Origin of the sequence: Nautilia sp. PV-1, assembly GCF_004006315.1 — a bacterium.
GTDB classification, from domain to species: domain Bacteria; phylum Campylobacterota; class Campylobacteria; order Campylobacterales; family Nautiliaceae; genus Nautilia; species Nautilia profundicola_A.
Genome location: NZ_CP026530.1, coordinates 1,479,902 through 1,537,572 on the forward strand (window position 1 = coordinate 1,479,902; position 57,671 = coordinate 1,537,572).

Annotated in this window: 61 protein-coding genes (2 of these 61 running past the window's edge); 23 read left to right on the plus strand and 38 right to left on the minus strand. The window is 35.2% G+C overall.

The window, feature by feature from the left end:
• Positions 1-261, plus strand: the end of a protein-coding gene (gene groL, locus C3L23_RS07815; protein ID WP_127681508.1) for a chaperonin GroEL. 1,377 nt of this gene lie to the left of the window's left edge; only the last 261 of its 1,638 coding nucleotides appear in the window; its start codon lies beyond the left edge, outside the window; the stop codon is at positions 259-261.
• A 184-nt stretch (positions 262-445) separates the two neighbouring features.
• Here the strand turns inward: groL and rplS are convergent, their stop codons facing one another.
• Entirely contained in the window at positions 446-802 is a 357-nt protein-coding gene (gene rplS, locus C3L23_RS07820; RefSeq protein ID WP_127681510.1) for a 50S ribosomal protein L19, read from the minus strand.
• Positions 803-962: 160 nt separating this feature from the next.
• Between rplS and C3L23_RS07825 the strand changes: the two genes are divergently transcribed.
• A complete protein-coding gene (locus C3L23_RS07825) occupies positions 963-2,927 on the plus strand; it encodes an EAL domain-containing protein (RefSeq protein WP_127681512.1) in 1,965 nt (654 codons plus the stop codon).
• Here the strand turns inward: C3L23_RS07825 and trmD are convergent.
• From trmD to C3L23_RS07855, 6 genes are all read right to left on the minus strand, one after another.
• A complete protein-coding gene (gene trmD / locus C3L23_RS07830; RefSeq protein ID WP_127681514.1) occupies positions 2,906-3,562 on the minus strand; it encodes a tRNA (guanosine(37)-N1)-methyltransferase TrmD in 657 nt (218 codons plus the stop codon). The genes C3L23_RS07825 and trmD overlap by 22 nt on opposite strands.
• Entirely contained in the window at positions 3,559-4,080 is a 522-nt protein-coding gene (gene rimM / locus C3L23_RS07835) for a ribosome maturation factor RimM (RefSeq protein ID WP_127681516.1), read from the minus strand. The genes trmD and rimM overlap by 4 nt, the downstream gene beginning before the upstream one ends.
• On the minus strand, positions 4,073-4,315 hold the full coding sequence (locus tag C3L23_RS07840) for a KH domain-containing protein (protein WP_127681518.1): 243 nt from the start codon (positions 4,313-4,315) through the stop codon (positions 4,073-4,075). The genes rimM and C3L23_RS07840 overlap by 8 nt, the downstream gene beginning before the upstream one ends.
• Positions 4,315-4,560, minus strand: a complete 246-nt coding sequence (rpsP, locus tag C3L23_RS07845; RefSeq protein ID WP_012663771.1) for a 30S ribosomal protein S16 — start codon at positions 4,558-4,560, stop codon at positions 4,315-4,317. Before rpsP ends, C3L23_RS07840 begins: the two co-directional genes overlap by 1 nt.
• Positions 4,561-4,635: 75 nt before the next feature.
• Positions 4,636-5,985: a signal recognition particle protein gene (ffh, locus tag C3L23_RS07850; RefSeq protein WP_127681520.1), complete on the minus strand. Its 1,350-nt coding sequence runs from the start codon at positions 5,983-5,985 to the stop codon at positions 4,636-4,638.
• A 16-nt stretch (positions 5,986-6,001) separates the two neighbouring features.
• Positions 6,002-6,766, minus strand: coding sequence for an RNA pseudouridine synthase (locus C3L23_RS07855; RefSeq protein WP_127681522.1), 765 nt, complete (start codon positions 6,764-6,766; stop codon positions 6,002-6,004).
• A gap of 207 nt (positions 6,767-6,973) precedes the next feature.
• Between C3L23_RS07855 and C3L23_RS07860 the strand changes: the two genes are divergently transcribed.
• The 14 genes from C3L23_RS07860 (at position 6,974) to C3L23_RS07925 (ending at position 21,093) form a co-directional block, all read left to right on the plus strand.
• A complete protein-coding gene (locus tag C3L23_RS07860; RefSeq protein ID WP_127681524.1) occupies positions 6,974-7,318 on the plus strand; it encodes a hypothetical protein in 345 nt (114 codons plus the stop codon).
• Between the two features lie 121 nt (positions 7,319-7,439).
• Complete coding sequence (locus tag C3L23_RS07865) at positions 7,440-8,981, plus strand: DUF3373 family protein (RefSeq protein ID WP_127681526.1); 1,542 nt, start codon at positions 7,440-7,442, stop codon at positions 8,979-8,981.
• Positions 8,982-9,076: 95 nt separating this feature from the next.
• Positions 9,077-11,770 carry a molybdopterin-dependent oxidoreductase gene (locus C3L23_RS07870; RefSeq protein WP_127681528.1) on the plus strand — a complete coding sequence of 898 codons (2,694 nt, stop codon included), beginning with the start codon at positions 9,077-9,079 and terminating at the stop codon, positions 11,768-11,770.
• Positions 11,771-11,773: 3 nt separating this feature from the next.
• Positions 11,774-12,442, plus strand: a complete 669-nt coding sequence (locus C3L23_RS07875; RefSeq protein ID WP_127681530.1) for a 4Fe-4S dicluster domain-containing protein — start codon at positions 11,774-11,776, stop codon at positions 12,440-12,442.
• A 9-nt stretch (positions 12,443-12,451) separates the two neighbouring features.
• Positions 12,452-13,753, plus strand: coding sequence for a sulfide reductase (locus C3L23_RS07880; protein WP_127681532.1), 1,302 nt, complete (start codon positions 12,452-12,454; stop codon positions 13,751-13,753).
• Between the two features lie 145 nt (positions 13,754-13,898).
• Positions 13,899-15,356, plus strand: coding sequence for an NAD(P)/FAD-dependent oxidoreductase (locus tag C3L23_RS07885; protein ID WP_127681534.1), 1,458 nt, complete (start codon positions 13,899-13,901; stop codon positions 15,354-15,356).
• A gap of 40 nt (positions 15,357-15,396) precedes the next feature.
• Positions 15,397-15,582: a hypothetical protein gene (locus C3L23_RS07890; RefSeq protein ID WP_127681536.1), complete on the plus strand. Its 186-nt coding sequence runs from the start codon at positions 15,397-15,399 to the stop codon at positions 15,580-15,582.
• A gap of 79 nt (positions 15,583-15,661) precedes the next feature.
• Positions 15,662-15,982, plus strand: coding sequence for a thioredoxin (trxA, locus tag C3L23_RS07895; RefSeq protein WP_127681538.1), 321 nt, complete (start codon positions 15,662-15,664; stop codon positions 15,980-15,982).
• A 48-nt stretch (positions 15,983-16,030) separates the two neighbouring features.
• Positions 16,031-16,414: a hypothetical protein gene (locus C3L23_RS07900; RefSeq protein ID WP_127681540.1), complete on the plus strand. Its 384-nt coding sequence runs from the start codon at positions 16,031-16,033 to the stop codon at positions 16,412-16,414.
• Between the two features lie 52 nt (positions 16,415-16,466).
• Positions 16,467-17,393 carry a thioredoxin-disulfide reductase gene (gene trxB / locus C3L23_RS07905; protein ID WP_127681542.1) on the plus strand — a complete coding sequence of 309 codons (927 nt, stop codon included), beginning with the start codon at positions 16,467-16,469 and terminating at the stop codon, positions 17,391-17,393.
• A 1-nt stretch (position 17,394) separates the two neighbouring features.
• Entirely contained in the window at positions 17,395-18,156 is a 762-nt protein-coding gene (gene dapB, locus C3L23_RS07910; RefSeq protein WP_127681544.1) for a 4-hydroxy-tetrahydrodipicolinate reductase, read from the plus strand.
• A gap of 18 nt (positions 18,157-18,174) precedes the next feature.
• On the plus strand, positions 18,175-19,512 hold the full coding sequence (gene purF / locus C3L23_RS07915) for an amidophosphoribosyltransferase (protein ID WP_127681546.1): 1,338 nt from the start codon (positions 18,175-18,177) through the stop codon (positions 19,510-19,512).
• 68 nt (positions 19,513-19,580) lie between these two features.
• Positions 19,581-20,522, plus strand: a complete 942-nt coding sequence (locus C3L23_RS07920; RefSeq protein ID WP_127681548.1) for a TIGR01212 family radical SAM protein — start codon at positions 19,581-19,583, stop codon at positions 20,520-20,522.
• A 1-nt stretch (position 20,523) separates the two neighbouring features.
• Positions 20,524-21,093 carry a class I SAM-dependent methyltransferase gene (locus C3L23_RS07925; protein ID WP_127681551.1) on the plus strand — a complete coding sequence of 190 codons (570 nt, stop codon included), beginning with the start codon at positions 20,524-20,526 and terminating at the stop codon, positions 21,091-21,093.
• Here C3L23_RS07925 and C3L23_RS07930 read toward each other — a convergent pair.
• The 4 genes from C3L23_RS07930 to C3L23_RS07945 are packed head-to-tail and all read right to left on the minus strand — an operon-like array spanning position 21,083 to position 24,793.
• Complete coding sequence (locus tag C3L23_RS07930) at positions 21,083-22,057, minus strand: GGDEF domain-containing protein (protein ID WP_127681553.1); 975 nt, start codon at positions 22,055-22,057, stop codon at positions 21,083-21,085. The genes C3L23_RS07925 and C3L23_RS07930 overlap by 11 nt on opposite strands.
• Positions 22,058-22,075: 18 nt before the next feature.
• A complete protein-coding gene (locus C3L23_RS07935) occupies positions 22,076-22,657 on the minus strand; it encodes an MBL fold metallo-hydrolase (protein WP_127681555.1) in 582 nt (193 codons plus the stop codon).
• A gap of 29 nt (positions 22,658-22,686) precedes the next feature.
• The gene (rny, locus tag C3L23_RS07940; RefSeq protein WP_127681557.1) at positions 22,687-24,246 is read right to left on the minus strand and encodes a ribonuclease Y; all 1,560 of its coding nucleotides are present in this window, start codon (positions 24,244-24,246) and stop codon (positions 22,687-22,689) included.
• The gene (locus tag C3L23_RS07945; RefSeq protein ID WP_246831059.1) at positions 24,158-24,793 is read right to left on the minus strand and encodes a 5-formyltetrahydrofolate cyclo-ligase; all 636 of its coding nucleotides are present in this window, start codon (positions 24,791-24,793) and stop codon (positions 24,158-24,160) included. The genes rny and C3L23_RS07945 overlap by 89 nt, the downstream gene beginning before the upstream one ends.
• Before the next feature lie 43 nt (positions 24,794-24,836).
• Here C3L23_RS07945 and C3L23_RS07950 point away from each other — a divergent pair, with 43 nt between their 5' ends.
• The 4 genes from C3L23_RS07950 to radA are packed head-to-tail and all read left to right on the plus strand — an operon-like array spanning position 24,837 to position 27,660.
• Complete coding sequence (locus C3L23_RS07950) at positions 24,837-25,256, plus strand: hypothetical protein (RefSeq protein WP_127681559.1); 420 nt, start codon at positions 24,837-24,839, stop codon at positions 25,254-25,256.
• Complete coding sequence (gene ftsY, locus C3L23_RS07955) at positions 25,256-26,125, plus strand: signal recognition particle-docking protein FtsY (protein WP_127681561.1); 870 nt, start codon at positions 25,256-25,258, stop codon at positions 26,123-26,125. Before C3L23_RS07950 ends, ftsY begins: the two co-directional genes overlap by 1 nt.
• Positions 26,118-26,363 (plus strand): hypothetical protein, encoded by a 246-nt coding sequence (locus tag C3L23_RS07960; protein WP_127681563.1) that lies wholly within the window; start codon positions 26,118-26,120, stop codon positions 26,361-26,363. The genes ftsY and C3L23_RS07960 overlap by 8 nt, the downstream gene beginning before the upstream one ends.
• Complete coding sequence (gene radA, locus C3L23_RS07965) at positions 26,356-27,660, plus strand: DNA repair protein RadA (protein ID WP_127681565.1); 1,305 nt, start codon at positions 26,356-26,358, stop codon at positions 27,658-27,660. Before C3L23_RS07960 ends, radA begins: the two co-directional genes overlap by 8 nt.
• On the opposite strand, the gene C3L23_RS07970 is transcribed toward radA, so the two are convergent.
• The 16 genes from C3L23_RS07970 to C3L23_RS08045 all read right to left on the minus strand — a co-directional run bounded on the left by C3L23_RS07970 (position 27,661) and on the right by C3L23_RS08045 (position 42,244).
• The gene (locus C3L23_RS07970) at positions 27,661-28,476 is read right to left on the minus strand and encodes a DnaJ domain-containing protein (RefSeq protein ID WP_127681567.1); all 816 of its coding nucleotides are present in this window, start codon (positions 28,474-28,476) and stop codon (positions 27,661-27,663) included. It lies immediately after the preceding gene.
• Positions 28,466-29,191 (minus strand): class I SAM-dependent methyltransferase, encoded by a 726-nt coding sequence (locus tag C3L23_RS07975; RefSeq protein ID WP_127681569.1) that lies wholly within the window; start codon positions 29,189-29,191, stop codon positions 28,466-28,468. Before C3L23_RS07975 ends, C3L23_RS07970 begins: the two co-directional genes overlap by 11 nt.
• 1 nt (position 29,192) lies before the next feature.
• A complete protein-coding gene (gene ribD / locus C3L23_RS07980; RefSeq protein ID WP_127681571.1) occupies positions 29,193-30,158 on the minus strand; it encodes a bifunctional diaminohydroxyphosphoribosylaminopyrimidine deaminase/5-amino-6-(5-phosphoribosylamino)uracil reductase RibD in 966 nt (321 codons plus the stop codon).
• A gap of 17 nt (positions 30,159-30,175) precedes the next feature.
• A complete protein-coding gene (locus tag C3L23_RS07985) occupies positions 30,176-30,625 on the minus strand; it encodes a ribosome maturation factor RimP (RefSeq protein ID WP_127681573.1) in 450 nt (149 codons plus the stop codon).
• 60 nt (positions 30,626-30,685) lie between these two features.
• Complete coding sequence (locus C3L23_RS07990; RefSeq protein ID WP_127681575.1) at positions 30,686-31,492, minus strand: HAD-IIB family hydrolase; 807 nt, start codon at positions 31,490-31,492, stop codon at positions 30,686-30,688.
• Positions 31,489-31,842, minus strand: a complete 354-nt coding sequence (rbfA, locus tag C3L23_RS07995) for a 30S ribosome-binding factor RbfA (protein ID WP_127681577.1) — start codon at positions 31,840-31,842, stop codon at positions 31,489-31,491. The genes C3L23_RS07990 and rbfA overlap by 4 nt, the downstream gene beginning before the upstream one ends.
• Positions 31,843-31,844: 2 nt before the next feature.
• Entirely contained in the window at positions 31,845-34,295 is a 2,451-nt protein-coding gene (infB, locus tag C3L23_RS08000) for a translation initiation factor IF-2 (RefSeq protein ID WP_127681579.1), read from the minus strand.
• Between the two features lie 14 nt (positions 34,296-34,309).
• Entirely contained in the window at positions 34,310-34,576 is a 267-nt protein-coding gene (locus tag C3L23_RS09720) for a DUF448 domain-containing protein (RefSeq protein ID WP_127681581.1), read from the minus strand.
• Positions 34,577-35,458, minus strand: coding sequence for a homoserine kinase (gene thrB, locus C3L23_RS08010; RefSeq protein ID WP_127681583.1), 882 nt, complete (start codon positions 35,456-35,458; stop codon positions 34,577-34,579). It lies immediately after the preceding gene.
• An 11-nt stretch (positions 35,459-35,469) separates the two neighbouring features.
• On the minus strand, positions 35,470-35,925 hold the full coding sequence (locus C3L23_RS08015) for a hypothetical protein (RefSeq protein WP_127681585.1): 456 nt from the start codon (positions 35,923-35,925) through the stop codon (positions 35,470-35,472).
• Positions 35,906-36,784: a UDP-3-O-acyl-N-acetylglucosamine deacetylase gene (lpxC, locus tag C3L23_RS08020; RefSeq protein WP_127681587.1), complete on the minus strand. Its 879-nt coding sequence runs from the start codon at positions 36,782-36,784 to the stop codon at positions 35,906-35,908. Before lpxC ends, C3L23_RS08015 begins: the two co-directional genes overlap by 20 nt.
• The gene (locus C3L23_RS08025) at positions 36,781-37,308 is read right to left on the minus strand and encodes a septum site-determining protein MinC (RefSeq protein WP_127681589.1); all 528 of its coding nucleotides are present in this window, start codon (positions 37,306-37,308) and stop codon (positions 36,781-36,783) included. The genes lpxC and C3L23_RS08025 overlap by 4 nt, the downstream gene beginning before the upstream one ends.
• Before the next feature lie 18 nt (positions 37,309-37,326).
• On the minus strand, positions 37,327-38,655 hold the full coding sequence (locus C3L23_RS08030) for a M23 family metallopeptidase (protein WP_127681591.1): 1,329 nt from the start codon (positions 38,653-38,655) through the stop codon (positions 37,327-37,329).
• Between the two features lie 55 nt (positions 38,656-38,710).
• Positions 38,711-39,658: a bifunctional oligoribonuclease/PAP phosphatase NrnA gene (locus tag C3L23_RS08035; RefSeq protein ID WP_127681593.1), complete on the minus strand. Its 948-nt coding sequence runs from the start codon at positions 39,656-39,658 to the stop codon at positions 38,711-38,713.
• Between the two features lie 230 nt (positions 39,659-39,888).
• Entirely contained in the window at positions 39,889-40,944 is a 1,056-nt protein-coding gene (gene flhB / locus C3L23_RS08040; protein ID WP_127681595.1) for a flagellar biosynthesis protein FlhB, read from the minus strand.
• Positions 40,937-42,244, minus strand: coding sequence for an APC family permease (locus C3L23_RS08045; RefSeq protein ID WP_127681597.1), 1,308 nt, complete (start codon positions 42,242-42,244; stop codon positions 40,937-40,939). The genes flhB and C3L23_RS08045 overlap by 8 nt, the downstream gene beginning before the upstream one ends.
• A gap of 64 nt (positions 42,245-42,308) precedes the next feature.
• On the opposite strand from C3L23_RS08045, the gene bioD reads away from it, so the two are divergent.
• Together bioD and C3L23_RS08055 are read left to right on the plus strand one after the other, a co-directional pair.
• A complete protein-coding gene (gene bioD, locus C3L23_RS08050; RefSeq protein ID WP_127681599.1) occupies positions 42,309-42,932 on the plus strand; it encodes a dethiobiotin synthase in 624 nt (207 codons plus the stop codon).
• A gap of 25 nt (positions 42,933-42,957) precedes the next feature.
• A complete protein-coding gene (locus C3L23_RS08055; protein WP_127681601.1) occupies positions 42,958-43,353 on the plus strand; it encodes a PaaI family thioesterase in 396 nt (131 codons plus the stop codon).
• A 185-nt stretch (positions 43,354-43,538) separates the two neighbouring features.
• On the opposite strand, the gene C3L23_RS08060 is transcribed toward C3L23_RS08055, so the two are convergent.
• The 5 genes from C3L23_RS08060 to C3L23_RS08080 all read right to left on the minus strand — a co-directional run bounded on the left by C3L23_RS08060 (position 43,539) and on the right by C3L23_RS08080 (position 48,320).
• Positions 43,539-44,942, minus strand: a complete 1,404-nt coding sequence (locus C3L23_RS08060) for a DEAD/DEAH box helicase (RefSeq protein ID WP_127681603.1) — start codon at positions 44,940-44,942, stop codon at positions 43,539-43,541.
• Positions 44,943-45,050: 108 nt separating this feature from the next.
• Entirely contained in the window at positions 45,051-45,605 is a 555-nt protein-coding gene (locus C3L23_RS08065; protein WP_246831060.1) for a DUF2393 family protein, read from the minus strand.
• Entirely contained in the window at positions 45,602-46,261 is a 660-nt protein-coding gene (hisIE, locus tag C3L23_RS08070) for a bifunctional phosphoribosyl-AMP cyclohydrolase/phosphoribosyl-ATP diphosphatase HisIE (RefSeq protein ID WP_127681605.1), read from the minus strand. Before hisIE ends, C3L23_RS08065 begins: the two co-directional genes overlap by 4 nt.
• A gap of 8 nt (positions 46,262-46,269) precedes the next feature.
• Positions 46,270-47,340, minus strand: coding sequence for an SPFH domain-containing protein (locus C3L23_RS08075; protein ID WP_127681607.1), 1,071 nt, complete (start codon positions 47,338-47,340; stop codon positions 46,270-46,272).
• 65 nt (positions 47,341-47,405) lie between these two features.
• A complete protein-coding gene (locus C3L23_RS08080; protein ID WP_127681609.1) occupies positions 47,406-48,320 on the minus strand; it encodes a branched-chain amino acid transaminase in 915 nt (304 codons plus the stop codon).
• An 88-nt stretch (positions 48,321-48,408) separates the two neighbouring features.
• Here C3L23_RS08080 and C3L23_RS08085 point away from each other — a divergent pair, with 88 nt between their 5' ends.
• Entirely contained in the window at positions 48,409-49,827 is a 1,419-nt protein-coding gene (locus C3L23_RS08085) for an aldehyde dehydrogenase family protein (RefSeq protein WP_127681611.1), read from the plus strand.
• On the opposite strand, the gene C3L23_RS08090 is transcribed toward C3L23_RS08085, so the two are convergent.
• The 6 genes from C3L23_RS08090 to C3L23_RS08115 all read right to left on the minus strand — a co-directional run.
• A complete protein-coding gene (locus C3L23_RS08090; RefSeq protein ID WP_127681613.1) occupies positions 49,824-50,015 on the minus strand; it encodes a hypothetical protein in 192 nt (63 codons plus the stop codon). The genes C3L23_RS08085 and C3L23_RS08090 overlap by 4 nt on opposite strands.
• Complete coding sequence (locus tag C3L23_RS08095; protein WP_127681615.1) at positions 50,016-50,312, minus strand: hypothetical protein; 297 nt, start codon at positions 50,310-50,312, stop codon at positions 50,016-50,018.
• 144 nt (positions 50,313-50,456) lie between these two features.
• The gene (locus C3L23_RS08100) at positions 50,457-51,605 is read right to left on the minus strand and encodes an NAD(P)/FAD-dependent oxidoreductase (RefSeq protein ID WP_127681617.1); all 1,149 of its coding nucleotides are present in this window, start codon (positions 51,603-51,605) and stop codon (positions 50,457-50,459) included.
• Positions 51,606-51,714: 109 nt separating this feature from the next.
• Positions 51,715-52,332: a recombination protein RecO gene (gene recO / locus C3L23_RS08105; RefSeq protein ID WP_127681619.1), complete on the minus strand. Its 618-nt coding sequence runs from the start codon at positions 52,330-52,332 to the stop codon at positions 51,715-51,717.
• A 34-nt stretch (positions 52,333-52,366) separates the two neighbouring features.
• Complete coding sequence (locus tag C3L23_RS08110) at positions 52,367-53,185, minus strand: alpha/beta hydrolase (RefSeq protein ID WP_127681621.1); 819 nt, start codon at positions 53,183-53,185, stop codon at positions 52,367-52,369.
• Positions 53,186-53,190: 5 nt separating this feature from the next.
• On the minus strand, positions 53,191-57,671 hold the 3' portion of the coding sequence (locus tag C3L23_RS08115) for an autotransporter domain-containing protein (protein WP_127681623.1). Its footprint extends 1,360 nt past the window's final position; 4,481 of the gene's 5,841 nt are visible here — the last part of the coding sequence; the start codon falls outside the window, past its right edge — the gene reads right to left on this strand; its stop codon occupies positions 53,191-53,193.

A 57,671-nucleotide genomic window follows, 5' to 3' on the forward strand; every position in this document is an offset into this window, starting at 1 on the left:
TTCGAGCCTGGAATCGTTGCAATGAAAGTTGAAGAAGCTGATGAAAACACTGGATTCAACGCAGCGACAGGTGAATATGTTGATATGTTCAAAGCTGGAATTATCGACCCGACAAAAGTAGAAAGAATCGCATTACAAAATGCTGTATCAGTAGGAAGCCTTCTTCTTACAACTGAAGCGGCTGTAACTGAGGTTCCGGAAGAAAAACCGGCACCGGCTGCTCCTGACATGGGAGGAATGGGCGGAATGGGAATGATGTAATCATTCCTTTCCTTTTCTTTTCTGTATAACACACCAAGTGTCAGGCACCAATAAATATTCCTTATCAAACTAATACACTAATTGCAGATTCAATTCCACTTGTTTAAACAAAACAGATAACTATAAAATAGAAATAATTTAGTGTCAGACGCCAAATAACACAAAAAAGAAGAAAAAGAAGAAATTAATCTCTTCTTTCTTTAATTCTAGCTTTTTTACCAGTTTTTCCTCTTAGATAGTAAAGTTTAGCTCTTCTAACTTTACCTTTTCTAACTACTTCGATTCCTGCAATGCTTTCGCTGTATAGAGGGAAAATTCTTTCTATTCCGATATTGTTAGCACCGATTTTTCTAACAGTAAATGTTTTTCCGGCACCTTTACCTTTAATGGCAATTACAACACCTTCAAAATTCTGAATTCTTTTTTTGTCACCTTCTTTAATTTCAACTGCCACTCTTACAGTATCCCCAGGTCTGAACTCAGGTACTTCTTTACCTTCGATTTGTTTAGCTTCAAAAGCTTCAATATATTTATTGATCATTTCGTCTCCTTTGTGCCATTGGCCCTTTTGGGCATTCACACTTAATTTGAAGCGAAATTATACCAAAAATTATAATTATTTTCAAAATATTATTTTTGTATTAATTTTTTCAATATTTGATTATCAACTATGTTATAATTTTTTGTAACAAAGGAGCTTTATGAATAATGAAATACTAAAAGAATTAAAAAGATTAAACCTTTTATTTGTTGACGATAATAAATTAATTACAGATTTGGGTAAATCTCTTTTTTCTGAAATATTTAATTCTATTTCAATAGCTTCGAACGGCGAAGAAGCATTAGATTTATTAAAAAACAAATCTTTTGATATAGTAATCACTGACATTAATATGCCTAAAATGGACGGATTTGAACTTGTCAGGCATATTAAAAAAAACTATCCGGAGATATTAGTCGTTTTTTTATCTGCTTTTTTTGATACCGATACGCTTTTAAAAGCGATAGAACTGGATGTGGACGGATTTTTATTAAAACCTTTTGATTTGGACAAATTTTTTTCCACAATGTACAATATTCTTTATTATAAGCTCGAGCTTCAAAAACAAATACACTTGTTACAGCAATATAAACATATTGTCGACGACAGTCTGATTGTTTCTAAAACCGACTTAAAAGGCAACATAACTTATGTAAATGACGCATTTGCAGACATTTCCGGATTTACAAGAGAAGAATTAATTGGCAAACCTCACAATATCGTCAGACATCCGGATATGAAAAAAGAGGTCTTCAAAGAACTGTGGGAGACTATTTTAAATAAAAAAACCTGGAAAGGATTAATAAAAAACCGCAAAAAAAACGGAGAAGCCTACTATGTTGAAAGTGTTGTCAAACCGATATTTGACAGAGACGGCAATATAAAAGAATTTATTGCTTTAAGAAAAGACGTTACTAATTTTATAAACGCTGAAAAGCTTATAAACGATAAACTTCAGGTTTTAAACGAAGCTCTTTTAATTTTAATCAAAATAGATAATTTCAGCAATATAAAACTTGTATACGACGAGGACACTATTACCAAACTTAAAACAAGACTGACCAAAAGAGTTAAAAATCTACTAAAAGAGCATTTCGGAAACATTGAAGAGTATTCCGTACAAGATGATATGTTTGGATTTTTAATAGAAAATTTTCAAAAAGAGAATTTGCATAATATAATGCAAGATATCGTAAAAAACGTTCTAAACCATCCTATTATCATTAACGGTTTCGAATATTACCCGTTAATCAAAATCAGTTATGCTTACGGGAAAATACATCTTTATGAAAATGCCATAACAGGATTTGACGAAATTGAAAACACAGAAGAAAGAGTAATCCTCGCCAACGGTCTTTGCGCTAAAAAGAAAATAGAAATTTTAAAAAATATGGAAACGCTGAAACTTATAAAATACGCTATTAGAAACAATAAAGTAATTTCACTTTTTCAGCCTATAGTAAACAATAAAGACAATACTATTGCCAAATATGAATCTTTAATTAGAATAATTGACCACGAAAACAATCTTTTAACTCCTTACCACTTCCTGGAAATAGCAAAAAAAGCCGGCCTTTACGGAAGCCTGACACTAAAAGTGTTAGACAATACGTTTAAAACATATAATGAAAAACATGTTCCTATTTCTATTAATTTATCTCCAAGCGATATTTTAATAGAATCAATAAGAAACTATATTTACGAACTTTTAGAAAAATACAAACCGGAAAAAGGCATGATAACTTTTGAGCTGTTAGAAGATGAAATTATCAAAATACAGCATACTATCAGTGATTTTATTAAAAATGTTACGAAATTAAACGCTGATGTGGCTATTGACGATTTCGGAAGCGGTTATTCGAATTTCACAAGAATTATTGAGGCTAAAGCCAGTATTATTAAAATAGACGGCGTATTAATAAAAAACATCGATAAAGACAAAACGAAAAGAGATATCGTAGAATCAATCGTAAATTTTGCAAAAAAAGAAAATAAACAGACCGTTGCCGAATTCGTAGAAAACAAAGAAATATATGAAACTATTAAAAGCTTAGGCGTGGATTATTCACAAGGATATTATTTCAGCAAACCGATACCCGCAGATCAGATTAAATCCGGCCTGTGAAATTTAGTTTTATATTCAGCTAGTTTTTTTTGCCAATTTTGAATTTTTTTGTGATTTCCGCTTTTTAGAATTTCCGGAACTATACCGTCTTTAGAAAACTGAGGAGGTTCAAGAAGTCTGTTTCCAAAGCTCTCCCCCTCTAGTGAATGAATATTGCCAAGCACTCCTTCTACATTTCTCAAAACGGCATCGGCAATTACTAAAGCTCCAAGCTCACCGCCGGTAAGTATATAGTCTCCTATACTTAAAACCTCATCGGCAAAATCCTCTATCAGTCTTTCATCAAACCCCTCATACCTTCCGCATACAAGTATTAAAACTTCTTCACCGGCTAAACGCACCGCGTCTTTTTGGTTAAACTTTTTCCCCACAGGTGTTAAAAATACAGTTTTAGAATTTTTATATTTTGTTTTTAAAGACAAAAGACACTTTCTAAGGGCAGTGTTGTCGATTATCATACCGGCACCGCCGCCCACTAAGGGAGTGTCTACCCTGTTATATTTATTTTCTGCGTATTCTCTGAAATTAACGAATTCTATTTGAAAAAGAGCTTTTTCTCTTGCTTTTTTTAAAATGGAATCTTCAAAATAACATTGAATTAAATTTGGAAAAAGAGTTACGAAGACTATTTTCATAACAGAGAATCAAGCAGTTCTTTTGCACCTGTGGCTTCAATTTTTTTGTTTTCTACATCTACATCTTTAACGTTTCTTTTAAAATCGATTAAAAATCTTTTAGGATAGCCTTTTTCTATAAAAGCCTCGTCGGTGTTTATAACAAGATAATCGGTTTCATTGGCTCTTTCAATTTCTTTGACCCTGCCTAAAAGCTCACCGTTTTCATATACATCACATCCGATAATATCAAACCAAAAATACTCGTCTTTTTTTAATTTAATATTTTCTTTTGTCGCTTCTTCAGTCGTATAAAGCATTCTGTTCGTAAGTTTTTTAGCATCTTCCGGCGTATCCACGCCTTTAAACTTAACAAGTCCTCTTTTTAAATCCAATTTTTCAATTGTAAGTGTAGTTTTATCTGATTCAAAAGTTGTATTGGGTTTGAACTGTTCTGGAAAGTCAGTTAAAAGGTGGATTTTTTGCCACCCTTTAATTCCGTAGCTTTTACCTATTTTCGCAATAGGAATTTTATTCATCTTCAGTTTTCACCGTTATTTTATAATTTTTATTTTCTTTTGCTCTGCATCCGCTTATAACGGTTTTTATTGCTTTGACCATTGAGCCTTCTTTGCCGATAATTCTTCCCACATCGGCTTTTTTTGCATATATTACTATTTCATCAAAATCTTCGTGAGGCACTACTTCCACCTTCACATTTTCAGGTTCATATGCCAGTAATTTAGCAAACTCCGTAACGAAATCAACAACCATTAAGCGTTGTTTTCCTCAGCTATTTTTTTAAGTTTAGTAACTCTTTCACTCATTTGAGCGCCAACACCTAACCAGTAGTTAAGTCTGTCTAAATCCATTTTAACTGTTGCAGGTTCAGTCATTGGGTTATAATATCCGATTGATTCAATCCATCCTGAATCTCTTCTTTTTCTGCTATCTGTTACAACTATTCTATAAAAAGGTCTTTTTTTTCTACCAAATCTTGCAAGTCTTACTTTTACCACGTTTACTCCTTAGTTTATTTTGTTTAATCCCGCCCAAACCTACCCATATACAAATTAATTCGGAATTTTAATATATTATTTAGGAAAATTCAAGCCCTGAGTCATTTTCATCAGCTCATTCATATTAGGCATTTTCTTTCCGGCAAATTTTTTCGCCATCTTAGCGGCGTTTTGGAACTGTTTGTTTATTCTGTTTATTTCCTGAACACTTAGCCCGGCACCCTGTGCAATTCTTCTTCGTCTGCTGGCACTCTCTTTAATAAGTTCAGGATGTTTTCTTTCTTTTGAAGTCATTGAACTGATCATTGCTTTTATTTTTTTAATTTCTGCAGAATTTTCTAGATCAATGTCACCGAGCTGTTTTAGCATATTACCCATCCCCGGAATCATACCTAAAAGGTTTTTCATACTTCCGAGTTTTTTCATCTGCTCTAGCTGATTTAAAAAGTCTTCATAGTTAAACTGCCCTTTTTTTAACTTTTTAGTAAGTTTTTTCGCTTCTTTTTCATCAATAATCGCTGAAGTTTTTTCAACAAGACCTTCAATATCACCGGCTCCCATTATACGGCTTACAATTCTGTCAGGAACGAATACTTCAATATCCTGTACTTTTTCTCCCGTACCTAAAAATCTTAACGGTTTTCCAACCTGATGTGCGATGCTCAGCGCAACTCCGCCTTTTGAATCACCGTCGTATTTCGTAAGTATAACACCTGTAATGTCAAGTTTTTCGTCAAACTGTTTTGCTGTATTTAAAGCGTCTTTACCGGTAAGAGAATCGGCTACATAGAAAATTTCATCAGGATTTACCTCTTTTTTGATTTCAATAAGTTCATTCATAAGCTCATCATCAATCGCTAAACGCCCGGCTGTATCTATAAGCACAACGTCATAAAATTTTTCTTTAGCGTATTCCACGCCTCTTTTAGCGATATCCACGGGATCTTTTGAATTTTCGTCATAAAATATGTCAAGACCGTTCTGTTCCGCTAACTGTTTTAGCTGTTCTACCGCCGCGAGTCTTTGAAGGTCGGCTGCAACCATTAAAACTTTTTTCTTTTTAAACTGTTTGAGATAATTCGCAAGTTTTGCGGTAGTAGTTGTTTTACCGCTACCCTGAAGACCTGTCATCAATACGACTGTAGGAGGTTTGTTTGAATATACAAATCCGTAGTTTCCGGGTGCAGTTAAAATGTTGGTTAAAGATTTATCTAATGCTTTTAAAAAGTTAGCCTTCCCTATTCCGGCTCTTTTTGTTTCAATCTCTACTTCTCTTAAAAGATCTTTGACTACTTTAAAATGTACATCTGATTTTAAAAGACTTTTTTTCAACTCATCCAATGCTTTTTTAAGCGCTTTTTCATCGTCTTTCATTCTTATTTTGTTAATAGCGCTTTTAAAGCCGTCGCTTATTTTGTCAAACATTACTCTCCTTTAAATACTATTTCTTTTTCTTTTTTTTCTTATAGGTATTTACTTCTTCCTGCATTTTAAAGTCGCTCGGTTCAGGTGATGTGAAATTATAATCAAATATTTTGAATTTATGATGATGAAGCATTACTCTTTTAAAAGGTTCTCCTCCGTATTTTTCATCTCCTAATATCGGATGGTCCACCGCTTTTAAATGAGCTCTTATCTGATGTGTTTTTCCGGTATGGATAACGGCTTTTACTTTTGATTTGGTCCTAAACGCCAAAATCGGCTCAATTTCGGTTACGGCGTCTTCTCCGTCTTTTGAAATTTTAGCAAGTGCCCCGCTTTTTGTTTTTATTACTTTTATAGGCAGATCTATCGTCATAGGTTCCGGCACAATTCCGCTTACCCATGTTATGTATTCTTTGTATACATTTTGTTTTTTAAATTCTTCAATAGCTTTTTTTCTAAAAGTTTCATTTTTTACCAAAATTAAAATTCCGCTTGTCTCTTTATCAAGTCTATGAAGAAGATCGTAACCGAATATTTTTGAAACCTCTTCACTGGTAATATAAGGAGGTTTGTCAACCGCTATTAAATTCTCGTCTTCGAAAATTTTTTTAGGTTTGGGAAATTTAAGTACTTTAAATTTTGTATTTGTAGGAAGCAGTCCTCTTGCTATTTTAATTTTTTTGTCTTTTGCAAATACAAGCCCTCTGTCAATAAGCTCTTTTGCGGCTCTGTTTGAAATGCCTTCCTGTTTTGCTAGAAGTATATAAGCTTTCTCGTTCATTTTAACCTTTTTTAGTTGAAATTATAACAAAAGATTTTCAACTCTGAATTTACATTAATATATATAAGGGAATGATTAACATAACTTTAAGTTAACGTTATTATATTGTTATAAATTTTTTTTATATTAAGCAATCTTTAAGGAAAAAAGAGTTATGATACACTTTGAGAATGAATTAATATTCATTCGAATATCAAAGGGGAAGAAATGAAACTCAATCGTTCCAGTTTAATTGCACTAGCACTGACATCGCAATTGTTTGCAATAAGCCCTTATATTGACGGATACAGGGCATATATAAGATACGTCAAGCATATCCCAAAATATGGCATAAAAGCTCCTGAACTTTTGAAAAAACTAAACGTTAGAAATGAAGAAGATCTGCTAAATCTCTTCAAAAACAATGCAAAGCCGCTAATAGAAAAAACCAAACGATTTAACCCAAAAGCTGCTGAAGGTTTGGAAAAAATAATTAAAAGAGGTAAACTCAAACAACTTAAAGTATTCCTTTTCAATGTTTTAAACGGCGAAATACCTGCCGGTTGTATGTAATTAAATTAGATTATATTTAAAATTATTATTGTGTAGCAAAAAGTTTTATATTATAATTACTGCTGTCACTTTCGGGTTTCATTCTTCCCCCCGAAAAATAAAAAACACTTAAGGAGATAAAATGAAAAAATTACTACTTTCAGCTACAGTAGTTGCAGGACTATTTGCAGCACCGACTGTTGATTCTCTTCAAAAACAAATCAACGACTTACAAAAACAATTAAAAGAACTAAAAGCAGAGCAAACTGCTCAAAATACAAGATATTACAAAAAAGTTGCCCCTGTTGTAACAAACAGCCATCTATACTGGAGTTATGATTTAAGAACAACTTTCGATTTCATTAAAAAAGAAACAACTGGTGGCTTCGTTATGGACGGGGCAGTAAACACTGGTCAATTCGGTCCAACATTTACTGACAAATCACCATTTATTATGTATAATGGTCATATGGTTTCTGGCCAAAAATACTACGGAAGAGTATTTTCAAACAGAATTATACTTACAGGCGTAGTTAAACCTAGTGATAACCTTAAAGCAACTGTAAGAGTAGAAGCAAATAAAGTCTTCGGTTTTTCAAATATCAACGGATTCCAAGAGCCTTATCAAAACGTTGACTGGGTTACAAATGAAACACCAGACGATGCTAACATAAGAATTAAAGAAGCCTTTTTCAACTATTGGTTCGGACCTGACAATGCGCTTATGTTCAGTGCGGGTAGAAGACCTGCAACAGAAGGTTTCCCTGCAAACTTAAGAGAAGGAGATCCTGCAAACTCACCGCTAGCTCACTTAATCAACATGGAATTTGACGGATTCAGTTTTGAAATAGGAAATCCTATCTTCTCAAAAATTTCTGATAAATTTGCTGACTGGGGAACTTGGTTAAAATTCTGTGCCGGTAGAGGTTATTCTAATACAAACGGTAAATGGTCATTTACATCAAACCCTGATTATACAGCTGATGATAATTTAAAAGATTCTGATTTTGCCGGATTCATTCTAGTTCCATATGATGACGGTCAGTATTCAATTAAAACTGAAACTGTATGGGCATTTAATTTAAGAGGTTTCAGACCAAGTGGAGAATATAACGCAACAACTGGTGTATATGGATATGCAATGCCAACAGTTGGTAATTATTTCGGTGAAAACATTGTGCTAGCTGCAAACGGTATCGGAAACGACAATTTCAGCTCAGACGCAGTTAACGATTTCTTAGACGGTACAACAGCATTTATTTCATACGCATACTCTCAAACAAGACCAAAATCAGGTCAAAAAATGTTAGGAAGTGCTGATAAAAAATCTGGTCACAGCTGGTGGATCGGTGCAGATATGCCTGGATTCGGAGATAATGACCACTTCGGTATCAGTTATGTCAAAGGAAGCAAATACTGGAGAAGCTTTACTTACGGTGAAGACACTTTAGCAGGAAGCATCGCGGCTGTTAGAGGTCATGCGATTGACACATACTATAACACACAAATTATTCCTCATTTAACAGCGGGAATTAGATACACTTATATCAAATATGATTATCCTGGAAGTGATGCATTCTTTGGAGACATGGGAGATCCTTCAACAGTTAATGCATATGGTTATCCAGTAAATTACGTAAAATCTGCAAAAGATATTAGAGTATTTGTTAGATATAAATTCTAATAATTAACATAAATTTAACTTATAAGTGCCTCCCGGCACTTATTTTTAATTTTTTTTTGATACTATACTTGAGTAAATTCCTAAAAGGAGAATAAATGTCTGAAATTATTAATCTCAAAAGAAGAAACTTTCTAAAAGGCTCGGCTGCAGCGGCCGCTGGTGTAGCAGCTGCAACTACTCCGGCATTTGCTTTTAATCCTTATGAAGACGCGATTAACGCTAAGGAAAAAAAAGAAAATGAAATCAAAAACGCAACATTCACTCCTTCAATCTGTGGTATGTGCGTTAACATGTGCGGTGTAATAGCTAGAAATGTTGACGGTAAAGTTGTAAAAATAGATCCAAACCCTCTATACACTAAATCAAGAAACTTTATGTGTGCTAGAGGTAATGCCGGACTAGGTGCGGCTTACGATCCTGACAGAATCAAATTCCCGATGATCAGAGTCGGTGAAAAAGGTAGCGGTAAATTTAGAAAAGCTACATGGGAAGAAGCGTTTAATTACATAGCTGAAAAAATGGTTAAAATCCTGGATGAAGAAAAAGACAACAGAAGTACGTTCGCATTCGGTGCGGGTGCGTCTACAGGTAATATGGGAGACCCTATATTTGCAAACTTCCTAAACGGTGTAGGTAGTGCAAACTTCGTTGACCACTTTACAACATGTTTCGCTCCTTCATTTATGGCAAACAAACTTATCTTCGGAAGCTGGGGTGTAGGTGACTTCCAAAGAACAAAATATCTTTTAAACCTCGGTGCGAACAGAGCTGAAGGTATCGTTACTCCTGACACTCTTGACATGTTCAGAAGAACACATAAAAGAGGTATTGAAAAAATAGTTTATATCGACGTAAGATATACAAACACAGCAGCTCACGCTGATGAATTTATTCCTATCAAACCTGGTACAGACGGTGCTTTAATGCTTGCAATGGTATGGGAAACTATCAATAAAGGCTACCATAAAACACCATATAAGAGCGAATACCTAAAACAAGTTGACGGTCTTGAAGAACTTGAAGAATTCTTTACTAAAGGTGAAGGAAGCAAATATACACCTGAATGGGCAGCGAAAATTACTGATATTCCTGCAGAAACAATCAAAAGATTAACTAAAGAATTCTCTGATGCTGCGGAAAAATACAAAGGTGCGGCAAACTGTTACAGAAGTAGAAAATCAACTTGGTATTATCAGGATTTCGAATTCAGACGTGCACAGGCTATTTTCAACGTATTACACGGATGTGTAAACAGACCGGGAGGTGTACTTCTTGGAAGAGGTCTTAAACTTGAAAAATATGAATATGAAGATTTTCCTATTTATGACAACGCTAAAACAAGAATCGATATCTCAAAAGTAAACAATACTCCTGGAGAATATCCTCTTGCTAACCCAACAAAAGGTTCATGGCAAATATTCAGAGATACAGTACTTGATATCAATACAAGATGGAGAAAAGGCGAAAAATTAAAAGACTGGGAATACCCTGTAAGAGGTATGTTTATTTATAAACAAAATCCTATGCAGTCAGTTCCTGATTACGGTAAAACAGCTGAAATGTTCAAATCTATGGATTTGGTAGTTACTATCGACATTATCGTAAACGACACTGCTTACTATTCTGATGTAATCCTTCCGGATGTAAGTTATCTTGAAAGAGAATCTCTTGTAAAATCATTCGGTACGCTTCCTGAGCCTGTAATCGCTTGGAGAAGTCAGGCAATGGAACCTATGTATGGATGCAGAACTATTTACGATATCGTAAAACCGTTATCTGAAAAAATCGAAAAACCATTCGCAGCAATTACATTCAAATACACTTGGGATGCAGATGATTTAGGTGTTGAACTTCCAAAAGACTTTAATCTAGACAAATACCTAAACGACGACTTTACTATAGATGAAGCTAAATTAAGAGCTGATATAAAAGACGAAAAACTTGTAAAAGCTATTCTCGAGCATGCAAGCGAAGACGATTTGGGAATTCAGGACTTTAAAATTTCAAAAGCATTCGAAAAAACTATTCCTGAATTTAACGAAGAAGTAATGACTGAAATATATGGTAAAAAAGCTGCTGAAATTGCAAAAGAATACGGTGCTTACTGGCCTGGTATCGAAAAAGCGGTTGAAGCTGGAATCATTGATGAGCACACTAAAGCTCTTAAAAAAGATTATCCTGATAAAAATCAGGCACCATATGAAATTTATAAAAAATATTCAACACTTAAAAACAATCCTGATGGAACTCCGTTCTATATTGTTCCTAAAAAAGGTAAATGGATTACGGTAGCGCTTAGAAACCTAGAAGGCAAACCGTTCAAAAACCCTATTACAGGACAAGAAGAAAAACTTGGAATGTTCCCTAAATGGAGAGATTCATTATATATTGAACCGAATCATCAAAAAGGTGAAGTAAGAATTGTGCTTGGAAGACACGCTTACTTTACACAAAGTGCAAACCCTAACAACTACTTACTGCTTGATCTTATGAATTACAACTATGTATGGATTAACGACGATCTTGCAAAACAGTTAGGACTTAAATTCAAAGACGATGTAGTTTTAGTAAACAGAGACGGAACAAAAATTAAAGCAAAAGTTTATCCGACAAAAAGAATCAGAAGAGACACAGCTTATATAGCTACTGGATTCGGAAGCAAATCTAAACTGTTAACTCTTGGATACGATAACGGTATTTCTCAGGCTGAAGTATGTGATAACAGCATTGACCCTATTATCGGATCAGCAAGTATGAACGAAACTTTTGTAACAATTAGAAAGGTGTAAAAAATGGCTAACTACGCAATGGCATTAGAATATCAAAACTGTATAGACTGTAGAGCATGTGAGGTAGCATGTAAGGATGAAAATGGTGTAATGCTTGGTGCTGACAAACAAAGAATCTGGGTAGGTATTGTTGAAGGCGGTACAACTCTTGCCGATGCGTTTTTAAACTTCTATCCTAGCCAGTGTAACCATTGTGAAGAAGCGCCTTGTATTACTGTTTGTCCTACAGGGGCTTCTCATTTTGCTGAAGGCGGTATAGTAAAAGTTGATTATGATATGTGTATTATATGTAAAGGTTGTATGGAAGCATGTCCATACGAAGCAAGATTTGTAGACGAAACAAAACATGCAGTTGACAAATGTACATTCTGTGACGGAAGAATTCAGGAATACGGAACAACTGCTTGTAGTGCGACTTGTCCTACTAAAGTTAGAACATTCGGTGACTTGGAAGATCCGAATTCTGATATTGTTAAAACACTTAATAAAAGAGAGTTTTTCGTTCTTAAAGAAGATGAAGACACAATGCCTAAACTGTTCTATCTTGTACCTGAAAACGAAGAATATGCAAAAAGAACTCTCGGTAATGTAAAAAGACATAAATGGGCTGATTTTAAAGCCAAATATGAAGCTCAGGCCAATAAAAATAAACCTGAGTGGAAAAAAGCGTAAGGAGCTATTATGAATGAATATATTAATTGTTGCGGGCTTAACATAAGAAAAGTTAGTATCGGTCAGTTGCTTTTTAATAAAACAATGCTGATCGCATACGTTTTACTTGCTATAGGAGTAGTGGGTTGGTATGAAATTTTTGCATTAAGATGGGCTCATGATTTCATCAACAATGCCGGTGTTATTGCGGCAGCCGGACATTTAGGTGAAACTAAACAGGTTGCAATGGCTTTAAAAGAGCAGATTTTTAATTTACATGAAATAGAAGAAGTAAACAAGGCAGAGCCTTGGGGTATATTTGTTACTCAGTATACTTATCTATTATACGGCGGTAGTGCTTTAATTTTCTTAACTGCTTTAGCAGAACTTTTCCATGTAAAAATAGCTCCTAAAGTTGCTGCTGCTTTCATTACATTTGGTATTTCAATGGTATTCGGCGGTTTAATTTCAATCTTTACAGACTTAGCAAACCAATTACATATTTACTGGATGGTATTAAATCCTCAACCTCAAAGCGGTATGTGGTTAATGCTTCCTTTATATGCTGTTTATATTCCGTTTACATTTATTGAAATTTATTTCTTAATTACAAACAACAGAGATATGGCAAGAAAAATTGCAGGTGTACTTGTAATATTAGGTATTATCATTGACGTTGCTGAATTTTATATCCAGGGTCTATTATTCAACTTAAACGATCCTAGACATTTATGGACAGACATTCCGTTCTTATGGTTATATTTCTTAGTTACAGGGGCATTAACTGGTGTAGCTGGCGCTATGGTTTACAGTTTCTTAGGATTAAGAGATAAACCTTATTATGAAAACACAATGAATTTATTAATTAAAGCAGGTCTTGTAATTGCAGTGCTTGCAGGTTTATATGAAATCGTTAACTATATGACTGTTGATCCTAAATGGACAAAACTAATGACTAGCGGTTCTCCTGTTGCGACAATGTACTGGACTTGGATTGTACTTGGATTAGCTGTACCTGTTGTATTATGGCTGACTAGAAACAAAACTTTGGCTGTAATCGGCGGTATTTCAGCTATTATCGGTACTTTCTTTATGAGACAGGCATTTATTTACGGTGGTAACGTAGTACCTATGACTGCAAGGGTTGACGGATTAGGACCTCAAGCTACAAGCGTTTATAATCTTGATGCTGTAACACCTTACGCTTATGTTCCGGCTCATACAATGGAAATTTTAATCGTAATCGGATGTTTAGGATTAGGTCTTGCAATTTACTCAATTCTTGACTCTCTTTTTGCAGTAAGAGACGTTAACGACAACGTAGACCATTAAAACCCTCCTTCTCTCCCTTTTGGGATATAATTTAAACTTATAACTTTTCTCCTTTTTTAATCAGTTTTCCTTAATTATATTTTTTTTTTTGCATATTATTATAATTAAGATAAAATATATCAGAATAATATGCAAAGGATAACACATGGCAAAAGTTGTAATACTTGGTGCTGGTATTTCCGGTCATACCGCAGCTTTGAACCTAAAAAAACTGCTTGGCAAAAAACATGATATTATTGTTGTTTCACCTAATTCACACTATCAGTGGGTTCCTTCAAATGTTTGGGTTGGTACAGGGCATATGAAAGCTGATCAGGTTAAATTTCCTCTTGAAATACCTTATAAAAAAATGGGGATAATTTTTAAACAGGCATTTGCGAGAACAATTCATCCTGACGGTGATACAAAATCAGACATTCCATTTGTTATGATTGAATACATTGACGGCAAAAAAGAAAAAATAGAATATGACTATCTTATTAACGCAACAGGACCTAAACTTAATTTTGAAGCAACACCGGGCCTGGGACCAGATACAGGCAATACTGTATCAATATGCAGTTATACCCACGCAACTGAAGCATGGAAAAAACTACAAAAAACAATAGATAAAATGAAAAAAGGTCAAAAACAAAAAATTGTAATAGGGCTTGGTCATGGAGGTGCGACATGCCAGGGCGCGGCAATTGAATATACACTGAATGTAGCAAGTCTGATAAAAGAAATGGGACTTCAGCAATATGCAGATATAAAATACTTATCGAATGAATATATGGCAGGCGATCTTGGAATGGGCGGAGCTTATGTGAGAAATAACGGTTACGTAGCTCATACTAAAAATATTATTGAATCGCTTTTTACGGAACTTGGCATAAAATGGTATATGAGAAATTCAGTTTATAAAGTTGAGTCTGGAAAAATATATTACGAACATATTGACGGCAGCGAGCATATTATGGAATATGATTTTGCAATGCTTATACCTGCTTTTGCCGGAGTTGGAATAAAAGGAATAGATAAAAACGGCAACGAAATTACTAACGGTAGTTTATTTAAGTCAAATGGTCTTATGACCGTTGATGCAGACTATGAAAGCACTAATAAACCTTATCATGAATGGGGAGGAGAAGACTGGCCTAAAAAACTTCAAAATCCGACATGGAAAAACATATTTGCAATCGGAATAGCATTTGCACCACCTCACCCTATTTCAAAACCTATGAAAACAAAAAGCGGCAGGCCGCTTACTCCCGCACCGCCAAGAACGGGAATGCCAAGTGCAGTAATGGGTAATGCAGTTGCACATAATATTGCAGCAACAATTAAAGCAGGAGGAGAATATAAATTTCCTAGAAGTGCAAGCATGGCTGAATTTGCTTCAATATGTGTAGTAAGTATAGGTTACGGCTTTAGAGGAATGGCTGGTACAATGAGTGTGTATCCTACCATTCCTGATTATAAAAAATATCCTGACTTTGGAAGAGATTTAACATATACTTTAGGAGAACCTGGAATTGCCGGGCACTGGTTTAAGTATTTGATGCATCATCTGTTTTTATACAAGGCAAAAGCCAATCCTGGATGGTGGTTGATTCCTGATTAAAATCAATTATAAAAAATAATATTAATTATAAGGAGAAATTATGAGCGAACAAAAAAAAGGAAAAAACCTTCTGGCAACAAGCTGGGAAGAAAGGGCATATACAGACTGGAACTACGGAATGTATCCTTTAAGGGCAGAACTGTTCAGAAGAAAATGCATTATTTACCAGTTTTACAGATTTATAATTTTATCTGTAAAAATGTATATCACCGCATCAAAACACTAAATTCAAAATTTATACAAAATTTCTCTTTAAATAAGAGATGTTTTGTGTTATAATCATTTAAAATTTTTAAGGAGAACTTATGGCATTAGAACTAAATGCGCAAAATTTTGCGGACACAATAAAAAACAACGAAGTAGTAGTAGTAGACTTCTGGGCGCCTTGGTGCGGACCTTGTAGAATGATAGCTCCTATTATCGAAGAGCTTGCTGAAGAATACAAAGACAAAGGTGTAGTTGTAGGTAAAGTTAATACTGACGAAGCGCCTGAAATTGCTGGACAATTCGGAATCAGAAGTATTCCTACAGTAATATTCTTTAAAAACGGTGAAGCTGCTGACGCAATGATCGGTGCAGCTCCTAAACAAATGTATCAAGAAAAAATCGAAGCTCTTTTATCATAATTGAGAAATAAATTTTTTTATACCTTCAGCTCCTTTTTCGGAGCGTTGATGGTAGCAGCCTTCTTTTTCTACTATAATTATAAATTCAAAGAATATAAATTTTTAGATTTTAATAAAATAATACTTTATGAAAAACATAATATTTTCGAACCTAAAGCAAAAGAATATACAGTAATAATATTTTCATCCAGAATGAACGACCTTCAAAACTTAACCTCAAAAATAAAAACAAAATACCCTATCCTGGCAATAGACATATACCAGCAAAGAAAAGATTACCCCGGTGTAATCTATACAACCGCCGGAATAAACACTATAATTAAAATAATTCAGTTTTTAAATATTTATCAGGTGCCTGTAGTTTTAAATATTAAACAATACAACAAAAAATTGTATAAACAGGACAGTCCTCTAGAAGTAATACAAAATTGACATTGATAAAAGGATCTTTTTCTTTTTATCAATGTTAATTTAAGGAGCAAAAATGTATGACGTAATAATTATAGGAGCAGGTCCGGGAGGACTTAGCGCCGGACTGTACGCGGGAAGAATGGGTTTAGATACGTTAATCATAGAAAAACTCACACCGGGCGGACAGATAACTCAAAGCAGTGAAATAGAAAACTATCCGGGAGTATGCGAAGTTAAAAGCGGCCTCGAACTTATGCAGTGCTGGCCGGAACAGACTAAGAGATTCGGAGCAAAAATAATAAGCGAAGAAGTGGTTTCTATTTCCAGATATGAAATACAAGACGATAAATACGGATTTATAATAAAAACTCCTAAAAACGAATACAGATCATTAGCCGTAATTTTAGCCACAGGCGCAACTCCGAAACGAGCCGGATTTAAAGGTGAAGAAGAATATATAGGCAAAGGTGTCAGCTACTGCGCGGTATGTGACGGTTATTTTTACAAAAACATGGATGTGGCGGTTGTAGGAGGCGGCGACAGTGCCCTTGAAGAAGCCCTGTATTTAAGCAATATTGCAAAAAAAGTATACTTAATACACAGAAGAGATGAATTCAGAGCGGCTCCGGCTACCGTTGAAAAAGTAAAAAACAAAGAAAACATAGAAATTCTTTACAATACTACGGTTGAAGAAGTAAAAGGAGTGCCGTTTTTAAATACAGCAGTTATCAATACTGACGGAGAAATAAAAGAACTAAAGGTTGACGGTATTTTCGTATTCGTAGGTATGAACGTAAACTCCGCCCTTGTTAAAGATTTATGCGAATTGAACGAATATAACGAAGTAAAAGTAGACTTAAATATGAAAACTACACTTGAGGGCCTATATGCAATAGGAGACGTAAGAGAAAACAGTGTAAAACAGGTAGTGGCTTCTGCCGGAGACGGTGCAGTTGCAGCTTTAAATGTGGTAAAATACGCTAAAAGTTTAAAGGATTAAAATGAAATACGGAATAGTCGGCGCAACAGGCAGGGTTGGACAGCTGCTTGTTAATATTATTAAAAATTCGGAAGACAGCATCGGTGCCGTTATGTTTGAAGGAAAACAGACTATCGACTTTGAACAAAACACGGTAATCACCAATGACGCAAAAACTTTGTTGGAAAATTCTGACGTTGTTATTGATTTTTCAGCTCCGGCAGCGACTCAAAATCTTCTTGAAGCTGCATTGGAAAACCCTAAACCTTTAGTAATAGCTACTACAGGCCTAAACGACCATCAGCAAAATCTAATGATGGAAGTAAGCAAAAAAGCGCCTGTGCTTTATGCTACCAATATGAGTTTGGGTGTTGCAATATTAAATAAACTGGTATCAATGGTTAGCGAAAAGCTCCAGGATTTTGATATTGAAATAGTAGAACAGCATCACAGATATAAAGTGGACGCTCCAAGCGGAACGGCTCTTACTTTGGCTGAAAGCTGTGCAAAAGCAAGAGGTCTGGAACTTAAAGAAGTTATGGTTACAGGAAGAAGCGGCCACGTAGGAGCAAGAACGAAAGATGAAATCGGAGTATTTGCCGTTAGAGGCGGAGACGTAGTCGGAAGACACACTGTAGGATTTTATAACGACGGTGAATTTTTAGAACTTAACCACACGGCGACAAACAGAGAAACTTTTGCCAGAGGTGCTATAAAAGTTTCTAAATGGCTTGTAAATCAAAATCCGGGACTTTATTCAATTAACGACGCTTTAGGAATATAAAAAAAGAAGGAAAAACAAATGTGCTCTGTAGTAGGTATTTATGGAAATGAAAACGCAAGCAAACTGGCTTTTTACGCTCTATTTGCAATGCAGCACAGAGGTCAGGAAGCCGCAGGTATAAGCAGCAGTGACGGCAAACACATTAAAACCGTCAAAGACAGAGGTCTTGTAACACAGATTTTCAAAGAAGACCATTTTAAGATTTTAAAGGGAAACATGGCTATAGGCCATACTAGATATTCAACGGCGGGAGACGATTCTATTCTTGACGCCCAGCCTGTATTTGCAAGATACGGTCTAGGTGAAATATCTATCGTACACAACGGAAATCTGGTTAATGCAAAAGAAATAAGAGAAGAGCTTATTAAAATCGGAGCTATTTTTCAGACAAATATGGATACCGAAAATCTTATACATTTAATTGCAAAAAACTATGAGAAAAAAAGACTTAAAGACAGAATCATCGATGCGGTTAAACAGATTAAAGGCGCTTTTTCACTTGTTATTTTATCAAGAAGCAAAATGTTCGTAATACGCGATCCTTTCGGTTTCAGACCTCTGTCTTTAGGGAAACTTAAATCAGGCGGTTATATAGTGGCAAGCGAAACCTGCGCTTTTGAACTCGTAGGCGCGGAATACGTAAGAGACGTAAAACCTGGAGAGATGATTATTTTTGAACACGATGAAATAAAAAGCGAAATGATTTTCGAACCTACTCCTAAACAGTGTATTTTCGAATATATTTACTTTGCAAGACCGGATTCAAACATATTCGGCAAAAACGTTTACAGCGTAAGAAAACAGATGGGAAGAGAACTAGCACGTGAACTGCCTGTTGAAGCGGATATGGTCGTTCCCGTTCCTGACAGCGGTGTTGCGGCTGCATTAGGTTACGCACAGGAAAGTGGAATACCTTTTGAAATGGCCATAATGAGAAACCATTATGTAGGACGTACGTTTATAGAACCTACTCAGGAAATCAGAGATTTAAAAGTAAAAATGAAACTAAGCCCTATCAAACATAAAATAGAAGGCAAAAGACTTGTAGTAATCGACGACAGTATCGTAAGAGGAACTACAAGCAAAAGAATAGTAAGAATGCTAAAAGAAGCGGGAGCTAAAGAAGTACATATGAGAATCGCTTCTCCCGCTACCATAGGCCCTTGTTATTACGGTGTCGATACTCCGACAAAAGACGAACTTATAGCGGCAAAAAAATCCATAGAAGAAATCACAGAATATATTGAAGCAGACAGTCTTGCATATTTATCAATCGATTCAATAGTAAAAGCGGTAAAAGATAAAAAAGAAAACTACTGTTTTGCATGTTTCGACGACAACTACCCTATTCTTTAAGAGATTTTTTCTCTTTTTTCTTGATTAAATCTTCTCTTTTTGATATAAAGTGGCAAAAAAGAGGATAGATGGATAGATTATATACATTTGGAAAATATTTAAAGAAAAAATTTAAAACTAATGTTAAAAAAGTACCTATATCCATTCCGGGTTTCACATGTCCTAATATTGACGGAACCGTAGCAAGAGGCGGATGTGTTTTTTGCGAGAATGAAAGCTTTTCTCCAAACTTCACGAAAGAGAGATTTACTCTTAATCTCAATTCCAAAGAAAATCCTCTTCTCCAAAAACAGATAACGGCTTTAAAAGAACAGTTTTTCAATACTGTTCCTCTATTAAAAAAATACTACGGAGCTAATAAATTTATAGTTTATTTTCAAAGTTTTACAAACACTTACGCACCTTTTGAAACATTAAAAGCCCTTTACGAAACGGCTCTTGATTTTCCGGACGTAATCGGCCTGAGTATCGGTACAAGGACTGACAGCATTACCGACGAAACGCTTCAGTACCTCGAGAAACTCAGCAAAAAACATGAAATATGGGTTGAATACGGAATACAGAGTTCAAACGACGAAACGCTGCAAAAGATCAACAGAGGCCATGATTTTCAAAATGTGAAAGAAACAATCAAAAAAACAAAAGATTTAGGCTTAAACGTATGCGGACATCTCATATTCGGTCTTCCGGGTGAAACACAAAAAGTTATGTTAAAAAGCGTGGACGATACTATTGAGCTTAATATAGATTCTATAAAATTTCATCCGTTATATGTTACAGAAAACACCCTTTTGGCACTGGAATACAAAAAAGGAAACTTCACACCTATAGACGAACAGACTTATATAGACACACTAGTAAAATCAATAAAAAAACTGCCTGGGCACATATCAGTTCAAAGAATGACAGCCGGAAGTGAAAATCTTCTTGCCCCGCAGTGGTGCAAAAATAAAGCCAGACAAATGAGCGCCATACACAGAGCGCTAAGAGATGAGGGAATCAGACTTTAAAATGAAAAACAGATTCGATAAAGATGCAGTTACATGGGACGACCTGCCAAGACGGGTAAACCTTGCCAAAGCAGTTGTTAAAAACATTATTCCTTATTTAAAAGGAGATGAAAAAGTTTTGGAATTCGGCTGCGGCACCGGGCTTGTCGGAATTAATACCGCTCCTTATGTAAAAGAGCTTACCGGAATAGACACCTCCGCAAAAATGGTTGAAAAATTCAATCAAAAAGCTCAAAAACTGAACATTAACGCAAAAGCTATGGTTAAAGACATATTTGAAATCAGTGAAAAATACGATATCGTCATATCTTCAATGACTATGCATCATATAAAAGACATATCTTTATTGTCCGATAAACTGTCAGAAATAACGAATGAGGCTTTCTTGGCAGACCTTGTAAAAGAAGACGGAACTTTTCATACAAGAGGCAACGAAGACGTAGCACATTTCGGCTTTTCTTCAGAAGAGCTGAATAAATATTTCGGCAGCTGGGATATTGATTATAAAATAATACACACAATAACTAAACACAGAGATTTTCCCGTATTTTTACTACATATTAAAAAGTAAAAGTGTTTTTTACTTTTTTTGACATATACAGTTTTTTGTCGGCTTCCATAAAACTTTCTTTTAAATCGCCTTTATATTCGCTAAAGCCGGAAGAGACTGAAATTTTCTCATTTTTAAATTTTTTACTGTCAAGTTCCCTATAAAGTTTTATAGCCCATTTTTTAATATCGGTCATTTCACTGTTTTCAAACAAAACTACAAACTCATCTCCCCCTATTCTTCCTATTATGTCGTTTTTCCTTGTATTTTCTTTCAAAACATCTACAAAATAATTAAGATATTCGTCTCCGAACTTATGTCCATACTGGTCGTTTATCTTTTTAAAATTATCTAGATCAAACAGCCCTAATATACCTTTTCTGTTTTCTATGGCTTTAAAAAAGCCTCTTCTGTTATATACACCGGTTAAAGCGTCAGTATTTGCTTCTGTTTCCAAATCTTTGTTTTCTTTGACTATTTTCACTGTATATTTTTCCAGATTCAGTACAAAAAAATAACTGATAGACGCCACAAGCAGATTAGAAAAAATATAAACAAAAAGATCCTGCAGCGTAATATCTTTAAATAATCCGTTAAAATAAGAGACCACTACGAATAAAAGAAAATAAACAGAAAAAAATGTACCTACCTTTCTGCCGGCATATAAATAAACGAATGGAATCAAAGCTATAATCCACATAGTTCTGTATACCACATGCGTTTGAAAATAAATTACAAAATGCAGATTCAACCCTACCGCTATAATAAAAAACACTATAAACAGATTATACGAAAGCTTGTCTTTAAGATACAAAAAATACAATAACACGAGAGAAACGATAGCAAACAGAGTGTATTTTTCTACAAAAGGATTAATAAATACCAACCCGTAAACATCAGACAGTTTATAAAACACAAGAATTAGAAGATACAGTATAAGAGGTACTTTTACAGTTTCCTTTTTAAATATTTCAATTGAAGACAACCCCGCCCCTTGTTATATTTACAAATAATCCAGCCACATAGGCAAAAACGACTTGGCTTTATTTATAGTCGTTGTCGGTCCATGTCCCGGTAATATTCTCTTATCATAATTAATTTTGAGAAATTTTTCAATAGACTGTTTCATTTTTTTTGCATCTGAATAAGGAAAATCGACTCTCCCTATACTGCCGTCAAAAATAAAATCTCCGCTAAACATTTCATCGCCTATTTCTATAGTAATGCTTCCGGGAGTATGCCCCGGAAAATGTCTGATCTGCACTTCATATCCGCCTATATTATAAATTCCTTCTTCCAAAAGCACATCAGGACTTACTTTAGGAGGATTATATCCGAAAGGGTCGCTTTCAAGCATAAAAGCGTCTTCTTTATGTATATAAACAGGGATATTGAAATGATCTTTTATTTTTTTATCATCCCACATATGATCAAAATGTCCGTGCGTGTTTATTATTGCAACCGGATTTTCAACATGCTCTTTAACAAACTCAAAAGCTCCGACTCCCGGGTCTATAATTATCTTTTTATCAATAATGTAACAGTTTGTATAAAACTCCCCGCATGGTTTTACCAAAATTTCCATACTATACCTTTACTGACTTAGAAAACTTTTTATGCCGCCGCAAAATTTACGGCTCTTTTTTCTCTTATGACGTTTACTTTAATTTCTCCAGGGAAACTCACTTCTTCTTCTATTCTTTTTGCTATATCCCTTGCAAGTAGCACGGCTTCGTCATCGTTTATCAAATCGGCTTCCACAATAACCCTTATTTCTCTTCCGGCATTTAAAGCATACGCATTTATTACGCCTACATAGCTTTTGGCAATATTTTCAAGCGATTCGACTCTTTTTAGGAACGCTTCAAGCACTTCTCTTCTGGCACCGGGTCTTGCGGCGCTAAGAGCGTCTGCTGCACATACTGCCGCCGATTCTATACTTGTAGGCTCTACGTGTCCGTGATGGGCTTTAATCGCATTTAGCACCACTTCAGGCTCTTTATATCTTTTACATAAATCATATCCGAGAGTTACATGGTCTCCTCCGAAATCATGAGTAAGGGCTTTTCCTATATCATGAAGCAGCCCTGCCCTTTTTGCAAGCAGTTCGTCACCGCCCATTTCAGCAGCCATTATTCCGGCAAGATGAGCAACTTCAAGAGAGTGGGCAAGCGCATTTTGACCGTAACTTGCCCTGAATTTCAGCCTTCCTATAAGTTTTACGATCTCAGGATGGATTCCCGCATTTGACAGACCTAAATCAATTAATATCTCTTCGCCTTCTTTTGTGACTTTTTCTTCGAATTCCTGAGTCACTTTTTCATAAATTTCCTCAATTCTTGCAGGCTGTATTCTTCCGTCTTCTACGAGTCTCTTAATCGTCTCTACCGCAATCTGTCTTCTGTAGATATTAAAACTGCTGACCGTTACGGCTCCGGGAGTATCGTCGATAATAATATCGCATCCCGTTACCATTTCAAGTGTTTTTACGTTTTTACCCTCTTTTCCGATAATTCTGCCTTTCATTTCATCATCGCCTATAGGTACAACGTTAATCAGTCTTTCTCCAGCAAAATCTCCGGCATATCTGGTTGTAGCCTGGGCGATTATAAATTCGGCTTTTCGTTTTGCGTCATTTTCAGCTTCTTTAAGAATTTTTCTTGTAAGGTGGGCTGTTTCGTCTCTTAATTCTTCCTTTGTTTTCTTAAGAAGTATCTCTTTTGCTTCTTCTTTGGTAAGCCCTGCACCGTTTTCTAGAATTTTCTGAGCTTCTACAAGTTTTTGTCTGTACTGTTCTTTTAATTTTTCAACAGCTTCTCTTTCTTTTGAAATTGCATCAAGTTTTTTTTGCAGCTCTTCGTCTTTTTTCATATGTTTTTCTATAAGCTCTTCAATTTCCTGCTCTTTTTTAAGTATCTCATTTAATTTGTTCTCATACTCCTGCTGAAGCTTCATTTCCTGCAGTTCATAAGCGTTTTTTGCCTCAAGCTCCATCTCTTTTGCTTTTGTTTTCGTGTTTTCAAGCAAAATTTCGGCTTCATGTTCTATAGCTTTTGCTTTTGCTTTAGCCTGCTCTACATAAATCTCATATTTCGCCGCATCCATTTTTTTTGCTATGACAAATCCCGCGAGAACGGATAATATCATAACGGCTAAAATTATCAGTACACTCATTTTTTCTCCTTTTATAAATATTAAAACTTATATATTCATCTGCCCTGACATCAAATATATCAGTAATCACATCTTTGCTGTAACATAACCTCAACTGCACAAAAACGATTCTGGGTTTGTATCCAAGTGCTGAAAAAAACCTGTCATACATTCCTTTTCCGAATCCAACACGCTTGAAACTGCTGTCTATTCCTACAACGGGAACAACAGCCAAATCAATTTTCTGCAAAGTTTTCTGTTTATTGACAGGTTCAAGTATTGAAAATTTTTTTTTAACAAGCGGTAATTGATATTTTACCATCTTAAAGCTTAAATCCTCCATAAACGGGACAAAAATATTCTTTCTTTCTCTTCTTAACTTTCTTAAAACCCAGTGAATATCCACTTCGGTATTCATCGGAATGAAAAAAAGAATATTTTTATGTCTTTTACAAACTTCATAAAGTTTCCAGCCGATTTTCTTAGAATAATAATACCTGTTGTATTTTGAGATTTTTAAACATTTTTTTCTGAATGTGTTTTTTTCATTCATATTTTCTTTTGCCATTTATTATGCCTTAATATGATAAAATTACGAAAAAGGAGTTTAATTGAAATATATTTTAACATTTATTCTTATAATTTTTATAGCGGGCTGTTCAAAAAACACCAAACCGGCAGAAAATCATCAAAACATAGAAACAAACCAGTCACAGCAAAAAAAACCGCAAAAAGAAAACGACATAATAAAAATAACATTTGATAATTTCACATTGAAGTTTAAAGAAAACAAACTTATTTACCCTAAAACAAAAACGGTAATACTTTTCGATAACAACAGCTCATATTCAAAGGCGCAGGAGCTGGTATTAAAAAAATTAAACGTAAAATATTATAAAACCGATTCAGCGTATTTAGAAAAATATTTTAATATACAGTACTACCCGACTATCATAGTACTGGATAAAAACAAAACGGTAAAATATGAAAATTTTACACCGTATGAAATTTTAAAAGCGGAGGGATTTTAATGCTTGGATTTATAAAAAAAGGTCTTAATAAAACAAAAGAGGCGCTTCAAAGCGTAGTAGGCAGCCAAAAAAAAGAAAAACTATCAAGAGAGCTTATAGAAGAAGCGCTTTTAGAATCGGATATGGATTATGATCTGGTTGAAAAAATCATAGAAAACCTTCCGGAAGAAGTAAGCAGGGAAAAACTGAAAAAAGAACTGTTATGGATATTTGACACTCCTAACAACGAAATAAAAATAGACGACAAACCGTTTACATTTTTAATAATAGGCGTAAACGGAGCCGGAAAGACAACTACAATAGCAAAACTTGCCAACAAATTTAAAAAAGAAGGCAAAAGCGTAATTTTAGGCGCTGCGGACACATTCAGAGCCGCCGCTATAGAACAGCTTACAAAATGGGCGGAAATACTGGATATTCCCATCGTTAAAACCAAACAGGGACACGACCCCGCAGCTGTTACATACGACACGATAGCCAGCGCAAAAGCAAAAGGCATAGATGTTGCGATAATCGATACGGCCGGAAGACTGCACAATAAAGTAAATCTTCAAAACGAACTTAAAAAAATCGTAAACGTTGCAAAAAAGGCATATGAAAAGGCTCCTCATAAAATCATTCTGATAATTGACGGAACACAGGGAAGCAGCGCAATAAACCAGGCAAAAGTTTTTAAAGAAATAGTCGGTGTCGACGGAGTTATTATTACAAAACTGGACGGAACCGCAAAAGGGGGAAGCGTATTTACAATAGCAAATGAGCTCAGACTTCCTATACTGTTTGTAGGAGTCGGAGAAAAACCTGACGATCTTGTTAAATTTGATAAAGAAGAGTTTATAGAAGGAATTTTAGAGGGACTTTATGACTGATATCATTTTTTATTTCGGATCAGTTGTAATAATTTTCGCTTTCATAGGGCTTGTAACCGTAAAATTTAAAAATGAAGACAACATAGATTTAAACGAACATAAATGGATTATTCTGCTTTATATTATTCTCCTTGTTGTATCGATAATCACTTGGAGAGTCATATATCTTCTGCTGATATCCAGCACACAGGAGATGATTAATTACAACCTCAACATACAAAGAGCGATAAATGGCTAAGAAAAAAACAGTTTTTGAATGTATCGAATGCGGATACAAAAGTGCTAAATGGATGGGAAAATGTCCGGCATGCGGCAGCTGGGAAACATTCGTAGAAGTAAGCGAGGATAAAGGAAACAAAAAATCTTCCTCGCCAAAAGCCGGTGTTTTAAAATTTGAAGAAATTGAAAAAGAAGAAATTGAAAGATTTACTTCCGGAGACAGCGAACTTGATTTGGTATTAGGAGGCGGTATAGTGCCCGGAAGCCTCGTTTTAATAGGAGGAAGCCCGGGAGTCGGAAAATCCACTCTAATGATGAAACTCGCCGGAAATATAAACAAAAAAGTTTTATATGTTGCGGGCGAGGAAAGCCCCGGACAGATTAAAATCAGAGCCGACAGACTAGGAGTTAAAAACAAAGATTTATATTTAATGCCGGAAATCATCGTAGAAAACATAATAGACGAAATAAAAAAAGGCTATGAGCTGGTTATTATCGACTCCATACAGACCATATATTCTGAAAACCTTCAATCCGCACCCGGAAGCGTGTCACAGGTCAGGGAAGCCACATTTGAACTTATGAGAGTTGCAAAAGAGAGCAAAACACCGGTATTCATAATAGGACACATAACAAAAGAAGGCTCTATTGCAGGACCGAGAGTGCTTGAACATATGGTGGACACCGTTTTATATTTCGAAGGAGACGCAAGCCGAGAGCTTAGAATTCTAAGAGCGTTTAAAAACCGTTTCGGATCAACAAGCGAAATAGGAATATTCGAAATGACAAAACAGGGACTTGCCAGTGCGAAAAACAAATCGTTTTTCAGCAAAAAAGCTCTTCCGGGAAGCGCCATTACCGTCATACTTGAAGGGACGAGACCAATAGTACTTGAAGTACAGGCACTAGTCAGTGAGAGCTACTCCATACCTAAAAGAAGCGCGACGGGATTCGATCTGGCAAGACTTAATATGATTTTAGCCCTGCTTGAAAAAAAACTCAATCTCCCATTTAATCAGTACGACGTATTTATAAACGTAACCGGCGGTATCAAAATAAACGAACCCGCAGCCGATCTTGCCGTAATGGCTGCGATAGTCAGCTCGTTTAGGGACAGAAAAATAAGCAAAGAAAGCGTTTTTATAGGAGAAGTAAGTCTTGTTGGCGACATAAGAGATGTGCCTGGACTTGATCAAAGAATAAAAGAAGCCGCCAATCTCGGCTTTTCAAAAGCAATTGTTCCGAGCAGACCTCTGGAAGAGAATATCAAATGTTATGAAGTAAAGGAAGTTGAAAAACTGCTTGAATGGATGTAATTATTTAACCTTTTGATTGTAATATTCTTCAAGAAGCTCATAAGATTCTTTAACCCTTGTAAATTTTTTAGCGTAAATTTTCTGAATTAATTCCGGCTTTTGCCTGTGAACGTCGGGATGGTATTTTTTTGCGAGCCTTCTGTACTCTTTTTTGATTTTATCAAATTCATATATAGTAGAAACTCCAAAAAGCTCCAAAGCGTTTCTTACCTTGTTCAGATATTCTTTAAGCGAACCTTCCACACTGAACGACTTTGAATACGAAAACTCGTTTTCATCAATATTAAATATAATTTTATAACCCATAATCGAATGTTTTGAGGCCAGAGCGCTTACGATTCGCTGAGACTCTTCATTAAAAGTAACGACAAGCCTGTCTGCAGACATATCAATAAGGTCAAACAGAAAAAGACCCTTAATATAATTGTAAACCGGCTTTTTGGGATTGGCAAAAAGTATTTCGAACTCTTTGCTTGAGAGTTTTCTTATTGTTATATAAATGGCTTTTTCATCAAAAGTAACACTGTATTTTTTTATTTTTATAACCAGGTCTTTTTTATAGTTTAAAAGAAGCTTATGCAGAAGATTTTCATCTTCCCCTTTTTGTTTTTTATACATATTGGCGACAGCCTGCAAAAGAAGCTTGTGTTTTCTGACGTTTTTTTTGTCAAAATAAATTTTATACTGATTGTCGTTTATTTCCAGTTTATTAAAAGAAAGTCTTATAAACTCTATAAATCCTTTAATTTTAAACCTGGAATCTATAACAACTTCGATATTTTCAGCAATATTTATTTCAAATACTCTATCCGTCATCTTTCTTCGCTATTATTAAAGTTGCGATAGGAAAAATAAGTTTCTGTTTTTTGACAATGCCAAACCCTTTTAAGTTTTTTATTATTTCATCCTCTTTAAGCGTATCGATACTCTTACCCAGCAATTTATATTCCTCTTTCATTCCAAGCATCATCCCCGCTATTAACGGCAATATTTTATTCATATACCAAAGTATCAGTTTTGCAAAAAGGCTGTCGCTTTTCACCATTTCAACAATTGCAAAATATCCTCCGGGCTTTAGAGATTTTTTTAAATTTTCCATACCTTTTTCTAAATCATCAAAATTTCTAAGCGCCATAAAAGCCGTAATCAAATCCGCTTTTTCTTCTATTTTCACATTCTCAGCCGTATCTTGAATGATAATAATTTCTTTTTGGCCCTTTTTCATTCTGATATGAGGGCTCTCTTCAAACACTACTTCAAAATCCTCTTTTTTAAATCCGAGTTTTTGGAATTTTTCAACAATAACTCTTACCATTTCGGCACTCGGTTCTATCAGATACATCCTGTCAAAATCCAAAGCCTTTGCCATCTCTCCCGTTGCGCTTGCAACGTCAATTAATATCCCGTTTTTTATATGCTTTTTTATCTCTTTTGCAAACATCCGTCTCCAAAGCTCTTCAATTCCGAAACTCACAATTTTTGTCGCCAAATCATATCTTTTTGCCAGCTTGTCGTATATTTTAACGTCCATCTTATCTCCCGAAAATTATCAAATCATCCGAACGGTTTGTATGAAGTATCTCAAATTCGTCTTCGCTTCTGAAATTAAACCTGTTGGCAAATTTAGGGCTTACTATAAACACTTTCCAGTCCACCGTATGTTTGATTTCGTTATAAAGCCTCTCTCCGCCTTCTATCATTATAAATTTGTAATCGTTCATTTTTTCCAGAGTCTCTTCGATAAAAACTTTCCTGTTTTTTACGTTAAAAAGAGGGATATCCCTTTCAATACCGTCATTTTTGGAATATATTAAAACATCCGGAGCTTTACCGTTTATTCTCCTGGCGTCAAGGGTCGGTCTGTCAATTCTGACCGTATTGCCTCCGATTACCAACAGATCTATTTTATCCCTTACCTGATGAACCCAATTAAGTGATTTATCAGAGCTTATATATCCGCCGGTAATTACCCCGTTCATTGTCAGAGCCAGTTTATAAAACACAAATCTTTTTTGCCATTTTATAAACGGCTCTATTAAATCAAAACATCTTTTATCGTTTAATATTTCAACATCAATCCCTGCATTTTTAAGTATTTCCGCCCCTCCTCCGTGCCCTTTTACGGGATCCGGCCATCCGATATTTACGCTTTTTGGTTTAAGATGTTTTAAAAGATTGGCACACGAAGGCGTCTTTCCTATATGAGAACAGGGCTCAAGCGTTACAAAAACATTTGCATTATTAAAAAAGCCTTTATGGTTTTGCAGTAAAAATTCATGTATTTCATGTGAAGTTTTTAATTCGGGCGTTTTATGAAAAGCCCTAAAAGCTTTCCATAACGCATTCACTTCCGCATGGGGTTCTCCCGCTTTTTTATGGACGCCTGTAAAAATCTGATTGTTTACTATTACGGCTGCTCCTACGGCAGGATTTGGATATGTTAAAAACTGATATTTCCATGCTTCGTTTATAATCAGATCAAACATGTAATTCTTCATTTTTCACTTTACACTTTTCATTTATCTTCGTATTTGTAAGTATTCCACTCAATATATGTTTTTGCTTTTTTTATATCATCGAAATTTACTTTTTCTTTGCCTATTTCAGCAACATTATCAATAAAGCTTTTAAGCTCGCCTTTTATTTTGGTTCCGTCGTTTGTCGTTATTTTTACTTTTTCACCGATACTTTTTTCAAAATGCTCTGGCTTACTGAGTTTTCTCTCAAGTCCTGGTGAGCTTACTTCAAGAAAATATTTTCCCTCAACCGGGTCTTCTATATCAAATATTGGAGAGATAAGATTGTTTATTTTGGCACAGTCGTTTAAACTCACTCCTCCTGGTTTCGTAATGTAAACTCTGAAATATTTATGACCTCCCTCTTCGCTGAGGTCTATATCATAAAGTTCGCATCCGTTATCTTCAACAATATTTTTAATAATATCGTTTAATTCGCTTCTGTTCATTCATTCCCTTTTTTATTTAATTATATCATTTTTGAGTGATTATAAAAATATTCTGAAGTTTTAGTTTATGTACTCAGAAAGATATTTTGCCACGGCGTCTTCGTCATTTGTATGCGGCAGGATTATATCCGCTCTTTTTTTGACTTCATCAAGAGCGTTTTTAACGGCAACGGATTTACCCGCATATTCAAACATGCCGATATCGTTCAGACTGTCCCCGAAAACCGTTACGTTTTTTTTATCGACTTGCATAATTTCCTCCAGTTCCATTAAAGCATGCGCTTTGTCTCCTAAAGGATGTAAAAGCGTCAAAAACCAACACTCCATATACGGGTCTTTACTTAGTTTTGTTTCCAAATTAAAAAGCTCTTTTACTTTTTTTTCAATTCTTTTAAGAACGTCTTCCTCACCTAAATACACCATCTTAAGATTATGTTTTAACGCCCTTAAATTTTCTATATTCAAAACCCTGCTGTCGTTTTTATAGTTTTGCAGCAGTTCTTCTTGATATTTGTTAATCTTCTTAGGATATAAAAATTTTTCGTCTCCGAAATTTTCAAATCCTACAATCAAAGGCCTTTCGTCAAACTCTTTTTCTATAATGTTTATTACTTCATCGCCGGTTTTTTTATCTATATCGTTAATCTTTATTATTTTTCCCTCAGGACTGGCAATCATCGCACCGTCTAATAAAACTAAAGGATGTTTTAAGTTTAGACCGTTTAAAAGTGTCGTAGAGCCTTTAAAACTCCTGGCGGTTGCTATAGTTAAAGAAAAAGGAAAGGAGTTCCAGGTATTTTTAGTAAATTCGCTAAGCGAGAGATCACTCCGTAAGAGTGTTTTATCGAGATCCGTTACAAAAATCATTTATCTTTTTTAGATATTTTATTAAACAGATCTTCCATTTTATTTTCCTGCTCAAGCAGTTCGTCAAAAGTAAAACTGAGATTAGGAACTTTAAACCATCCGGTGGCTTTAAGACAGTAGTTTTGAATGTAGCCTCTGGCCTGTTTAAGCTGCTTTAAACTTGCACGCTGCTCTTTATCGTTCAGATAGCTTTTTTCAAGATAAACTTTAGCGTCGCTTCCGTCTCTTGAACATACTACATCTACCACGCTTAAGCCTCTTATTCTTCCGTCGTTCATTTGTGAAAGAGCTTCAGGGATAATTTCCCTTAAAACAGACTCTTTTCTTTGGACTTTAATACTTTTGCCCATTATTATCCTTCAAAAGAAGCTTTTTCTTCGATTTTTTTATACGTTTCAAGAATATCTCCGACTTTAACGTCATTGTATCCTTCTACCATAATACCGCACTCAAAGCCTTTTCCGACTTCTTTAACGTCGTCTTTAAATCTTTTAAGGCTGGCCAGTTTAGAATCGTAAATCACCACACCGTCTCTGATAACTCTTACAAAATCACCTCTGTGAACAACGCCGTCCTGAACGTAACATCCCGCAACTGTTCCTATTTTAGGAACGCTGAAAACGTCTCTTACTTCAATAGTGGCAGTTACTTCTTCAGTTACTTTAGGCGTCATAAGACCTGAAAGAAGCTCTTTTACGTCATCTATCAAATCGTAAATAATCGAATACGTTCTGATTTCAATACCTTCTTGTTTCGCTTTGTTTTTAGCTCCGCTTGTAGGACGCACATTAAATCCTAAAATAATAGCGTGAGGTTCGCTGGCTTTTGCCAAAATAACGTCATTTTCGGTAATGGCGCCTACATCGCTGTGAATGATATCTGCTTTAACCTCTTCATTTCTAAGTTTTGCAAGGCTGCCTTTAATAGCTTCAACACTTCCCTGAGTATCGGCTTTGATAATAACAGGAAGTTTTTTAAGCTCGCCTTCGAGTATCATTTTCTGCAGATCTTCAAGAGTCGCTTTTGTTGATTTTGATTTTTCTCTTTCTTCTAAGAAAGTTTTCCATTTTTCAGCCGTTTCTTTTGCTTCTTTGTCGCTTTCGACCGCCACAAGGACATCACCTGCCATAGGCACTTCGTCAAATCCCGTAATTTCCGCAGGTTCTCCAGGTTTTACCTCTTTTTTCTGTTTGCCGAGATCGTCAACGATTAGTCTTACTCTTCCGTATGTTTTACCGCATACAAAACTGTCTGCTTTTTTAAGCGTACCGTTTTTAACTATTATAGTAGCAACAGGTCCTTTTCCTTTTTCCACTCTGCTTTCAATTACAACGGCTTTCGCTTTTCTTTTCGGATTGGCTTTAAGCTCCATCATTTCAGCCTGAAGCAGAATAGTTTCAAGTAAGTCGTCTATACCCTCTCCGGTTTTTGCCGATACGTTTACAAATTCATACTCTCCGCCCCATTCTACAGGCGTAATTCCCATTTCGGCCAGTTGCGATTTAACCAAATCAGGATTTGCCTGAGGTTTGTCTATTTTGTTAACAGCCACAATAAACGGAACTTCCGCCGCCTGAGCATGTGATATCGCTTCTCTTGTCTGTGGCATAACCCCGTCGTCTGCCGCAACAACGATAATGGCTATATCGGTAACTTCGGCACCTCTTGCTCTCATTTCTGTAAACGCTTCATGTCCAGGAGTATCGATAAAAGTAATTTTTTTGCCGTCTTTTTCTACCATATAAGCACCGATATGCTGTGTGATACCTCCGGCCTCTTTTGCTGCTACGCGAGAATTTCTGATTTTATCAAGGAGTGATGTTTTACCGTGGTCTACATGACCCATAATTGTTACGATAGGAGGCCTTTCTACCAAATCTTTTTCATCGTCTTGCACTGAATCGTATTTTTTAACATAATCAAATTCTGCCAAAGGATCATAAACTTCAACAGGCACTTCAAACTCTTCAGCCAGCGTTTCAATATATTCTTCGCCTAAAAAGTCGTTTTTGTCTCTTTCTTCGCCGAGTTCTCTTAAAGCTTCGATTACTTCTTCTAAAGGTTTGTTTATTGCTTCTGCAAACTCATAAACTCTTACTTCTTTAGGTATTGATATTGTTTTGATTTCTGCCTCTTTTTTCTTTTTTTTCTTTCTTTTTTTGATGCCCTCTTTTGTTATTCCGCCTTCACTAGGTTTTTTTCTCTTAACGGGCTGTGTTTTTTTCTGTTTTTGCTGTTGAGTTTTAGTTTTTGCTTTTTCTTCAAGCTCATCGTCATTTTTCATGTTAATATCGTTAAAATAAAGATCCAGAAGCTCTACCTGGTTTTCTTCAATAACATCCATATCCGCTAAATCGACATTAATCTGAAGCTCTTTTTCTTCTCTTTTTTTAGCCGGCTGCGGTTTCGGTTTAGGTTTAGGTTTTTCCATTCTAGGCTCAGTTTTTTTAACTTCTTCTTTTTTCTCAGGCTTTTCGGTTTTTTCAGGTTTAGGCTCTGCCTTTTTAACAACCTCTATGCCTTTTTGAGTTTTTTTAACAAGGTCGTTAAAACTGCTTCTTCCTCTTCTTCTTCTTTGAGGTTTTTCTTCCTTAACTTCTTGTTTTTTAACTTCTTCCGGTTTTTTCTCCTGAGTCTTTTTCTCTTTGCCGGCATTTAAAAAATATTCCTGAATTTTTGCAGCTTCCATAGGAGTGATTTCACCCCTGGTTTTTGCATCTATCCCTATTTCTTTGGCAATATCGACAACCTCTTTCGCTTTTAATCCTAATTCTCTCGCAACAACTGATACTTTTATCTTCAAGTAAACTCCTTTTTTTAAATGTAAAATGGAAAATGTAAAATGTAAGATTTTGCTTTTTCTTTATCCGTTTTGCAAATCTTAGATATATAATTTACAAATTTTTTTTCGTTTACGCACTCTTTGCATACATAAAAACTTCTGCCTTTCCCTTTAAAAGGTATAAGCTTTTGATTTTCACACTGTAAACGAAAAAGATCGCTTTGTAAAAACCTGTTGCGGCAGACAATGCACATTCTTACAGGCTTTTTTACATTTTTCACTTTACACTTTACATTTTCCATTTAATTGTATACTTTTACTCCTACATTGTCAAATTGTAAGATTTTAACGGTAAAATCTTTAAAATTATCTCTTAGCACATTATATATACTGTATGCGTCGTCTTTATACGCAAGATTGAAAAACGTCGAACCGCTGCCGCTTAAAGTCGACATAAGCGCACCTTCTCTGAGAGCAATTTCCCTGACTTTAAAAAGTTCAGGGACCGCTTTCATTCTGTTTTCCTGATGTATCTTGTCTTCAACCACGTTTCTTAATATTTCAAATTTCTCACTGAAAAACGCGGCCGTAATCATTGACGAACTTGATATATTGGTAACTATATCTTTAAGCGAATAATGAGATTTCAGTGCATTCCTGCTTTTTTGAGTGGAAATTGTCCTGTTTGGTATAACAACCACAGCCCTTAAATAAGTCGGAATGAATTTTTTTAAAAAATATACACGGTTTTTTCTAAGTTTCGCAACGCAGAATCCGCCTAAAGCTGCAGGTGTAATATTGTCCGGATGCGGTTCGTACTGAAGGGCCAGATTTATAATTCTGTCTTTTTTATAAGGCACCTGCGCCATTTCGTATGCCGCGGTAATTGCGGCTATTATTACCGCTGATGAGCTTCCGAGTCCTCTCGAGAGAGGAATTTTATTATTAAATTTAAATCTGAAACTGTCTTCTTTTCCAGTTAAATTTTTATAATGGTCGCTGAATATTTCTACAAAATAATTTCTTTTCAGCGTTCTTAAATATTCCGCGTTTTCCCCGTAAATTTCTATATTCGTATATTCGCTTTTCGTTATTTCTATTTCATTTCTTAAATTCAGCGCCAAACCAAGCGTATCGAATCCAGAACCTAAATTTGCGCTAGTTGCGGGAACCGTTATTACCATTAAAACCCTTCTTACACTGCTTTTAAAATATACAGAGGCTCGACGTCTTCACTCATCTCATTCAGTTCAAGCCTCTTTGGCAGATGAAACGTACCTGGAGTTTCATCTTTTTTTAGTGTAATTATACCTTCTTTTTTTACAAAATAACTGTTTCCGACTGCTTTTATGGGAGTGTTGCCGTTAAAATAAAATCCGTCTTGAGCAAAAAGTCTGATATTTCTCGTAATAGAGAGGGTTTTAAAAAAGACATAAGCCAGTTTTATCGCCATAAACGACCCCGGCCCTTTCGAATACGAAATGGAGTTTATTTCATACTTTTTTAAGAGTTCGTCAAAAACTTCGGGAAGAACATCGCTTGTCATTCCCTCTTTTTGAATGGTTTCCGATAATTGTGAATTTTTATAAACGCCTATAAGCATAGGTTTTGAAATAACAACTGCAACAATATCAACTAAAGGCTTTTGCAACCGCTTTTTCCCCTTCTTTTTCGAATGTAACTATTTCATAAGCATTTTCAGCCAGTACTTTTTTTGTAAGCAGGTGATTTAAATGATGCCCGCTCGCTTTTGCTTCATAACTACCGATAAAATTAGCCCCTAAAAGGCTCATATCTCCGATAGCGTCCAATATTTTATGTCTTACAAACTCGTCTTCAAATCTTAAAGAATCGTTTAATATTTTTTTATCATCAAGAACAATCGCATTTTCAAGGCTGCCTCCAAGAGCCAGACCTATACTTCTTAAATACTGCACTTCTTTTAAAAATCCGAACGTTCTTGCTCTTGCAATTTCTTCAACGTAATTTTTGGTAGAAAAATTAAATTTATATTTCTGATTTCCGATAACAGGATGGTCGAAATTTATTTCAAAATCGAAATCTATTTTTTCGTTAGGTTTGATTTTTGCAAATTTTTCACCGTCTGTTATTTCAACTTCTTTTGTTATTCTCATAAACTGCTTAGGAGCGTCTAAATCTTTAACTCCCGCTTCTTCTATCATCATAACAAAACTCACGGCGCTTCCGTCCATAATAGGAACTTCGTCATTATCCACCACGATTCTTAAATTGTCTATCCCGAAAGCGTAAACGGCGCTCATTAAATGTTCGATAGTTGAAACTACGGCGCCTTCGCTGCCTATTACCGTAGCCATTTTGGTATCAACGACATATTCCGGCTTTAAAGGTATACTAACCCCTTTGTCGCTTCTGTAAAAAACTATACCGCTGTTTTCACCCATCGGTTCAAGTCTGAGTTTGACAGGCACTCCTTTGTGCAAACCTATACCTATGGCTTCTACGGCTCTTTTGATTGTTCTTTGTTTCATTCTAAAACCTTCTTCATATTAACGGAAAATAAAGTTAGCTTATCAACGGTTCCGATATCGGCACCTTTGAATATAATCGTCCCCTTGACGTTTTTCTTAACGATTATATAATCGCCCTCGCAGACAACCCTGCCTTCACATTCGTCAAAAATTTCTATACTGCCGCTGCTGTATATCTTAGCCCCGGCATTTATTCTGTTTAAAAAGATTAAATTATCTTCGCTTTTAATCTCTTCTCCGCTACGTATAATTTTATCATAAATAACGGTTTTGGATTTAATTTTTTTTACAATTTCTTTTTCTATCACTTTTATTTGAGGCGTTATTTCCTTTTCAGGAGTAAAACTATCCGAGTTGAGTATAAAAAAAGGAAGTTTTTTGTTTTTTAGAAACTCTTCTATTTCTTTATTATGAGACTTTAATAAAAAATAGTGGTTTTTAACAAGCTCGTATTTACTTTCCACCACTTTTTTTAAATTGTCAAAATTATCTGCCTCAAAAACCCTTATAGTTTTCTGCCTCAAAATTTTTCTCCTCTAAAATTATTTGTTTATAATTTTTTTAGCTCCGTTAATCACATCTGTAATATTTAATCTTATCCAATTAGGGTCTATCCATTCAAAAGGGTTCACCGCATAACCCTGAACATAAACACCGAAATGCAGATGATCTCCGAATACCGCTCCGGTTGCTCCCGTTCTGGCTATTACCTGACCTCTGCTTACGCTGTCCCCGACTTTTACGTTGTAAACAGACGTATGGGCGTATAATGTATAAAGTCCGAGCTGATGGTATACGATTAAAACATTACCGTAAATTCCCAGATATTTTTCCGCAGTGACTTTTCCGTAATTGCTTGAATATATTTTGGCTCTTTTTATCTTAGCAAGATCTATTCCCTTATGAATAGCAAAAGATATTTTTTTACCTTTATAGTAATATGATCTTTTTTCTCCAAAGTACGCTCTTACGGCGCTTCCAGGCAACGGATTGAATCTGGCTATTGAAAATCCGTTTATTTTGTTTTCATAAACTTTTGATGTAATGTTATGAATTTCCGTTTCATTCATTTTTCTTACAGTTTCATTTATTTTTTTAAAAATAGCAACAGGATCGTTAGGAATTGAAAGATTCATTTTTTCCAAAACTCTTTTTGCCACCGTATTTATAAATCTGTCGCTGATAGTTATTTTTGATTTAGGATATTTATACGTTCTCCAGTAATATGGAATATGTTCTTTTACCACATTTCCGGCTTTATCTTCAGCAACAAGTTCCGCGTCAAATGTTTTTTCATATACAGGCCATGCTATAATCGCCGCATAATAATCTTTTTTTACAAACGGTGTTAGTTTAAATTTATATTTACCGTCTACCAAAATATACGTATATTTCAGGTTTTTATCTGCCACTTTAACTACGGCAGCCGCGCTTCCTCCGTTTCCGATAGCATATGAATTGTTAATAATCTCCGTCATAGGGGGAGTTGTATCAACCTGAAGCGTAATGCTTTTTTTCGCTTCGTTACCCGCAAAAAAATGCCATTTTGAATTATCAACAGCCACAACGTTTATTTTAATTTCTTTTGCGTTTGTCTCAGGAAGCTTAATATTTAAAACAACCTCTTTACCCATAGAAGGATTCGTAAGAGTCGCAAGCTCGCTTACATTACCGCCGGCTATCATGGTTACACGGTAATATTTTATACCCGAAGCATCATCCAATATTATTTTTAAAGGTTTTTTCAGATTGGTATATCCGTTGCTTTCTATTTTAATGGTAGGCGGAACTTTTTCAAACATAGGTGAAAAATAAACAAATCCGGCTCCGCCCGCGATTAAAAGTAAAATCAAAATCCATAATTTTTTCATAACCGTCCTTTTTAACAAAATTGTACATAAGAGTGGTTAATTTGAGGTTAATACCTTAAACTATCTCTTTTAAATCTTCTTTTAAAATATTTTTTACTTTTTCAAAATCAAATTCATCTCTTATTGTGGCTCCCGCGGCCCTGATATGTCCGCCTCCGCCGTGTTTAACTGCCACTTTGCTGACATCGGCGTAATTTTTGCTTCTTAAAGACACTTTTATACCTTCATCATCTTCTCTTAACATACATGCAACCTCAACAGGCGCCAAAGCCCTGACACTGTTGACTATCGTATCGGTATCGTCTTTAATGGCCCCGGTTATTTCCATCATCTCTTTAGTAACTTCTACAAATGCGACTTTCCCGTCGCAGCACAGTTCTATCGTTTCATAAGCTTTTGCCAGAAGCCTCAGGCGTGAGAGTCTGTCTCTTTGGAAAAGCATTTTAGCTACGTAATCGGGCTCGGCTCCGCATCTTACAAGATCGGCCGCACATTCAAACACCCTGTCGTTTACGCTTTCATACTGAAAACTCCCCGTATCAGTCACAAGAGCGGTATATATGCAAAGTGCGCTGTCTTTGTCTATTTCAATGCCGTTTGCTTTTAAAATATCATATACAACCTGTGAAGTCGAAGCATAATCAGGTTCTATCAAGTTTATATCACCGTATTTTGTATTTGATACATGATGGTCGATATTTATTAAAAAAGAAGGTTTTTCTTCGAGTCCCAGTCTGTCAAAACTGCCGCAGTCAAAAGAAATTGTAAGATCTATTTTTTTAGGCAGATTATTGGTTACTTTATTGAAATTCGGCAGAAAATCCAGATACTGGGGCAGAGGTTTTGTTGCGTTGAATACAGTCACTTTTTTACCCATTTTTTTAAGAACGGGATATAAACTGAGCGAACTTCCAAGTGCGTCGCCGTCCGGATTTATATGTGCTATAAGCATTATATTATCGGCTTTTTCTATTTCTTTCCATATCTGTTTATATATATCCATTATAAAGCCTTTTTGTTGAAATTATAGCATTTATAACCGCGGATGGTTATTAAAGTTACTGAGCTATTTGAAGTAACTGGTATATTGGTAAATTAATATATTAATATATTTGTAGGTAAATGTTTGCTTACCAGAGTCTGGCACTATCTCAATTCTCTCTTCACTCAAAAAGTCTTACGACTTTTCAGGGACCCCGCTTTTTTAATTCTCAATTCTCAATTGTCCATTGATTAAACCTTCCCTTTTGCCTTATAAACAAACGCCAACACTTCCGCAACGGCTTTATAAAGTTTTTGAGGTATAAGTTCGTCAATTTCGACGAGTTTGTATAGTTCCCTTGCCAACGGCGGGTTTTCGACAATCATTATATCATGTTCCCTGGCTATTTCTTTTATTTTTATAGCCAGATTGTCTACGCCTTTTGCTATTACCCTAGGTGCTTCGTCTTTGGTTTTGTCGTACCTTATAGCTACGGCGTAATGCGTCGGGTTTGTGATGACGACATCGGCTTTGGGTACTTCGCTCATCATTCTTTTTTTAGCCATTTCTCTTTGAAGCTGTCTTATTTTGGCTTTTATTTCCGGATTACCTTCGGTTTGTTTATATTCGTCTTTTATTTCCTGCTTGCTCATACGCAGAGATTTTTTATACGTATATCTCTGATATATAAAATCAATAGTGGCAAACACCAGAAAAACGGCAAGCATGGCAAATACTATAACCATAGCTTTTTCTTCAAACCATTTCAGCTGTTCAAAAAAACTCATAAGCTCCAGTTTCGGTATTTCGTTTAAAAACTTCATAAACAGCCAGCCGCCAACGATAAAAGCCACCGCAACCTTTAGTGTCATTTTAACGCCTTCTACAAGTGTTTTGACAGAAAACAGCCTTTTTATTCCTTTTATCGGATTAATTTTGTCAAAAGAAGGCGTAATCGGTTTTGTAGTAAACAAAAATCCGAACTGCATGACGTTTCCGAGTATTCCGGCCAAAACTACCGCACCGAAAAGCGGAGCCATTAAAATAAAAAAATTCAAAACGGAATTAATCATAATTTCAAACACCAGGTTTTTGGTAAGCTCCACTCCCTCAAAAGAAGTATAATACCTGTAAAACCTCTCAAGGTAAAACGTAATATATTTAAGATAAAATATTATTACTATAATTGCCACAAACAGAACGATAAAACCGCTTGTTTCCATTGATTTAGGGACATTGCCCTCTTTTCTTGCATCTTCAATTTTCTTGGGGGTGGGCTCTTCGGTTTTTTCTAAATCGTCAGCCATTCATTCCCTTTCTCAAATCTTCATCAAGAATACTTTGCATTTTTTCACCCAGTCTGTAATAAATAAAACTGAACAGTATAACAAACACTATTACAAGAGCGCTGCTTACCAGACTTTCCGGCGAATTGTAAAAATTATATCCAATCAAAACTGCCGCGGCAATAAAACAAGATAAAGTACCTATAAAAGGAACGACAAAATTTGATTTTGTTATTTTTCGTAATTTCAGATTTGCATAATTAACAAGACCGAATATGATTAAAAATCCGAAACTTCCAGCAACTGATATATTCTCAACGTTAAACGATATCGCGAATATAACAGAAAGCAGTCCTAAAATTATCATTCCCTCATATCCGGCTTTTACCTTTTTGGCAAATTCGCTGGGAAGCTCTCCAAGTTTCGCTACCAGATACCCAACTCTTCCCCCTCCGTATAGCGTTGCGTTTATTGCGCTTGCCGTAGAAAGCAGAGCGGCTGCCGAAATGACAATAAAGCCCGCCTGACCGAAAAACGGCTTGGTAGCTATGGCTAATACGTAATCCTGGGCTTTTTTTGCCTCTTCAAAACTTACGTTTCCGACTGTAACTATCGCGATAGTCACATACAAAAATATTACAAACAAAACAGCGCTGTAATAAGCTCTTGGCAGAGTTTTTTCAGGATTTTCAACGTCTTTTGCCGTGTTTGCTATCAGTTCAAACCCTTCGTAAGCCAAAAATATTATCAGCCCCCCGGTAATTATTTTAATACCGCTTTCCCAGTATTCGGGTGAGAGTCTGTGAAAATCGGCGGTAAATATACCGACCGCTACAAACACCAAAAGAATCGTAACTTTTATAAACACCATTAAATCTTCAGCTTTTCCCGTTAAAAAAGCTCCCATTAAATTTATAAGTACAAAAATTCCTATAACGCTGCTCGCCATAAGTTTATGAAACCACAGCACCTCTTTGCCCATAAAAAGAGCGCTCGCATAGCTTCCGAACGCATACGCATAGAGGCTGAGCATAATCACATAACTCATCAGCAGCAGATTGTTTATAACCGATGAAAAAAGATTATTTCCAAACGCCTGAACTATAAATTCTATACTTCCGCCTTCGCTCGGATAGGCAATTGAGAGTTTTACATATGAATATGAAGTAATCAGGGCAATAATCCCTGCAACCAAAAAAGCAATCGGAGCCGCACCTTTTGCCAAATCAATCGTAAGTCCCAAAACGGCAAAAATACCGCCTCCAACCATTCCGCCGACACCGATGCTGAACGCTTCTAAAAAACCTATCTTTTTTCTCATTTGAATCCTTCCGTATAAAACCTCTGTTATAATTATTATAACACTTTTTTATTAAAGGCAGATGATGAATATTTTTATTTCCGCAAACAACACAGGTAAAGGAAAAACACATTCCACACTTTTACTAATGGAATATTTAGCTCAAAAAGGGTATAAAATAGGCGTAATGAAACCCATAGAAACAGGAGTTGAAAATTTTCCTCAAGACGGGCTAAAACTGTTTGAAAAAGCAAAGGAGCTTAATCCGTTACTTAATGCGCTTACAATAGATGATATAGTTCCCGTTCAGCATACTCTGCCTGCGGCCCCTATTGTCAGCGGTAAAGTCGATTTCGACAAAATAAAAAAAGCCTACGATAAAATAAACCCGTTATGCGACATACTGCTTATAGAAGGCGCGGGCGGAGTGCTTGTGCCTGTAACCGACAGCTTTAAAATGATAGATTTTTTAAGTTTTTTTAATGCGAAACTTTTACTGGTAATAGGCTCAAATCTCGGAATGATTAACGATTTTCTTCTTAATAAGCACTATCTGGAGACAACCAACATAAACTATACATATGCGGTAAATCTTTTTGATGAAAATGAGTATTTTAAAATATCGCATCCGTTTATGAAAAGGTATGATCCCTTATTTATACAAAAAGATTTAGATAAAATAACACAGCAGTTACTGAAAAAAAATTAAATATAATTTTATATAGGAGAAAAAAATGGAAACTCAAGAATTAAATACCCATTTAAAATTTAATAAAAAATTCGGACAGTTAATTGAAATAGGTGAAGAAAGCGCAAAAGTCAGACTGGAAGCGACTGAAGATATGGCTGTTGACGAAGAAGGTCTTATACACGGAGGTTTTACATTCGGAGCGGCTGATTTTTGCGCGATGGCGACAGTTAACGATCCTTTTGTAGTGCTTGTAAGAAGTCAATGCGAATTTATGGCTCCTGTAAAAGTCGGAGACGTAGTGGAATTTGTAAGTGAAGTTATTATGAAAGAAAAAAGAAAAGAAGAGATAAAAGTCGTAGGAACCATAAACGAAATAAAAGTTTTTGAAGGTATTTTCAGCTGTGTCAAACTTGATAAACACGTACTGAAAAAAAAATAATCCCGCTCCTTAATTTTTACTCTTTTTTCTTAATAAAGCACATATACTTTATTATATATATATGCTAATCATAATAAATCTTAATTTTAAAAACATAAATAAAGCTAAATGATACACTGTACACAATATTCAAAATTAAATAGTGACAGACACTTTATATAGACAAAAAAGAGAAAAAGAAGTATTTATCTTCTTCTGCCTCTTCCGCCTGATCTACCGCCTCTGAAGTTTCCTCTTCTTCCTCTTTTTTTGTCTCTGTCGTTTCCGCCTTTTGAATTTTTACTTCTTTCAATAAGTCTTTTGGCTTCATTCAGACTTTTACCGATTCTCTCTTTTCCGTCGGCTTCTTTTTCAAAAAGCATGCTTGCAAATTTTGTCGCAATAGTAAACAGGTCAAAATCATTTTGCAATACTTCAACAATTTCAATTGATTTGTCATTAGGCTTAATACTGCTGATTTTTTCCATAATTTTTTGAATTTCTGTATTTTTAACGTCGCTTAAAGTCGGAACCTCTTTAAGTTCTATTTTAGAAATTTTCTGAATTTTGCTTAAAGCTCTGAATTCATGAGGCGTTACAAGCGATATCGCCATACCCTCTTTGCCGGCTCTTCCTGTTCTTCCGATTCTATGCACGTAACTTTCAGGATCTAGCGGTAAGTGATAGTTAAATACGTGTGTTACGTCGTTTACGTCAAGTCCTCTTGCCGCAACATCTGTAGCTACAAGGATTTCGATTCTGTTGCCTTTAAATCCTCTTATAACCTCTTCTCTTTTTCTTTGGTCCATATCTCCGTGAAGACCTTTTGCGTCAAATCCTACACCGCTTAAAAATTCAGCTACTAAATCAACGTCTTTTTTAGTTCTGCAAAAAACGATAGCCTTGCTAGGCTGTTTATAATCGATAAGTCTTATTAAAGCGTCGTTTCTTTCATGTTCGTCAATCACATAAAAATATTCTTTAATATTTTCGTTTGTAACTTCTTTTTTGGTAATCTGAATAAATTCAGGTTCTTTTAAAATTGTCTGGGCAAGACTTAAAATCGGTTTTGGCATAGTGGCGCTGAATAACAGTGTCTGTCTGCTGCTCGGAACGTATTTGAAAATTTCTTTAATATCGTCCAAAAATCCCATATCAAGCATTTCATCCGCTTCGTCAAGCACTACGTATTCAGGTGCTATATCGATTTTACCACTGCTTAAAAGATCTATAAGTCTTCCGGGAGTCGCTACGATTACTTCCGAATTTTTAATATGATTAATCTGTCTTGAATAGCTGCTTCCTCCGTAAACTGTTGCAGTATGAATTCCGAGATATTTTCCGAATCTGAAAATCTCTTCGCTTACCTGAATTGCAAGTTCACGGGTTGGTGTAATAATTAATGCTTTTTGACCTTTTTTAAGCATATTAAGTATAGGTAGACCGAATGCCGCAGTTTTCCCTGTACCCGTCTGGGCCTGAGCTACGATATCTCTTCCTTCTAATACTGCAGGAATCGCTTTTTCCTGAATCGGACTTGGTTTCTCAAAACCGATTTCTTCCAATCTTCTTAATAATTCTTTTTTTAAATTAAAATCTGTAAATGTCATTTTTTTCCTTATTTTATTATATTGTTATATTTACAACTGTGCTGTTTTACCTTGAAGCATACGCTTCATAACTTCACAACTTATCTATATAGCTATTTTAAAGCTAAATTAATGGCAGTAGAGTTTATAGTTTAAGTAAGTGTTTTTAAAATATGGAGGATAAGGGATAATTGCCGAAAAGTTTTTAACTTCTCCAGGCAACAGTCCGTCTTTTATTATCACTCTAGTCGCTTTAATAGTATTAGGTCTGGACTGTCTTTTATCTTTGCTTCCGAATATATTCAAACCTCCCGGTTTAAAAAATGTTCCTTTGGTAAATCCTCCGCCCCAGCCGTTATTAACCAGTTTTATTTCCAGTTTGCAATAGTTTATTTTAAATTTACCTATATTTTTAACTCTACCTTTTAAAACTAACGTTTCATTGATCAAAACTCTTCTTTGCTTTACGTTTAAAAGCTCGGCTTTTTTGGTATATTTTTCCAAAATGGCAAGCCCTAATACCGCCCCGAAAGCAGTAACTACAAACGAAGCAAATATCATACTCAATAGCAGTTTATTGTTATTACCGGCAGCTTTTATGGATACTATTATTAAAAATATAAATAAAACTAAAAAGAAAACTATGTCCAGCCAGTGAAGTATAGTGAAATAAGGAATCATCATTTTTTTCTGTTCCTTTTCTCTTCTATCCCGCTTACGCCTTCTCTTCTTTTAAGTTCTTCCAAAACGGCTTCCGGATGAATATTTTTTAAAGCTAATGCAATTAATGTATGAAAAGCGAGATCCGCCGCTTCATAAATAATTTCTTTTTTGTCATTATCTTTAACTGCAAAACAAAACTCCGCCGCTTCTTCCGCTACTTTTTTAAGAAGTGAATTTTCACCTTTGTGGTATAATGAAGAAACATATGAAGTTTCAGGATTAGCATTTTTTCTATCAAGTAAAGTATGATAGAGTTCGTCGATGAAATTATACTCTATTTCTTTTACTTTGTCCAATATTATTTCATTTGAGTCGAGTTTTGTAAAAAAACAGGACTTTCTTCCAGTATGGCAGGCCACTCCGTTTTGCTTTACTTTCAGCAAAATCGTATCATTGTCACAGTCTATTAATATATCTTTTACTTCCTGCGTATGTCCGCTGCTTTCACCTTTTTTCCAAAGTTTATTTCTGCTTCTTGAAAAATAGTGAGCATATCCCGTTTGTTGGGTAAGTTTTAAAGCTTCTTCATTCATATAAGCCAGCATTAACACTTCGTTAGTATCCGCATCCTGAACAATAACAGGAACAAGACCCCCGCTTTTTTCGAAATCTACCATCATAATCCTTATTTATTTGTAGATATTACTTTTTTATTATCGTCAATATTCATCCAAATATTAGGTACCGCCCCGCCTGGAGTTAAGAAAATTTTAGCGTCTTTATTCACTTTAAGAGCTTCATTAAACTGTTTTTGAACTTCTAAAGCTTTTAATTTAAGCAAATTCGAGGTTAATGATTCGCTTATAATTTTATTCGCCTGTGCCTGAGCTTTTGATTCTATAAGCATAGCCTGCGCTTTACCTTTTGCTTCTATTTCTTTAGCCTGAGCGTTACCTAATGCAATCGCCGCTTTTTTCTCAGCTTCCTGTTTTGCTCTTAATACTTCGTATTTTGCTCTTTCGGCTTCCTGTTTGGCAATCTGCACTCTTTCAATTTGCGTTTTAATGTTTTGAGGAAGAATTATATCCCTTAACTGAAAACTTTCGAAAATAACAGGTTTATGAGGAAGTTTCGCCAGCTGTTCTCTCATTTTCGCTTCTATTAAAGTTGCTATTTCGTTTCTTTTTACAGGCAGTTCTTCAGCCGGATATTTGCCAATAACGTTTCTGACCACATCCCTTACCATAGGATTGATTATTTTATCTTCCCAGTTTTTACCGTATGTTTCAAGCGTATAGGCTGCTTCGTTCGGATTTAGTCTGTAGCTTACCGAAAGCTCAACTAGTATCGGAAGTCCTCTTGCGTCAAGCACGTTAATAGCAGGATATACTTTTATAGTGCCGTATCTGTCCGCCATGCTTCCTGCTTCATTGCTTATTCTTTTATAATTAATCATATGAACTTTAGTATCCACTACATATACTTTTTGTATTACTGGTACAAAAAAATGAAGTCCCGGCATTAAAGGTTTTTGTTCAAATTTACCTGTAGTTGCCAAAATACCGACTTCTCCAGAATTAATTACAACCCACGGTTTAAAAAGCAGGCCTATTATAAATATAGCAGCTATTATTATAATTCCGAAACCGCTGTTCCCCTGAATAAATTTAGGAGGCTCAAACTTGGGAGGTTCAAACTTATTTTCGTTTTTATTGTTATTTTTATCGTTCATCCATCCATTTAAATCTGCTGGCATTAAATTCCTTTTTATTTGTAAATTAAGATTAAAAATCTCTTATTTGAGATTTTAACCTTTTTTTATTATATATGTGTTAAATAATGTTTATAGCTTTTATCTCTTCCGTAAACAACGTCAAAATAAGCTTCTTGAAGTTCTTTTGTAATTTCTCCCCTTTTACCGCTTCCGATAATTCTTCCGTCAACCTCTCTGATTGGAGTAACTTCAGCAGCGGTTCCTGTAAAAAACGCCTCATCGGCAATATAAACTTCATCTCTTGTAATTCTTCTTCTCTCAACCGGAATATCTCTTTCCCTTGCAAGTTCAAGTACAGTTGCCTGAGTGATTGACTCAAGTGAGTTGTCGTTTGGAGGAGTGATCAGCACACCGTCTCTTACTATAAAGAAACACTCACCGCTTCCTTCGGCAATAAACCCTTCGTCATCAAGCATCAGCGCTTCTTCATATCCCGCTTCAATAGCCTCGTATTTAGCCATTTGCGAATTTAAATAATTGGCAACCGCTTTTGCTTTTCCAAAATTCGCCTTTACCGGATTTCTTGTAATAGAAGAAACTTTTACCCTGATTCCGTTTTCAAGTCCTTCTTCTCCAAGATATGCACCCCACTCCCATGCGGCAATCGCAACATGAACAGGTGCGCCGATATGATAAAGACCCATTTTACCGTAACCTAAAAATATAAGAGGTCTGATGTAAACGTTTCCTTTAAAATCATTTTTTCTTAGCAGTTCAAGCTGTGCTTCTTCAAGCTCTTCCTGAGAAAAAGGAACATCGATTTTTACTATTTTTGCCGAATTTATAAGTCTTTTCGTATGATCCTGCAGTCTGAAGATAGCCAGACCGTCTTCTGTCTGATAAGCTCTTGTTCCTTCAAAAACACCGTTTCCGTAATGCAGGGTATGAGTTAAAACATGAACTTTAGCGTCATTCCAAGGAATAAACTCGCCATCCATCCAAATCAGTTTTGCTTCATTCATTATTATATATCCTTTTTTGGGCTAATTTTATCAAAAATTTGATATTATTACTATAAATACAACTTTTACAACCCTATAAGGAGCAAAAATGGAACTGATAGCCAAAAAACTGATAGGCTCAAAAGAATTTGACGGAGAGCTTGGAGAAATAGTAAATCCTTACACCAAAAAAGTAACCAGCAAATATGTAAAATGCAGCGCTGATGATGCAAAAAAAGCCCTTGAAACCGCAAAAGAGGCTTTCAAAAACACTAAAAATTCGCCGCTTCATCAAAGAATAGCATGGATTGAAGATGTCGCAGACAGACTTGAAAAAAGAAAAGACGAATTTGCCGAATATATAACGCTTGAAGTGGCTAAACCTATCTCCCAGTCAAAAGTGGAAGTTCAAAGATGTATAGAAAACCTTAGAATCTGTGCGGCGGAAGGCTACAGAATAGTAGGTGAAACTATACCTACGGATGCAACTGAGAGCGGATTTAAAACTACCGCGTTTTATAAAAGAGTGCCTGTAGGCGTTGTGGTTGCGATTACACCTTTTAATTTCCCTCTGAACCTCGTAGCCCACAAACTTGCCCCCGCTCTGGTAGCCGGAAACAGCGTGGTGCTCAAACCTACTCCCGAAGCCCCTTATACCGCATACGCTTTTGCTAAACTTTTTATAGAAAGTAAATACGCGATAAAAGACGCTTTAAGCGTCGTATACGGAGATGCCGAGGTCGGAAGCGCTCTTGTTACAAGCCCGATTCCGAGAAAAATATCTTTTACGGGAAGTGTACCTGTGGGTAAAATAATACTTCAAAGCGCAGGAATTAAAAAAGTAACGCTTGAACTCGGAGGAAACGCCGCTACGTTTGTGGAAAGCACGGCGGACCTGGACTGGGCAGCCAAGCGCTGCGCAATAGGAGCGTTTGCAAACAGCGGACAGGTATGTATATCACTGCAGAGAATATACGTAGATGAAAAAATATATGAAGAATTTGCGGTGAAACTTGGCATTGAAGCTTCTAAACTTAAAGTCGGAAGCCCGTTTGAAGAAGATACGTTTATGGGACCGTTAATTAATGAAGAAGCTGCAATAAGAGCCGAAAAATGGATTCAAAGCGCCGTAAACGAAGGTGCGAGAATAATAGCCGGAGGCAAAAGGGAAGGCAATATACTCTCACCTACCATATTGGCCGACGTAACCGATGATATGAACGTTGTATGCGAAGAAGTCTTTGCTCCAATTGTAAGTTTGGTAAAAGTTCCTTCCTATGAAGTAGCCGTAGAAAAAATGAACGATTCTCCATACGGACTTCAGTTTTCAATGTTCAGCAACAGAGTGGATCTGATGAACAGGGCCATTGACGACTTTGAAGCGGGAGGAGTTATAATAAACGACATTCCGACTTTAAGATTTGACATCCAGCCTTACGGAGGAGTCAAACTCTCAGGCATCGGAAGAGAAGGTCCTAAATATGCCATTGAAGACATGACGGAAATAAAATCTATCGTAATCCGTTAAATAAGCCCCGCTTCATTTAAAATCGGAAGAATTTTTTCCCATATTTCTTCCAGTTTTTCTTCTATATATGAAATACTTTTTTTCTCTTCATACCATTCTTTTAAATGATTTATTGCGTTTTCTTTTTCAAAATCGTTTAATGATTTGTCATTTTTTATTTTTTCTATTGCTTTATTTAGTTTTTCCATTTAAAATCCTTTTTTACCGCATTTCCATCCGCGTCTGTTTTTAAATTCATCCGGAAATGTTATATCTAAATCCAAATCTTCAAGCTCTTCTAAAGAATTTATTTTCATAAATATTATACCATTATCCCTGAGTTTTTTAATTACATCCGAAGGCATCGAACGCCCTATTACCATCTTAATTCCAAGTTTTTCACATTCAAATTCAAGATTATAGCTTTTTCTTACTTCCCCGTTTACTAAAATATCCGCGGGATAATCGGCAAGTTCTCCGTCTTTAACAAGCACTATTGTTTTCATGTTTTCCTTTCATATGTTGGTTATTAGTATATTTGTTATGGTTATTTGTCCGGTTTTTAAATGGTTACAGGTATTCTGCCATACACTCTCTGTGCCCAAAAAATTTGCAATTTTTCTGAAACTACATTTTTCCATTCTTCATTCTCAATTCTCCATTATCAATTCTTCAAGCACATATTTAGCAAACGCAAAGCTCGCTGTAAAAGCAGGACTTACGGCGTTTAATATATGAATCTGGTTTTCTTTTCTCTCAACCAGAAAGTCCATAACAAGCTCGTTTGTGTTTTTGTTAAGCAGCTGCGCCCTGATTCCCGATGTCATAGGTTTAAATTCGCCTCTTAAATTTTTAACCAGCTTTTTAGCTTCGTTTATAAGGTTGCTTGGGATATAGTATCTCATCTCATACAGCGCCAGATCTCTGAAACCGAATGAATTTTTAATAAACAGTTTTGCTTCAAGAGATAAAATTTCTATCATTTCTCTGAAACTAAACCTGCTCGTCATTGTATAGTTTTCCCTCCAAAACGCAGGTATCGCCGTAGGCCCTATTTTAATGGTGTTATCCGCCATAAGCGTGAAATGGACTCCCAAAAACGGATTTTTAATGTTAGGCACGGGATAAATCTGCGTTTTTATCCTGTCGCTTCCGAGATATTTTCTGTATAAGCCTTTAAACGGCAGCATCGTATATTCAAGCCCCACTCCGTTTTGATGGGCTATTTTATCGGCGTAAAGACCTGCGGCGTTTATTAAAAAATCATAGCTTTGATTATATTTTTCATAAGGCGTATTAAATACGAATTTCACACCTTTTTCTTCAAGCTTTCGTTTTAATACCGAGCATACTTCCCTGGGATTTACCGTAGCGGTATTTGGAGAATAAAGGGCAAATTTGTATGTTTTGGCGTTCGGGTCTATTTTTTCGGCTTCTTTTTCGGTAATTAAATACGCTCCCGCGTTATTGGCAATGCTTCTTTTTGCAAGTTCGTGAAGTGTTTTGATTTCATCTTCGTTTTTAGCGACTACCAGCTTGCCCGTTTCATTGACACCGATACCGTTTGAATAGCAAAATTCTTTCATAAGCCTGTTGCCTTCGGCAGTCAGTTTCGCTTTCAAAGAATCGCTGGAATAATAAAATCCGGCATGTAAAACCCCGCTATTTTTACCGCTTGCGTGAAAAGCCTCGTGAGGCTCTTTGTCTATAATCGTTATTTCGTCGTCAGGATTTTTATTTATCCATTCATATGCCAGCGTCATTCCGATTATTCCCGCACCTACAACAAGTACTTTCATTATGCTCCTTTTAATTAAGTTGTGAAGTTGATAAGCAGATAAGTTGTTAAGGTTTTTTCTTCCCTCTTATATCCTTCACAACTTACCTACTTACCCACTCACTAATTCATCATATCCCAAGCTCCAAAATCTGCCACAGTTTTTCAATCTCTTCATCACTGAAAAGAAGCGTCTTTTTTTCATCAAAAAGAAGCTCTATTTTTTCCCTTTCAAACCCGTTACTCATGATACATTTCTCATGAGCCGGCAGATAGCTTCTTGCAAGGGCTACTTTTTCATTGATTTTATTTTCACATAAAAAACAGATAAAATCGTTATGAAGCCTTCCTTCTTTATCTAACAGATTTATATAATGTTCTATAACTGCTCTTTTTACATCTCTTTGATGTAAATTCTCACACAGTTCATATAGTGAATTATAATAAAATTCGTCTACTTTGCTCACATCTGTGAAATGCCTGTTTAACAGCTGTATATATCTTTTGAAAAAAATCGTTTTATTCATATCAAAAAGAAATTTAAAAGGTATCTGAGTAACGTGTCTTAATCGTTGTATAGTGGTTTTGGAGGTTTCTTCCACATGAAAATCAATTAAATACCCGACATTTATATATGAATGTCTGGCCCCGTAAAATCTGTAAAGACTCAACACTTCGTTTTTTGTCAAAATTCTGACAATTAAATCTTCATCCCTGACTCTTACAGTGCTTAATATAAAACCCTTCAATTCACTTCCTAGTTTTTGTGAATTATATAATAATTCAATATTTAACGTGTAAGAGTATTTTGCTCCAGTCGCTGCTGTGTTTATAATTTTTTATAATTAAATATTTTATGTTTTTTTTATTTTTAAATTTATCGTAATATGAAAAAAACACTGCTTTATTAATATTGTTATCGCTTCCGCCTATTAAATGAAGCTGTTTTATATTCTCCAGTTTATCAGTAAAATCAGCCGGGTTTAAAGAGCACGTTAACGGAGTTAAATGATGTATTTCACACCATTTTTTTGTATCAAGATTGCCCGCAACGGTAACAAGCATTGAAACATCGTTTCTAAAAGAGCTTATAAGGGCGGCAACCGCTCCTCCTCCTGAATATCCGATTAATACAAAAGATTTTATATCATATTTGTTTTTTAGCTGATTTAAAACATCCTGATAACTTGATATTACTTTTTTGGAAAACCTGCAATCAGTCCAGTATTTGTAATTACATTGTTTATCATTTACGTATTGACAAGGCCTTGCCAGGTATACAACACATTTATGACGGTCGTTTAAAGCCAGTTTTAAACCTTCCGGATTTAAAGGAGTGGGATTTGAAGAAATTAAATCAGACGTAATCCATGAAAGACCGTCTCCTTCTATATAAACATATACTTTCTTACATCCTTTCAGGTTACCTTCATAAGAAAAAATCTTAAATTCTTTTGTATTGAAAATATGTTTTTTAAATTTATTGCCTGCAAGTTTATCTGCTTTCGCAAGTCTTTGGGAAGGGGAAGGAATATTATATCCGCACCCTATAAGAAATAAAAAAATGAAAAAATATATTAAAAAATATATTAATTTTCTCATTTTAATTAAAATTTCATATTATATTTTGCAAATACGCTTCTGCTTGTAAATCCGCTTGTTTTTCTGTCTATATTAAATCCGAAACTAAAGGATGTGTTGTGTTGAAGTTTTTTGTCAACACTCATTCCTCCGTTAAATGTTGCCGCACTGTTTTTTATTCCGTCAGTATCAAACACAACATCGTTTGCACCCTGGAAACTTGCCGATACTGTCTGTCTGTCATTTTTAAAATTATAATCAATATTCGCATATGCTTCAAAATCGGTTGAAAGATTTAATTTATATGACAGTAATCCGCCTGTGCCTAATATCATTTCTTCAGTATTATATCCTGATACATTTAAATTCAGTCCTCCGGCTCCAGTTTCACTGTAACTTGGGGTATGGTAATATTTATATGCAAATTTTATTTTTGGAATAAATGTAAGCTGGTCTTTAATCTGCATATTTTTATTCATTACAGTCTGTAAATAAAACAGTTTTGCGTTATATGATCCTGATGCAGTCTGCCCTATTGCACTAATATATCTGCTTGTATTTACTTTCTGTACTCCGATACCTATCTGATAAGAAAGCATACTTTGATAATTAACTACCGGTTTTGAACCGTACATAATAAATGTATATCCGTCTAAATCACTTGACTGAGGCAGATCATTAGTATTCACATCGCTTTTAGAATAAGCAAACGCCAACCCTAATCTTTTAGAATCCGAATACTCCCCGTCAATTCCCAATACAAATCCGTGTGTATGTGCGCTAAAACCTTTGTAACCGTCTTTATTGCTTTGTGTTGTATATGTATAATAAGGTTTTATCCATAAATTTCTGTCTTTAAACACTTTATTACCTGAGTTTAATCCTCTTTGTCTAGCACCTATTATTGAATTTATCATATTGCTCATTCTTAATGCTGCAACAGAAGTCGTCAATGTATTAACCGGTGTAGCTTCAGCCAAGTCATTTACTTTGTCTTCATCACTGCTTCTTGAATCAAGTGTTGTTAAAAATCCGTCTATATCTGCGTTTATTTTAGGCTGATTGAATATTGTATCTAATGCTTTTGCCGTACCAATCACATATGTATCTCCGGTATTGTTTACAAGTGTTTCAAGCCCTTCATCAGCTTTTCTTACGATAAGGTTCATTGCTGTCCCGTTGTTTTCTGCCGAAAAAGCTAAAAGTGCACTGTTATCTACAAAGTTCAAAGAATATATGTCTGTACTGATATTCCCGTCTGTTGTTTCAGCTATAAGACCTTCTGAGTTGTTAAACTCTTTGTATCTAAGTTGGGAAGAATCGCTTAAAGAATCAAACCATTTTCCTATAGTGTCATCAGTTGTATTTACAAAATTAACTTTTATGGTTGAGCCTTCTTTAAATGTTATGTCTCCGCTTGTCTGGATATACGGCGTCTGTGCTGAAAGGGTTGTATTGTTTACTTCTATGTCCAGATCAAGTATTCCTTGTGCATTTTGGGTGTATGTTTTTGAATATACGGTATTGGAAATACTTAGTTTTAAATCTCCGTTGTTTATTACATCCACGCCTTTTGCGTCTATATCACCTTTAACTGTTCCGTTATTGGTAAATGTCCCTGATGTGGCAGTAGGAGCCTGGAATGTATATTCAGCTGTTATTGTTCCGTTGTTTATTACTGTTCCGGCTTCACTCCCTCCTATATATATACCTGTTTGTGCTGTAATATTCCCTTCTGTATCGTTTAATACGGTTCCGGTGTTTGTTGTTACTGATATACCCGTGTTGGATGTTATAAGATTGTTGTTTGTTACATTTGCATAGTTGTTTTCTACGTTTATACCTTTTCCGCTTCCGGTTATAAGGGCGTTATTTTCAACCGTTGCATTGTTGTCTTTTACTTTTATACCGCTGTCCGTACTTGAAATATATCCGTTGTTTGTGATTGTATTCTCATTATTTATTATATAAATTCCACTATTCATAGAAGTTATATTTCCATCCGTTTCATTAATAACAAATCCATTATTAGTAGTTGCCATAATACCGGTATTAGACGAAATAAAACCATCATTTGTTATATTTTTATTATTATTGTTTACAAAAATTCCCGTACCGCTGTTTATATTGCCGTTATTCGTAATTTCAGCATTGTTATCATTTACATTAATACCATATTCACTTGAACTGGATAAAGTTCCATTATTTGTTATATTTCCTTCATTGTCAGAAACTTCTATTCCGCTAATTGTTGAATCAATATTTCCGCTTATGTCATTTATAATTGATGCATTATTAGTTGTTACCAATATTCCCGTATGAGAATCGGAAGATATTATATTTTGATTTATAACATCAGCAAAATTGTTTTGTACGTTTATTCCTGTTGTAGTATTAATTGTACCGTTATTTAAAACAGTATTATTATTATTTGTCACATAAATACCGCCGACACTTACTTCTAACGTTCCTTTATTTGCGATAGTACCGTTATTGTCTGTAACATTAATATCATAATCATTAGAACTTTCGATAACTCCATAGTTTGTTATATAACCTTCATTATCAGCTACTTGTATAGAAGTTTTTGACGTTATTATTTGCGCATTTGTTGAATCATCTGATCCGTTTGTTATCATTCCTTTATTCATTTCAACTTGTATACCCACATCCGAAGAAAGATTATAATAGTTCGTAATATTACCGTCGTTATTTGTTACGTTTATTCCTATGTCTCCATTGTAAATATAATAATAATTATTAATTTTTCCATTATTATTTACTACGTTAATTACAGAATTATTTGTTGAACCTAATAAATTACCAACATTATCAATTTCACCATTATTATCAGTTACATTAATTACAGAACTATCAGAGCTGGACATTGTCCCGCCATAATAGTTTGAAATATAACCTTCATTATCAGCCACTTCTATTGCACTTTTAACAGTACTTATTGTCGCATCTCTATTATTAGAAATAGAACCGTTATTTGTTGTTACGCTTATACCGGTATCGGAAGTAATATTGCCGTAGTTTTTAATAACTTTATAGTTGTTTTCCGCATTTATACCGACTACTGAGCTGATTTCGCTGTTGTTGACAACACTGTTGTTATTATTAGTTACATTAATTCCAATATTGTTTGAAGAATCAATAGTTCCGTTGTTTACTACTGTATTATTGTTGTTTTCAACATTTATTCCGTTAGTACTTTGGGCTATGGTTGCGTTGTTTTCAACTGTCCCGTTGTTGTCTGTTACATTTATACCGTTACTTCCTGAAAGATATCCGTTGTTTAAAACAGTGTTTTCGTTATCTGATACATATATCGCATCGTTATTTGAAGTAATATTCCCATCTGTGTCGTTTAGAACTGTTCCGTTATTTGTGTTTACTGACATACCTGTATTTGAATTTATATTTTTTAAATTAGTTATTGTTCCCACATTATTATTTACATATATTCCAATATCATTTGTAGTTACGTTACCATCATTTTGAATTAAACCGTTATTGCTTCCATTTATTACAATACCTCTGCTGCTGCCTGAAGTGTCGTTGCTGTTAATAACACTATTATTTGTAATAGTATTATTATTATCATTTTGTACATATATCCCATAATATTGAACATCAATTGTTCCATTATTTGAAATCAATCCGATATTATCGCCATATGCTTCCATCCCGTTACCGCCGGTACTAGTAATTAACCCGTTATTAATCAAACTTCCGACATTATTACCCTCTAAGTGTACAGCTGTAGACGTAGTATTAATATTGCCATTACTATCATTCAAAATAAGCCCGTTATTATTTCCGCTTAAAAATATATCAATTGCTGCCGTCATACTGCTTGTATTTATAATATTACCATTATTGTCATGCTGTAAATAAACACCATAATGATTAGCATTTATATTACCGTCGTTAGTAATATTTCCTTCATTATTTCCATAAATTTCAATACCGTTATCATTTTCATTACTTATTGATCCATAATTCTCAATTACACCTAAATTATCACTTTCAATGTGTATTGAAGTCGAAGTCGTGTTTATATTTCCCCCACTATTATTTAAAACTGTTCCATTGTTCGTATTTATGTAAATTCCAATATTTCCGCTTATTGAAGCATTATTAATTATATTACTGTTATTATTTATTACATTAATAGCGTTACTACTATTGGTAATAGTACCGTTGTTTTCTATTAAACCATTATTATTAGTCACTTTTATCGCACTGTCACCTCCTGACATATAACCTTTATTTAAAATACTGTTTTCATTATCTGATATTAACATTGATACATTGACTGCAGTAATATTCCCGTCATTATCATTTAATACTGATCCGTTATTGGTACTTATATTTATTGCAGTAGGCGCATACATATATCCGTTATTAACAACACTGTTTTCATTATCTGTCACTAATATACCGTAACTTGAACGATCAACCATTTTATTAGTGTTTTGTATAACTCCGTTATTAGTAA

Coding starts and splice junctions, on each gene's coding strand:
- C3L23_RS07860 (WP_127681524.1), top strand. CDS start 6,974: ATGAAACTCAATCGTTCCAGTTTAATTGCACTAGCACTGACATCGCAA.
- C3L23_RS07925 (WP_127681551.1), top strand. CDS start 20,524: ATGAAAAACAGATTCGATAAAGATGCAGTTACATGGGACGACCTGCCA.
- C3L23_RS09720 (WP_127681581.1), bottom strand. CDS start 34,576: ATGGAAAATGTAAAGTGTAAAGTGAAAAATGTAAAAAAGCCTGTAAGA.
- ftsY (WP_127681561.1), top strand. CDS start 25,256: ATGCTTGGATTTATAAAAAAAGGTCTTAATAAAACAAAAGAGGCGCTT.
- C3L23_RS08030 (WP_127681591.1), bottom strand. CDS start 38,655: ATGAAAAAATTATGGATTTTGATTTTACTTTTAATCGCGGGCGGAGCC.
- C3L23_RS07975 (WP_127681569.1), bottom strand. CDS start 29,191: ATGGACGTTAAAATATACGACAAGCTGGCAAAAAGATATGATTTGGCG.
- C3L23_RS07880 (WP_127681532.1), top strand. CDS start 12,452: ATGAATGAATATATTAATTGTTGCGGGCTTAACATAAGAAAAGTTAGT.
- C3L23_RS08045 (WP_127681597.1), bottom strand. CDS start 42,244: ATGAGAAAAAAGATAGGTTTTTTAGAAGCGTTCAGCATCGGTGTCGGC.
- C3L23_RS07885 (WP_127681534.1), top strand. CDS start 13,899: ATGGCAAAAGTTGTAATACTTGGTGCTGGTATTTCCGGTCATACCGCA.
- C3L23_RS07970 (WP_127681567.1), bottom strand. CDS start 28,476: ATGACGGATAGAGTATTTGAAATAAATATTGCTGAAAATATCGAAGTT.
- C3L23_RS07875 (WP_127681530.1), top strand. CDS start 11,774: ATGGCTAACTACGCAATGGCATTAGAATATCAAAACTGTATAGACTGT.
- trmD (WP_127681514.1), bottom strand. CDS start 3,562: ATGAAAATAGTCTTCGTAACTCTTTTTCCAAATTTAATTCAATGTTAT.
- rplS (WP_127681510.1), bottom strand. CDS start 802: ATGATCAATAAATATATTGAAGCTTTTGAAGCTAAACAAATCGAAGGT.
- C3L23_RS08035 (WP_127681593.1), bottom strand. CDS start 39,658: ATGGATATATATAAACAGATATGGAAAGAAATAGAAAAAGCCGATAAT.
- bioD (WP_127681599.1), top strand. CDS start 42,309: ATGAATATTTTTATTTCCGCAAACAACACAGGTAAAGGAAAAACACAT.
- C3L23_RS08055 (WP_127681601.1), top strand. CDS start 42,958: ATGGAAACTCAAGAATTAAATACCCATTTAAAATTTAATAAAAAATTC.
- C3L23_RS08060 (WP_127681603.1), bottom strand. CDS start 44,942: ATGACATTTACAGATTTTAATTTAAAAAAAGAATTATTAAGAAGATTG.
- C3L23_RS08085 (WP_127681611.1), top strand. CDS start 48,409: ATGGAACTGATAGCCAAAAAACTGATAGGCTCAAAAGAATTTGACGGA.
- C3L23_RS07900 (WP_127681540.1), top strand. CDS start 16,031: ATGGTAGCAGCCTTCTTTTTCTACTATAATTATAAATTCAAAGAATAT.
- C3L23_RS07960 (WP_127681563.1), top strand. CDS start 26,118: ATGACTGATATCATTTTTTATTTCGGATCAGTTGTAATAATTTTCGCT.
- C3L23_RS08110 (WP_127681621.1), bottom strand. CDS start 53,185: ATGAGAAAATTAATATATTTTTTAATATATTTTTTCATTTTTTTATTT.
- hisIE (WP_127681605.1), bottom strand. CDS start 46,261: ATGGTAGATTTCGAAAAAAGCGGGGGTCTTGTTCCTGTTATTGTTCAG.
- C3L23_RS07935 (WP_127681555.1), bottom strand. CDS start 22,657: ATGGAAATTTTGGTAAAACCATGCGGGGAGTTTTATACAAACTGTTAC.
- C3L23_RS07840 (WP_127681518.1), bottom strand. CDS start 4,315: ATGGTTGTTGATTTCGTTACGGAGTTTGCTAAATTACTGGCATATGAA.
- C3L23_RS07945 (WP_246831059.1), bottom strand. CDS start 24,793: ATGGCAAAAGAAAATATGAATGAAAAAAACACATTCAGAAAAAAATGT.
- C3L23_RS08065 (WP_246831060.1), bottom strand. CDS start 45,605: ATGATGATTCCTTATTTCACTATACTTCACTGGCTGGACATAGTTTTC.
- C3L23_RS08100 (WP_127681617.1), bottom strand. CDS start 51,605: ATGAAAGTACTTGTTGTAGGTGCGGGAATAATCGGAATGACGCTGGCA.
- ffh (WP_127681520.1), bottom strand. CDS start 5,985: ATGTTTGACAAAATAAGCGACGGCTTTAAAAGCGCTATTAACAAAATA.
- dapB (WP_127681544.1), top strand. CDS start 17,395: ATGAAATACGGAATAGTCGGCGCAACAGGCAGGGTTGGACAGCTGCTT.
- C3L23_RS07920 (WP_127681548.1), top strand. CDS start 19,581: ATGGATAGATTATATACATTTGGAAAATATTTAAAGAAAAAATTTAAA.
- trxB (WP_127681542.1), top strand. CDS start 16,467: ATGTATGACGTAATAATTATAGGAGCAGGTCCGGGAGGACTTAGCGCC.
- purF (WP_127681546.1), top strand. CDS start 18,175: ATGTGCTCTGTAGTAGGTATTTATGGAAATGAAAACGCAAGCAAACTG.
- rny (WP_127681557.1), bottom strand. CDS start 24,246: ATGAGTGTACTGATAATTTTAGCCGTTATGATATTATCCGTTCTCGCG.
- C3L23_RS08075 (WP_127681607.1), bottom strand. CDS start 47,340: ATGCCAGCAGATTTAAATGGATGGATGAACGATAAAAATAACAATAAA.
- trxA (WP_127681538.1), top strand. CDS start 15,662: ATGGCATTAGAACTAAATGCGCAAAATTTTGCGGACACAATAAAAAAC.
- lpxC (WP_127681587.1), bottom strand. CDS start 36,784: ATGAAACAAAGAACAATCAAAAGAGCCGTAGAAGCCATAGGTATAGGT.
- C3L23_RS07825 (WP_127681512.1), top strand. CDS start 963: ATGAATAATGAAATACTAAAAGAATTAAAAAGATTAAACCTTTTATTT.
- C3L23_RS08090 (WP_127681613.1), bottom strand. CDS start 50,015: ATGGAAAAACTAAATAAAGCAATAGAAAAAATAAAAAATGACAAATCA.
- ribD (WP_127681571.1), bottom strand. CDS start 30,158: ATGAAGAATTACATGTTTGATCTGATTATAAACGAAGCATGGAAATAT.
- C3L23_RS07985 (WP_127681573.1), bottom strand. CDS start 30,625: ATGAACAGAAGCGAATTAAACGATATTATTAAAAATATTGTTGAAGAT.
- C3L23_RS07865 (WP_127681526.1), top strand. CDS start 7,440: ATGAAAAAATTACTACTTTCAGCTACAGTAGTTGCAGGACTATTTGCA.
- C3L23_RS07870 (WP_127681528.1), top strand. CDS start 9,077: ATGTCTGAAATTATTAATCTCAAAAGAAGAAACTTTCTAAAAGGCTCG.
- C3L23_RS07855 (WP_127681522.1), bottom strand. CDS start 6,766: ATGAACGAGAAAGCTTATATACTTCTAGCAAAACAGGAAGGCATTTCA.
- radA (WP_127681565.1), top strand. CDS start 26,356: ATGGCTAAGAAAAAAACAGTTTTTGAATGTATCGAATGCGGATACAAA.
- flhB (WP_127681595.1), bottom strand. CDS start 40,944: ATGGCTGACGATTTAGAAAAAACCGAAGAGCCCACCCCCAAGAAAATT.
- C3L23_RS08080 (WP_127681609.1), bottom strand. CDS start 48,320: ATGAATGAAGCAAAACTGATTTGGATGGATGGCGAGTTTATTCCTTGG.
- rimM (WP_127681516.1), bottom strand. CDS start 4,080: ATGAATAAAATTCCTATTGCGAAAATAGGTAAAAGCTACGGAATTAAA.
- C3L23_RS07890 (WP_127681536.1), top strand. CDS start 15,397: ATGAGCGAACAAAAAAAAGGAAAAAACCTTCTGGCAACAAGCTGGGAA.
- rbfA (WP_127681577.1), bottom strand. CDS start 31,842: ATGGGCAAAAGTATTAAAGTCCAAAGAAAAGAGTCTGTTTTAAGGGAA.
- C3L23_RS08095 (WP_127681615.1), bottom strand. CDS start 50,312: ATGAAAACAATAGTGCTTGTTAAAGACGGAGAACTTGCCGATTATCCC.
- thrB (WP_127681583.1), bottom strand. CDS start 35,458: ATGGTAATAACGGTTCCCGCAACTAGCGCAAATTTAGGTTCTGGATTC.
- C3L23_RS07990 (WP_127681575.1), bottom strand. CDS start 31,492: ATGATTTTTGTAACGGATCTCGATAAAACACTCTTACGGAGTGATCTC.